The sequence below is a fragment of the Fibrobacter sp. genome (assembly GCA_024398965.1).
GTDB lineage: Bacteria > Fibrobacterota > Fibrobacteria > Fibrobacterales > Fibrobacteraceae > Fibrobacter.
Genome location: JAKSIF010000006.1, coordinates 57672 through 115342, shown reverse-complemented (window position 1 = coordinate 115342; position 57671 = coordinate 57672). Strand labels below are relative to the sequence as shown.

Sequence of the window (57671 nt, the reverse complement as noted above, 5' to 3'; positions counted from 1 at the left end):
TTCCGCTTCCCGCGATTTTCTGGCCAATGGAATCTGCGAACAGCAGCATTTCCTGACCGGAGCCATGACGCTGTAACATCACGGAGATGGCCATAAGGGCGGCAGCGAATTCATCGCCATCAAACAAATTGATTTCATCAGAGACCTTGGATACGGCCGCTGCACCCGGGCCGCCAAAGCCCCCAAAACCGCCTTGACCCTGGGCAAACATATCGTCATTAAATCCATCGATCTTAACACCAAAGGCATAGAGGACTTTCTTCAGGGACTGTTCCTTGACCATACGGATAGGCGTATTAAAACCACCCTGCTCAACCAGCCTGAATGCAACAATCGCATCGATGTGGGTCAAGATATTCACGTTAACGGAATCACGTTCAGTCAGGTCCGTAATATTCTTTAGGGTTACAAGTTCCGGAGACAGACCGCTAGTCAGTTCACTTCTGTAATAACCGGAAGCCTCGACGCGAACATAGGGTGACACCAGATTAACATCATCTACAGTATAGCTTCCATTAGAAGAAGTGATGCAGGTCTTGTGAATGCGCGGAGAATCAGCCATGCGCTGCATGCTGTCAAGTTCCGTAATGGTCACTGAGGCACCGTAGCGGAAGGGACCTTTTTCTGCCAGGCCAGCCACCGTAACGCCTTCTCGACGGTACACCATGGCACCCGTGGAATCTAGCCCAAAGTTGCTTTCCCCACCAACGACGTACTCCACTTCACCGGGAATAAGTACACCGTCTTCGCAGGAAACACCAATGGACTCAACCACATTGTTCATCCAGTCTCCGTCAATGCAGAAATACAATGTATTCTCAGCAGCCACCATGAAGGACTCCCCTTCGTTGGCCGCCGTACAGCTGGGAAGCTGATTTGCATCCTGCACGAGGGTTGTGTCTTCAACGACAGGCTCATCGGAAATAACGGGCCCTGGTTCCACAAGAGGATCGTTGGAACCGCCAGGATTATTCGAATTACCCGGATTAAAGGGATTGAACGGATTTCCGTCCGAAGCAGAGGAACCGGGGCCAGGTTCCTGGTTTACGTTCTCGTCGCTGGAACTGGAAGAGTCACTTCCACAAGCGTACAGAGCAAAAGCAATGGTCAATAAAAACAAACGATACATCGGTACTAATATAAAAAGCACAACCAGGGCTTCCAACGAAAAAATTGATTACACACAAAAAAACGGCCGGAAAGTCACTCTTTCCAGCCGTTCTTCAAGATCTTAGGAAGAACCTGTTAGTCCTTGTTCTCGCAGTGGCAGCATTCACAGGGCTTGTGATAGCAATCGCCAGTTTCTGCGTAATCCTTACCGGTCCAGCAATAGGTGCAGAGCTGGTCTTCCGGAAGACCGATAGCCTGGATCAGGTCATCGATACGCTGGAAGGCAAGAGTGGTAAGGTTCAGGTTACGACGGATGTAGTCCACCATTTCCTTGTATTCCGGAGAATCCGGGTTGGTGTACTTGTCCAGATCGGCGTTCTCGCCTTCCTTTTCGCGGATGTAGCGGCGGGTAATCAAGTCGTACACGCTCTTGGAACGGGAGAAGTTGATGAACTTGCAGGGATAAACCAGCGGGGGGCATGCGATACGCATGTGGGTTTCCTTACAGCCCATGGAATAGAGCTTTTCGGCCTGCTTACCAAGTTGGGTACCGCGGACAATGGAATCGTCGCAGAACACCAGGCGCTTGTTATCGATAAGGCCCGGAATGGGAATCAGCTTCATGGAAGCAACGTGTTCACGCTGGCGCTGATCCTGAGGCATAAAGGATCGTGCCCAGGTCGGGGTGTACTTGACGAAGGGACGGGCAAACTTGATGCCGGCTTCGTGAGCGTAACCCAGGGCGTGGGAAGTTCCCGAATCCGGGATGCCGCATGCGGCATCTGCTTCAGTCGGAGTGCGCTTGGCAAGTGCGGAACCGCAGCGGTAGCGGGTCATTTCCACATTGCGACCTTCGTAGCTGGAAGCCGGATAGCCGTAGTAAACCCACAGGAAGGAGCAGATAGCCATCTTCTTGCCCGGTTCAACCAGAGTGTTGATTCCATCGGGAGTGAGTTCGGCGATTTCGCCGGGGCCCAAGTCACGAACGTGGTCGTAGCCCAAGTTAGGAAGGGCGCAGCTTTCCTGCACAGCGATGACGGAACCGTCCTTCTTGCCGACAATAATCGGTGTACGGCCCCACTTGTCTCGGGATGCATAGAACTTGCCGTTGCTGTCCATCACAAGAACGGAGCAACTTCCCTTGACCTTCTGCTGTACGTAGGTAAGACCTTCTACAATGGAGTTCTGGGTGGCGATAAGGGCGGAAACCACTTCGGTAGGGCCAACCATGCCGCTGGTGGTAGAATACTGGAGCTGCATGCAGTTGTTCTGGAACAGCTCGTTCTTCAAGTCTTCGATATTGGAAATAAGGCCTACGGTAACCAGGGCGAAGGTGCCATGCTTGCAGGTCATCACTAGGGGCTGAGGATCCGTATCGGAAATCACACCCAGACCGATATTACCGGCGAACGTAGCCAAGTCATTTTCGAACTTGCTGCGGAAGGGGGTATTCTGGATGTTATGAATGGAACGATGGAAGTTGCCATCGGCCTTCAGAACAGCCAAGCCACCACGATGGGTTCCAAGGTGAGAATGATAGTCGGTTCCAAAGAAAAGATCGGTTACACAATCCTTCTTGGAAATAACGCCACAGAATCCGCCCATATAAGCTCCTTAGCTAAAAGGGATATCGGGATTAAAACACCCTACAAATTTTCAAATCAAGATAGAAATCTTGGACAACCGCTGCAAGAACCCTTTGGTCCAAACTATCTCATGGAACCCGTTTCCAGGAACTTCTGGTGCATTTCAAAAGCCTTGGAAAGGGCCGCCGGAATATGGACGCCCTTGGCATGCTTAAGACTGAATTCCAGGAAGTCCGTCAGAGGTTCGCGGTAGTCGGGATGAGCGCAGTTCTTGATGATAAGTCTAGCTCGTTCCTCGGCGGCAAGACCACGGAGGTCGGCAAGTCCCTGTTCCGTCACGAAGATCATGGTATCATGGTCAGGATGGTCCACATGACTTACATAGGGCACCACGGAACTGATCGCCCCGTTCTTTGCAACTGAAGGCGTCATGAAGAAACCTAGGAAACAGTTACGGGAAAAGTCCGCGGAACCGCCAATGCCATTCATCATGGCAGAGCCTGCCACCATGGAACTGTTCACGTTGCCAAGAATATCCATCTCCAGGGCTGTATTCATGGAGATAACCCCAAGACGGCGGATAACGTCAGTACTGTTGCTTGCTTCCTGCTGGCGGATGATCAAATGCTTTTTCCACTCCGCGGAGTTGGCGACAAATTCCTTCTGGGTACTTTCAGACAAAGTAAGGGCTGTGCCCGATGCTACACCAAGCTTCCCCTTCTTTAACAAAGGTAGAACCGCCTCCTGGATTACCTCGGTATACAGGTCAATCTGGCTTAGGCGATCGTCATCAGACATGGCACTGAGAACTGCGTTAGCCACCTTGCCCACACCACTCTGGTAGGCAAGCCCCTTGGGCAGGCGTCCCCTGGATTCCTCGAAACGGACAAAGTCCAGAATGCGCTGGGCTATGTTGATGGAGATTTCATCCGGTTCCACAAAGGGAGTGACCTCGTCAAAGCGGGAGGACTCTACAATGGCAACAACCTTGCTGGGGTCAATCTTCACGAACTCTTCGCCAACGCGGTCGCCTGCGGAATAGATAGGCAGGGGCCTAGCATGAGGCGGAAGCTCCGGCAAGGCAGAATCATGAATGCCGATACAGGCGTCACCCAGGCGGGTGTTCAATTCAAGAATAATCTTTTGTGCGGTCTGCAAGAAACAAACGGAATTTCCGCCGGAGGTCGAAAGGCAGACTCGTCCGTCGGGAAGTATGGCGGTCACTTCGATGACGGCTACCGTCGGGGCAGGAAGTGCGCCCGTGCGAATCCAGAAGCCGATCTTGCCGAGGTGGGCGTCGATATACTTGATGGAGCCCGCGTTAATGGCCTTGCGCAAAGCGGGATTGGACTGGTAAGGCGCGCGGAAGCTGACCGCATTCGCACGGGCAAGGGCGCCATCGCAGGAATCACCGGTAGATGCACCAGAAAACAGCGTCACCTGGAAAGGCTCGCCGGCATCGTGGAGGCGCTGCGCCCTGGCGGCTATGGCCGTCGGCACTTCCTTGGGATATCCCGCCAAGGTAAAGCCGGAAACACCAAGAATATCTCCGTTAGAAACCATTTCCGCAGCCTCTGCCGCGGTACACTTTTTAGATGCAATCCAGTCCATACCAACGAAAATAGTTATTTTCAGCGGGATGCTTCACTTTGTCAAATACAATCTCATCGGTATCATGAACACCCTGATTACGTTACTGGTAGTCTGGGTGCTACACCAGCTTCTGGACTGGAACCTGGAACTTTCAAACTTCCTTGGATTCATCGCCGGAGGATGCAACAGCTATCTGATGAATCGCATCTGGAACTTCAAAAGCAACAATGAAAAACGTACCGAGGTGACACGATTCCTGATAGTGTTTCTCTGCGCCTACGGTCTAAATCTTCTTGTCTTGGAAGGTTCCGTCTACCTGCTGACAAACGCTCCATGGTGCAAACCTGTTGCCGAATTCGCTTCCCAGTTCATGAAGCCCAGCTATCTTGCAAATGTCATCGCCAACGTTGTTTACGTTCTTGCAAGTTTTACGCTTTATAAAAAATGGGTTTTTAAATCCAAATAAATTACCTGTAAAAAACAAAGACCGCCCCCGGAAACCGGAGGCGGACTTTTTATATCCGTAAGATCTACTTGCTAGATATTACTTCTGGAACGGGATCAGTTCCACGCGACGGTTCTTAGCACGACCCTTCTTGGTCTTGTTGTCGGCGATGGGCTTGTCCTGACCGAAGCCAACTGCACGGACGCGTTCAGCATCGATGCCGTTCTGAGTGAAGTAGTCAACCACAGCCTGGGCACGTTCCTGAGAAAGCTTCTTGTTACCTTCAGCAGAACCGGTGTTATCGGTATGGCCCTGAACTTCCAGGTTTGCAGATTCGATCTTCTTCATCAGGCTGATGATATCGTCGAGGGTTGCGTAGCTGGACTTGGTCAGCTTAGCGGAACCGCTTTCGAATTCAATGCCCTTCTTCAAGCGTTCCAGGTCTTCCTTCTTGTTGACCGGGCAGCCCTTAGCGTCAATCTTCACACCTTCCAAGGTGTTGGGGCACTTATCCTGGTAGTCAGGAACGCCGTCATTGTCGGAGTCAAGCGGGCAGCCAACGGAGTCTACCGGAGCATTCTTCGGAGTGTTGGGGCACTGGTCGAGACCATCAGGTACACCATCCTTGTCCTTATCAGCGCTGCAGCCGGTAGAATCAACAGGCACGCCTTCCTTGGTGTTGGGGCACTTGTCGAATGCATCGGGCACGCCGTCCTTGTCGAAGTCAAGCGGGCAACCGGTTTCGTCGACTTCAAGGCCTTCCTTGGTGTTGGGGCACTTGTCTACGTCGTCCTTAACGCCATCCTTGTCAGAATCCATGGGGCAGCCGGTAGAGTCAACAGCAACGCCTTCCTTAGTGTTGGGGCACTTGTCGAGTTCGTTTACAACACCGTCGCCATCAGCGTCGTTGTCGCAACCGTGTTCATCAACCTTAGCACCTTCCTTGGTGTTGGGGCACATATCGAGACCGTCGAATACGCCATCCTTGTCGCTGTCAATGGGGCAGCCAACAGAGTCAACGGCAGCACCGTTCGGAGTATCTGCACAGCTATCGAGAGCGTCGGTTACACCATCCTTGTCGCTGTCGGCCGGGCAACCGGTAGAATCAACAGCTGCACCAGGCAAGGTGTTGGGGCACTTGTCATGGCCATCAGGTACGCCGTCCTTATCGGTATCCATAGCGCAACCGGTGGAATCAACAATCACATCCTTCGGGGTGTCAGCGCACTGGTCAAGGCCATCGAAGATGCCGTCGCCGTCAGAGTCGATGGGGCAACCAGTAGTATCGATTTCAGCACCCTTCGGAGTCTTGGGGCACTTGTCGAGACCGTCAATCAGGCCATCGCCATCGGAGTCAATGGGGCAGCCAACGGAGTCCACAGTTGCAACTTCCGGAGTATGCGGGCACTTATCCAGTTCATCCTTAACACCATCCTTGTCGCTGTCGCGGTTCAGCTTGCCACCGAAGCGCCAGGTCAGGTTAGCAGTACCGGCATAGTTCGGGGTCGGAACGTAACCGTAGCGAACCTTGGTACCATGCTTGTCGGTATAACCGATGGTGTAGTTTTCAATTTCATGCATTTCGTCCTTGTAGTCGTAACCGAAGTTACGCAGAGCACGGACAGCCACGTCAAGACCAATGGAGAAGTCGATGTTCCACGGCAGGTGGAAACGAAGACCCGGAGTCAGGAGCATGGGGTCATCCTTGGGATCGCGAGGATAGTAACCGTCTTCGATCAGCATTTCGCCGGAGAATTCAGCAAAGACTTCCATCCAGGAGAGGGCCAGCCAGTTAACACCGGTGCCATAGACCAAGGTGGAGGTACCTTCGTTGGCATAGACAACACCAGCGTGGGTATTCCAAATAATGGGAGCGCCCATGTTGGAGAAGTTCAAGGTGAACACCAAGGTAGCGCCAATGTTCAGGTCGTCGGAGGAATACGGCTGAGTTTCGCCGCCTTCTTCATTCAAGTACCAGGCATGACGGGGACGGACACCTACGCCCTTGTCGCCAGTGGGGAGATACAAATCAACAATAGCAGCCATGGCGAACAGGGTATGTTCGTCGCCAATGGGGTTGATCTTCATCCACATGTCCACGTCACCACGGGAGGCCTTCCAAAGGTCACCTTCGCCGCCGGGCAGGATGCCGTGGGCATTGGCGTGGTCATAGTAAAGGGGCAGAGCCATACCGATGTCCAAGAAATCGGCAAGACCGATAGCACCGTGAACGTTACCAGCCAGAGAACCGGAAAAGTCATGGAACACGTCCTTTCCACCATTCTTGTAAACTTCGCCACCACGGGAATGGGACCAGGAGTCAAAGGTCACATCGCCACCGGTACCGGCTTCGATACCCCACTGACCAAGGGTATAAGCGTTGTGCTGATGAATACCGGAGGTTCCACCCATAAGCCCGGACTGGGCAAAGGCCATACCGCCAGCGAGTAATGATATACCAATGATTTTTTTCATTGTATCTCCTCTAGAATTCATGATCCGTTTAAAAATGGAATCCAAAACCCATACGGACCATTTTTTGTACATTCGACGGGGAAATGTAGCTTTTTTGTAACAAAGTTCAAGGGGCGCACTATCCTTGATACACCATATTTCATTGCTTTTCTCTCAACACCACCCCCTTTTTGTGATTTAACGCAACTTTTTGAGTATCAAAAACATCTAACTTTGCAATAATGTGCGAAAAATCCATTCTATCGGTACAAAACCTGCGGCGAGACTTCAAAATGGGCGACGAAACCGTCCACGCCCTTCGAGGCGTTAGTTTTGACATCCGCCAGGGAGAATTCGTAACGATCATGGGCACCAGCGGGTCCGGCAAGTCCACCATGCTGAACATCCTTGGATGCATGGACAAGCCTACCAGCGGCCACTACATTTTGGACGGGGAACATACCGAAAGGCTGAAGCGGGACGCCCTTGCCCGCATTCGTAACCAGAAACTGGGTTTTGTCTTTCAGAGTTACAACTTGCTGAGTCGCACTACCGCGTTAGAGAACGTGGAACTGCCCCTGCTTTATAATTCCAGGATATCCGCCTCGGAACGCCGGCGACGCGCCATAAAAGCCCTGGAAATGGTGGGGCTTCAGGACCGCATGAACCACCTGCCCAACCAGATGTCCGGCGGTCAGCAGCAACGTGTGGCCATCGCCCGCGCCCTTGTCAACGACCCTGTCATCATTCTCGCAGACGAAGCCACAGGAAACCTGGACACCCGCACCAGTTACGAAATCATGATGATCTTCCAGGAACTGCACCGCCAGGGAAAGACCATCGCCTTCGTGACCCACGAGCCGGACATCGCCACCTTCAGCGGACGCACTATTACACTACGGGACGGCCTCCTGAAAAAGGATGTAATCAACGAGAACGTGGCGGACGCCCGCGCAGCCCTTGAGGCGCTGCCTCCGCCCGAAGTTTTTGACGACGATTCCGGAGCCGACGAAGATTCAAGCAAAGCCTCCGGCGAAGTCCGTCGCGGGGAGGGTGCCTGATGAGTCCGTTTGTCCTGATGAAAATTGCGTTGAAGGCTTTGTTCCGCAACCGCATGCGGACCTTCCTTTCGGTGTTAGGCATCGTCATCGGTGTGGCAGCCGTCATCGCCATGGTGGCCATGGGCGAAGGCTCCAAGCAGTCCATCAAGGACCAGATGACATCCATGGGCACCAACGCCATCATCATCATGCCGAACCGGGACCGTCGTGGCGGCGTCCAGACGGAATCGGCTGTTTCCCTGGAAGAGGCCGACGTCATCGCCCTTCGGGAAGAGGCGCAGTACATCGATGCAGTGTCCCCCATGATTACCGCCGGCGGGCAAGCCATTGCAGGGAACAACAACTCCCCCACGGCCCTTAGCGGCATTTCGTCGGACTATCTCAAAATCCGTAATTACGAAATCGACGAAGGCGTCATGTTTGACGACAACGCCGACCGTATGGCAAAAGTCTGCGTCATCGGACAGACCGTTGTCAAGAACCTGTTCCCCGAAGGCAACCCTCTGGGAAAAACCATCAGGTACAAGAGCATCCCGCTGAAAGTCATCGGCACCCTTAAAGGCAAGGGCGGCGGCGACTTCGGGCAGGACCAGGACGACGTCATCTTCGCTCCCTACCAGACGGTGATGAAACGCTTTAACGCCACCACGGAAATCCGCCAGATTTTTGCAAACACCATCGGCGAAGGCTATGCGGAACAGGCTACCGAAGAAATCATGGGCATCCTGAAGGAACGCCGCCAATGGACTCGTCCTACGGACCCCTTCCGCATCTTCACCCAGGAAGAAATGATCACAATGATGACCAACACTTCCGATATGTTGTCCTTAGTCCTTACGGTAATTGCAGGCATCAGCTTGTTTGTTGGCGGTATCGGCATCATGAACATCATGTATGTCTCCGTTACGGAACGCACCAAGGAAATCGGGCTACGCATGGCCATCGGTGCCCGGGGTCGCGACATTCTCCTGCAGTTCCTTTTTGAATCCGTTGCCATCAGCCTGCTGGGCGGCCTCATCGGAATCGCCCTGGGCATCGGCGCCTCCCAGGCGGTAAAGTCCATTCTAAACTGGCCCATGAGCGTGTCACTGACAAGCGTCGTGGTCAGCTTTGGCGTCTGCTTCATGACAGGCGTTTTCTTCGGATGGTATCCCGCCCGAAAGGCCAGCCGACTGGATCCTATCGAAGCATTGAGATTTGAATAATACCACTCTTATTTTCATTTAAACCAAACATTGCAAGATATTTGTAACAAACGCTTGTAAGATTCCAGCAATCTTTTTATATTGGAACCAAATAACGTTATTTGGTTAGGAAAATCATATGTCTTGTAATAAAAAAGCAACCCATTTTATGGCAGCCACTGCTATTGCAGCTCTCTCTGGAACAGCAGCCGTTGCCGCCACCACACCCTACGACCTGATTCGCCCCACATGGCCCCTGACCTGGGACGACAAGGTCATAGACAAGTTTGACACAACCATTACCAAAAAAATCGGTGTCCTCGATATCCCCAGGACCCCTGCTAGTTTTGAAGCTGGCGCCCTGATGCCCGACACCCTGGACCAGGCCTATCTCGACGCCATCAATACCAAGATTTCCCCAATCCGCGTAAACCAGGCAGGTTACCTGAAGAAGGATACTGAACGCCAGTTCTACTTTGTAGGTTCCGCCGAAGAATTCGAAGTGGTTGACGAAATGGGCAAATCCCTGAGCCCCAAGGTCACGGGAACCTTTAAGAACAGCGAAGTAGAAACTTCTTCCGACTGGACTATCATTGCAGGTACCAACGCGGCAAGCAATGACATGAGGCGTTACAAAATTGATTTTACTGGAACCACAGGAATCATCCAGATAGGAAACATTCCCCAGTCAGTCCCTACTGAAAAGCGCCTGCGCATCAAGGTGGGCAGCGAAATTTCCAGTACCTTCATTGTAAGCGATGACGTCTACACCATGGTGAAGGACGCCTCCCTGAAATTCTTCGGCATCCAACGTAGCGGCAATTCCCAATCCTGGTTCCACGGTCCCAGCCACACCAAGGATGGATCTGGCAAGGTCGTGCTAGGCGATGATGCGGTAGCAGACTTTACCTTAAAGGCAGGTGATTTACAGGGTGGTTGGTACGACTGCGGCGACCATTTGAAGGAATCACAGACCCAGGCATTTGCCTTTATGACTTTGGCCGTAATGTCCGCCACCAATCCCGCAAAGGATGTGGACCATTACGCCTACAACCAGGGTGATTTTGTAAAGACAGACGATGTGCCCGACGTTCTTCGCGAAGCAGCCCATGGAGCAGCATTCTTTGTCAATTCCTATCGTGCCGCCAAGGGTATCGTAGACAACATGGTCGTTTCCGTGGGCAATTTCGGTTCCGATCATGGCTGGTGGGGCCGCCCAGAAGCTCAGGATGCCTTGACCGTCACTGGTCGCGGAGGCTCTGCAGAGCGAGACCTGCGCCTTGGTGAAATCGGTTCAAATGTCGGTGGTGAAATTGCCGCAGGCCTTGCCATTGTAGGAAAGCTGTACGCCAAGTACGATAAAGATTTTGCTGACAGCTGTCTTACCGTTGCCGAAAAGATGTACGACTTCGCCAAGTCTCTGGCTCTAGGCAAGGACACCTACGACAATGGCAAGAAGTTCGTGTACAACAAGGAAGCCGCCGGCTGGGGATCTCCCGCCTATATGGGTAGTTCCTATTACCATGACAAGCTGGCCATTGCAGCAATCGCGCTCCATTACGCAACCTACGAAAAAACAAAGGAAATGAACTACCTGAATGACGCCGTAGAAGACAAGACCATTGGCGTTCAGCAGGAAAGCACTACAGGCTTCTTTAATGGCGGTTGGATGGCACATACCCGAGACGGCATGAGAAAAATCCATACGACTGACTGGAGCAACTCTACGACTTTTGCCCTCTACGGTTTCTACAAGCTACTCCTGAAAGACAAAGATACTGCATCAAAGTATGGAATCAGCGAAGACAACCGACAGTCTTATGCAGAAAAAGTCGCATACAACCTCGCCAATAACCTAACGTTCCTAAGTAGCTCAGGAACATCCTCCATAGCCGTCCCCTCTATGACAGGATTCGCAAGTAATCTTTCCTATGGTTCTACGTGGTACGACATGTCTTCGATATCACCTTGGCTATACAACCGCTATTATGTAGGAAACACTATTGATGTTTTGGCCTATGCCGATGTAACCAAGGATCTTGAGGAAATAAACCTACCCGAAGGTGGTAAGCAGAACTGGAACTCCAGTAAGTTTATGCAATTGGGAATCAACCAGCTGAACTACCTCCTGGGCGTAAATCCCTGGGATATTTCCTTTGTCTATGGCGTGGGTGACAAGAACGACAACCATCCATTCCATAGAGCTTCCAATCCCGAAGGCAAGAACACTCCTGCTTGGAATTACAAGTATGTGCGCCCTGTTGGAGCTCTTTTTGGTGGCACACCCCCAAACAGCAAGAATTCCATGGTTCCTTCCAGCATGAGTTGGGAGGATTACCATATATCTGATGTTTGTCTTGACGCATCCGCAGTCCTTACATCCTCTCTCACCATTCTAAGCAATGGCGGCAACGACTACTACGAAAAGAAGTGCGACAATTGCAAAACTACTGACGCTTCCCCCTTTAGTATGGATATGATTCAGGCAGAATTGTATCACTACGCTTGGGGTGATATGGACGTATATAATGTGGGCTTCATCAACCACACCTTGGAACAACTGGATAGTGTGGTGGTGTACATCTATTTCGAGGCTCCCGAAGAGGAAGTTTCCAGTTGCAACATCATGTTTGATTTGAATATTTGTCAGGCTTATGACCAAGCCGGGTTCAACAAACCGTGTCCCAATGACAAGGCCATAACAAATGCCATTCGCGGCAATAAGTCCTTGCAAAAGGTCGAAGACTCTTACGATTCAGCGACAAAGAACTACACCTGGGCCCTACCCATCGTACTTGATTCCGTAGTGGCTGGAGGTCGTGTACGAATGGACATTTCTACAAGCTCAGGCGTAAACATGGGTGAAGGATGCGAAACATCACGCGAACCAGCCAAGTATGATGTTTCTAAGAGCTGGAGTTTCGGTATTCACAAAGCAGACAAGAATATGCCGGCCTACGCAGGCGCCCCTACTTGGGATAAGGACCAGGGCGACTACCAGGAAGCCCCTGCCGCCCCCTATATCGTCATTCGTAGCAAGGGCAAACTCCTGTGGGGTTACGGTCCTGTAAACGAAACCGCAGACCGCGTCATCGAAACGCCTATCGATAGCACCGAAGCAATCAAGGTTGCCGTCCCTGCAGCAAGCGCCAAAATGTTCGTTACCGGCCAAAGTCTTTTTGTCCAGACTAACGCCCAGGGCGTAAAGTCCCTCAAGATCTTCGACCTGCTGGGCAACCAGCTGATGAGCAGGTCTTTCGAAGGCACCTATGGCGAAGTCCGCTTCGAGGAACTTCCCAAGCGCGGAACCCTTATTGCAAAGCTGGTTTCTGGCAACAAGGTTCTTGCCTCCAAGGCTTTCAAGGTGAAGTAAGCACCTCGATACTTTAAAAACATCAAAATGCCGGCGATAAAACGTCGGCATTTTTCATTTCCTGTAAAGCATTCATCTCTTCGGAAACGGATAAAGTCAAAACATCTTTTTATAGTTTTCGCCTTCTATTTTTTCTTGTATATTTAGGGCATGGATTTACTTGATTTTTTAAAAGATATGCCAGTTATCGGCATCCTCCGCGACATCCCTAAGGGATCCGAGGAACTTTGCGCGCAGACTGCAGCCAAGTGCGGCCTTAAGGCCATTGAAGTCACCATGAATACCGATGGCGCTGCAGAAATCATCACCGCCTTGCGCGATGCATGCAAGCCCTACGACATCGCCGTCGGCGCAGGCACCGTCCGCCACGACAAAGACCTCGAAAAAGCCTTGCTGGCAGGCGCCAGTTTCATCGTGACGCCCAATACCCGAAGCAACATTATTCGAACCGCCGCAGCTCAGAATACACCGATTATTCCAGGCGCCCTGACTCCTACCGAAGTGCAGAAAGCCTACGACCTTGGCGCCACCGCCGTAAAGATTTTCCCAGTGGATTGCGTAGGCGGCCCGAAATACATCAAGGCGCTTCGCGGCCCCTTCCGCGACATTCCGCTCCTCGCCTGCAGTGGCGTGAACGCGGAAAACGCTGGCGACTACCTGAAGGCTGGAGCCAACCTGCTGGCCTTTGGCGGAAGCATCTTCAGTGCCAAGCTTATGGCCGAAGGCAACTGGAACGAAATCGAGCGCCGCCTAACAGAGTTGCTGGACGCCGTCCGCGCAGCCTTGTAAGCACCTGAACATAGCGACGACATCAACCTTAAAAAGCAAAAAAGCACCAGTTTCACACTGATGCTTTTTCTTTACCCTTTAAACTTTATCCTCTAACCTTTTTCATCTTCTTCTTGCATTCATACATAGAAACGTCTGCACTGTGCATCATGTCATCCACTTCCTTGTAGTCCTCGGAGGAGTGGGCAATACCATAGGCGAAAGAAACCTTCTTGTCTACAATCGTAATGGAGGCGATTGCCTTCTGCATACGTTCTACGCAGGCAAAAGCACCAGCCTTGTCTGTCTCGGGGCAAATCACCATGAACTCGTCACCGCCCATACGGAACAGCAGGTCCGTTTCGCGAAGGATTTCCTTGGCCGCGTTCACCACGGAACGTAGCAACAGGTCTCCCGCCTGATGGCCGTGAATGTCATTCACCGCCTTCAGTCCATTCAGGTCAAAGTAGATCATGGCGAACTGGTTCCCGTAACGCTTATGCCTAGAGAACCATTCCCGCAGAGAGTACATTCCATGGCGACGGTTGAAACAGCCGGTCATGTCATCGGTCAAGGAAATATCTCGCAAATTACGAAGGGATCTGGAAAGTCGAATATGGACATTCACGCGGGCAAGCAGGATATCCGAAATGGAGCTCTTGCTGACAAAATCGGAAGCGCCAGCCTGGAATCCCTTGGTCACACTGTCCGTATCCTCACGGCTGGTCAAGAAGATTACCGGAAGATCATCCAGAGCATACTGCTGGCGAATCCTGGTACAGACCTCGTAGCCATTCAGGCTAGGCATGTTGATGTCCAGCAGAACCAGGTCCACGCGGTTTTCTTCCAGAAACTCCAGAGCTTCCTCACCAGAGGTAAACGAAAGAACGCTGTAACCCACCTGGGTCAAGAGCTTGGTAGTATCGGCAATGACTTCCGCATTGTCGTCTACGATAAGAATCTTTTCTTCAACCATTTTAACCCTTCACTTCCCTAATCCTATTTCACATTATAAAAATTCCAAGGCAGGAACTTCTGCGATCAGTCCCTGAACAGAAGCACATTTGTAGAACAACTCCAGGGATTTCTTTCGCTCATCGGTAAATCGATAGTCCAGCGCGCTGTAATAATCATCCACCACGGCACGGGGCAGGTTTACCGGATACCTGGCAAGCCACTTATCCAAGGCTGCAGAGGGATTGGCACGAAATTTCTCGACACTGGCCTTGGTGTCCTGCAGATAGCGATCAAGAATCGGTTTCAATTCTGGATCCAGGGCCTTCTTGGAAACAAGCCAGGCGCCAAACACAAAGGGAACCTTCTGCCATTCCTGCCAAAGACTGCCAAGATCGTAACTGTAGGGAAAGCGGTGACGTTCATTTTCTTCGAGAGCCTGGTCACCTATCAGGAGGCATGCGTCGTCGCCTTCCCTGTAGGCGCCATCCTCATAAACCGCCGTAACCCTGTAACGTTGCTCCAGCAGAATCTTCAATAAGTTCACCGAAGTCATGCTCTGGGCAGTCATTCGAATAAGGCGGCCCCCCAACTCCTCTATGGGCAAACGGGAAAAAAGCTTCACCGACCTCACCTCAAAGGAACAGGACGTGCAGATATCCGGCGACAAAACCATGGAGCCGGGCTTTTGCGCAAAGGCGATGGAAGATGCCGGAGAAAGATGGATTGATCCGTCTTTTAAGCCTACGCAATGGACGCTAGGCGGACCATCGACGAACTCCACATCGGGATACTCGGATTCGCGGCCCAAAAAATCATGAAAAAAGGGCGCACAGACCAAAAAAGGGATTCGACCAACTCGTAAAGTCATGTAAAAAAGTTAACTTTTCTTCGTGGCCAAATTGTGGCTGCAGAGGATAATTGAAACGAAAAACAAAAAATAATGGCTAAGGAATAATGGCTGTATTTCACGTAAAGAAAACCTCTCTAGGTGAAGACCAGAAAACTCTGGTATTTAAAGGCAAGATTGTAGAAGGCCCCATCAGCAAGGGAATGACTCTCGAAATTCCTGTTACCCAGGAAGCTGTGGTGCAAATGAAGATTTACGACGTCGTGCTGTTCGAAAAGCAGAAGGACGACGATAAGAAAGTTGGCTTGGTTGTTGATTTTGACGGTCTGCCCGACGACATGGAAGTCATCATGGGCTTGAACATCGCCGACGAAGACCTTAAGATCGTAAACGAATAAGTCTATAACACGGGGGCAATTCCGCTCCCCAAATCAAATGGGATGACAAGATGATTAAAGAAAGACTACGCGGAGTGAATTTGGGTGGCTGGTTCAGTCAGGTAGACTGCATCCAGGAAAAAGATCCCGTAGGTTTCCCCGGGATCATCGCTCACATCAAGACCTTCCTTGACGCAAGCGATTTCAAGCGCATCCGCGAGGCTGGGTTCAACCACGTTCGCCTGCCGGTGGACTACTTCAACGTGTTCGACGGCAAGGAACTTAAACCTAACGAAGAAGTCTTCGCTCTCCTGGACAAGGCATTGAAGGAAATCCAGGCTGCAGACCTGGATGTGATTCTGGACTTGCACAAATGCCCGGGCCACGACTTCCATCTGGGATGCTCCGAGGAACAGGCTTTCTTTACCAGCGCCGAAGCCCGCAAGGACACCAACAAGGTGTGGGCCTACATGGCCGAACGCTACAGTGGCGAATCCCGCGTGATGATGGAACTGTTGAACGAACCCTCCTGCAGCGACTCCAAGATTTGGGACAAAGTAAAAGACGAAATTTTCTGGACTATCCGCAAGCACGCACCCAAGAACACCATCGTGGTGGGTAGCAACAAGTGGAACAGTGCCCGTGAGTTCGAGTCCCTTACTCCGATGGATGACGATAACGCCATCTACAGTTTCCATACTTACACTCCGGTGACCTTCACTCATCAGGGTGCCGCATGGATTAACGATCCCTTCTTCAAGATCGAACGCCCCTGGCCCGGCGACTACGCCGCCCCCGAAGCTGGTGCCACTACCCGTCTCGATGTGGAATTCGGCAAGTGGGACAAGGCCCGCCTCCAGGCAAGCATCCAGAACGCTCTGGATTTCCGCGCCAAGTACGACCTGCCCGTTGCATGTAACGAATTCGGCGTGTACGTTCAGGTGCCCCGTCAATACCAGATGGCATGGATGCGCGACTTCATGGAAATCCTCCGTGACGCAGACGTTGGCTACAGCTACTGGAACTACAAGAACCTGGACTTCGGTATCGTCTCCAAGGGCGAATCCCTCCATAACTCTCTTGCCCAGTACAACAACGCCGACCGTCTGGACAGCGAACTGATGAACCTGCTGGCCAAGGGCTAATAGCTATGAGCCCGCTACGCTATGAGTAGCGAGCCTTCAGTAACCGCTAAGGCAATGAATAAATACAGAAAAGCGCGGAATGCATCCGCGCTTTTTCATTTTGCAGCAAATTTTCATTTTGTGGCAAAGCCACCGTTGTTCATCTAATTTCAACAGCTAGATTTCAACCAGGATACCAGCCTGTAGGTACACGTAACCGCGACCATCATGATCCAAGAACTGGTAACCGCCCATCAGCATGATGGAAGAGTAGTCCCCGTTCTTGATGTCAAAGCCACCGCCCACTCGCCAGAACATTTGATTGTCTTCGCCAAAGAGATAACCCCAGTCGCCCGTCGCGACAGGCAAGGTCTGGCTACCGATAGGCAAGCGAATCCAGGCGCTGGCACTTACCGGAATAAGCCCCACGTTATCGATTTCCTGATAACCGGAACCGACACCGACAAAAAGCATCTGGTCTATGGGGAACCAGTAATGCCCGTAGACGTTCAAGTTGAAATTCGTCAAGTGCCCCACATGATTCACCACACCGCCCTGGACATCCATGGTAAAGGCGCGGGCAGGAACCGACAGTCCGGCCACAGCGGCAACAACAAAAATCAGAGTAGCAACCAGTCGCTTCATTATAAAATCCTCCTGCCTAGGCCTCATCATCACCACGAGCCTCTCGAGCCCAACCGCCACTCTTTTCGGGAGTAAAGGCCAGGAAGAAACCCTTCAGCATGGCATAATTCATCAACAGGAAGTAGTAGGCGCTGGGAACAACTCTAGTCAAGGCAACCAGCAGTCCTAGCGTCATCAGTCCAAAGAAAACCTGGTACACCAAACCGGAGGTCAAAAGAAGAGCACTGGCAACATAAAGCAAGATCAAAATATGAGGAGAGAACCAACGCAAAATCTTGTGGGAAAAAAACAAGTAGGCGGTCAAGGGACGAAGAGGGTTCAATAACGGCAGATAGGAGAACAGGAAGTTGAAATTTGCTCGACCAATGCGGACCTTGCGACGGAACTCACCGCTAGATTCCTTGGATGTCTGTTCCGTTCCGATGGCACTATCAACAAAGGTGCAGTGATAGCCCTTCTGCAGAACCTTCGTTGCAATGAAGAAGTCATCCATGACGCTTTTCTTGACCGGAAGCTCCGTATAAAGCTTGCGACGAATCGCATAGAGAGCACCATTGCCACCCACAAGGCGATCCAGGGCACCCTCGAACTTCTTGATTTCAGATTCAAGATCCCAGTAGGAACTTTCTCCACGACCAAGGACACTTCCACTCTTGTCAGAAAGAATCAAGTGGCCACAGACGCAACCCATCTTTTCGTCAACAAAGGGCTGCACCAGCTTGCGAACAACGTTGGGGAAGAACATGGTGTTGGCGTCGCACAGCAAAAGAATTTCATTCTTGGCGATACCATTCAGGCGATTCAGCATGGCAGCCTTGCCCGCGTTCTTGGGAGCCTTCACCAAGGTGATGCCCTGGTCTGCATAGCGCGCCACAATTTCCGCCGTACGGTCAGCAGAACCATCGTCGCCAATCAGCACTTCCAGTTTATCCTTGGGATAGTCGATTTCAAGGATGTTGTGAATCTTACGTTCAATAACCGCTTCTTCGTTATAAGCGGAAATCAGGATTGAAACCGTAGGCAGTTCTTCAAAATCCTTGTTCACCTCCCTGCGGCGTTTGAACAATTCACTGACAAAGGGAAGCGTCACCGTGAACAGCAGGTAACAGTGAAGTACCAACAGCAGGGAAACCCAAAACACGATCTGAACATAAAAGAGGAATTCTTCACTCATCGAGACATCCACTCCTTTTCTTTCTCTAAAAACTGGTAAAGCATATACTGCAGTTCCTGGGGCGACATGGAATCCGTTACCGTAAGGATACTCATGCCCTTGGGTGCCACCAGCACAAAGGCAGGAAGCGCGTGCAATTCCCACACGTCAAAGTAACAGCGCTGAACCGTATTCTTGATGCCATCGCACACAATGGAATCCTGGGAATCCGCATCTAGCTTGACAGCGTAGAAACGCGTGTTCAAGATAGAGGCGACCGTAGGATCGGAATAAACGTTCTTGTCCATGATGCGGCAAGGAACGCACCAGTCCGCGTACATATCCACGAAAATCAGGCGGGGGGCGGTCTTTGCCTTTTCCAAGGCCTCGTTATACCCCATCCACTTTACCAGCCGACGGGGAACTTTCTCACCGGGATTTTTTGCAGAGGCATCATTGCCAGCAAAAGCAAGATGACTACACAACAGGATCAAGACAAACAGAACCGGGGTTCTAGACATATTGGAGAACATTACTCAACACCTCCCTTACGAGCAGGAACCTGGTGCATGCCCGCCCTCATACCGGGATTTCCGGGGCCAGGGCCTTTCTTGACAGCAGGTTCGCCTGGCTGAGCTTGTTTCTTATCTGCCAGAAGGGAATCCAGACCCGCGTTCACAGCCCTCTGGAAAGGCACCCACATTCGCTCGTCGTCAAGAACGGACTGAGCCTGGGCAAGGAACTCCTCCCGAGTGTACCCGTACTTCTTGAGAATCTCGTGACGGGCAAGGCGGGCCGTGGGAGACGTTGTTCCATAGGCGATTTCCGCAGTACGCAGATCAATAAAGGCATCAACAAATCTTGCATCTGCGGTAACCTCGTTGGAACAGCCGGCAATGAAAAATGCGGACATCAAAACGAAAGAAAGGGCGAGCAGGCGCCCTCCCTTGATTCCGTTGGCGAAAACAGCCTTGATGTCTACTTTGCCGGCGGTCATCTTCCTTACTTTTCTTCCAAAGCGTTTTCGAAGAGACCTTCGACGTATTCAGCCTTACTGAAGGGAACCAGCTGATCGATGCGTTCACCCATGCCAATCCAGCGGATAGGAATCTGCAGGGAGCTGGCAATGGAAAGCACGGCGCCACCACGGGCGGTACCATCCAGCTTGGTCACCACGAGACCCGTCAGCGGGAAGCTCTGGTTAAAGATCTTGGTCTGGTTGATGGTATTCTGTCCGGTGTTGCCGTCAATGACAAGCCACATGTCGTGAGGAAGATCCGGATTCACCTTCTTGATGACGCGGACGATCTTCTTCAGTTCTTCCATCAGGTAGTCCTTGTTATGCAGGCGACCTGCGGTATCGATCAGCACAACGTCGCAACCGCGGGCAGTGGCGGCCTGGCAAGCGTCAAAGGCGACAGCAGCCGGGTCGGAGCCTTCCTGATGCTTCACGAATTCCGCCCCGGAACGTTCAGCCCAGGTTTCCAACTGGTCGATGGCAGCCGCACGGAAAGTATCGCAGGCGGCAATCATGACCTTCTTGCCTTCGCCAATAAGGCGGGCAGCAAGCTTACCGATGGTGGTAGTCTTTCCGGCGCCATTAACGCCAATCACCAGGATAACGTGGGGCTTGCCCTTAAGTTCAAAGGGAGGAGGATCCTTCAGCAGGCGCTCAGCCTCGTTACGCATAATGTCAAGGACCTGCTCTGTGGTAAGGGACTTGCCCAAGGCGCTTTCGCGGAGGGCGTCCGTCAAAAGGAACGCGGCTTCCACACCCACGTCAGCCTTGATCAGGTGTTCCTCCAGTTCTTCCAGAGTTTCGTCCGTAATCTTGCCAGCACCAACAATACCCTTGAGTTCCCCCATCAGGGCGTCGCGGGTCTTTGCAAGGCCACTCTTAATCGCAGAAAAAAATCCCATTATCGTTCTCGCCAGTTCTTCGCCACTCGGGCCACAACAGGTGCGCCCCGGCGACCATATTAAAGCTTACTTTCTACAATATCCACCAGGCCGTACTTCTTGGCTTCTTCGGCACTCATGAAGTTGTCGCGTTCCGTATCGCGGTCGATTTCTTCCATGGTGTGGCCAGAAGTTTCAGCAAGGATCTTGCCCGTAATGTTACGGATGCGGAGCATTTCCTCAGCCTGAATCTGGATATCGCTGGCAGGAGCCACGATTTCGCCGTGAATCAAGGGCTGATGAATCATGATGCGTGCATTGGGCCATGCGTAACGCTTGCCCTTGGCACCAGAGGTCAAAAGTACGGCGCCCATGGAGGCTGCCTGGCCACAGCAAACCGTAGCCACATCGCTCTTGATGGCGTTCATGCAGTCGTAAATGGCAAGACCGCTGGAAATGACACCACCGGGGCTGTTGATGTAAAGGGTAATATCGTCGTGGCTCAGGGAATCCAGATACAGAAGCTGCTTCACGATACGTTCGGCACTTTCGTCATCCACACCGCCCCAAAGGAAAATACGGCGGTTTTCGGCCAGGTATTCCTCGGCCTTCTTCATCATATCCGGAGTCTGGGCTTCTTTCTTGTCTTTGCAATCAGCCATAAAATAATCCTTTATCTTGTTCACTGCCAATTTAGTAAAAACAGCCTGCCACATAGGCAATTCACGCCACCGACAAGGCCATTCCACGTACTTTATCGTAATGAACAGAATATTTGACAACCATCCATTGAATATTCCACTTTATCCCACCATCCTTCACTATTCATTTTCCCATCCCTGGATTCTTCCCCTTACAGGGTCAGAATGACGCCAGAAAACCCCACCCATTTTTCATCCTTCATTGTTAATTGTTAATTGTTAATTGTTCATTGTTAATTGTTATCTTTCCCTTCATGAACGAAAAATATCTTGTCGGCCTTATCGGCCCCGAAGTTCTTGAGGCAGCAGAAAAGGACAGCATGCACCCCGTGCGTCTCGATCTCGACAGCTGCAACGCCCTGGAAATCCGCTACGATTTCTTCGATACCAAGCTTTGGCCTGAACTTTCCGAACGCGTCCGCAGAATCTGCCCGAACCAGCTGCAGGTAGGAACTATCCGTCTCAAGCACGACGGCGGAACCTTCGAAAGCAGCCGCGCCGTAGAACGCATGCCCCTGTGGGAAAAGATCCTCAAGGCAAAGGAAGTTCCCCAATGGCTCGACCTTGAAAGAGACTACCTGACCGATTACGAACAACTTAACAAGCTTGCGGCAGTCCGCGGAGTGCAGATTGTAGTCTCCGAGCACAACTTCACCCGGGTGCCGGGAGATGCAGAGCTGGATGCCTTCGCCAAGGACGTAAAACGCTTCGGCGCCCCCGGTCTGAAAATCGCCGCCATGAGCAACACCGACGACGACTGCGACAGGCTGTACAAGTTCATCAAGAAGCAGTCCAAGCACTTCAAGATGTTTGCCGCCTTCGGCATGGGCGAAACCGGCAAGGTCAGCCGCCTCTGGTCCCTGAAGGAAGGGGCAAACCTGACCTACGGAGCCATCGGACGTGCCGCCGCCCCCGGTCAAATCGACGTCTGCACCATGAAAAAAGCCCTGGACCAGTGGGAACAGATTAACTCCAAAATGGAATTATCGGCTTTTTTGAGCAAATTTTAAGGTTTTTTGATACTTTTCTAATACATCGGGGAAGAACCCCTCCCCAAAACCGAATTTTTTGCTACATATTCGTTTAGTAGTTATCAAAAGGATATTTTATGCGTCTTTCTGAAAGGTTTGTGGACAATTGCATCTTGATCAACTCCGCTAGTACGACCAAGGAAGCAATCTTAAACGAACTGGTAGATACTCTTTGCAGTGCCTACAAGCTGGATCACCGTGCCGAAATCTTTGACGCCGTATGGAACCGCGAACAGAGCCGTTCCACCGGTATCGGATGCGGCCTCGCTGTCCCCCATGCCAAGATTGACTACGTAGACCGTATGTGCATGGTTGCAGCAACCATCGAAAACGGCTTGGACTTTGCCTCCTTCGATGGCGAACCCGTCTACCTCATCATCCTTATCGTAAGCCCGGGCAACACCGTGGGTCCTCACCTGAAGGCTCTGTCCTCCGTCAGCCGCCTGCTGGCCGATGGCGGCGTTCGTAGGGACCTGATTGCATCCAAGACCCCGGCCGAATTCCTCACCATCCTGAAGGCCGCCGAAGACAAATACCTATAAGGCGAGCGTCGCGTCCCTTGACAAGGACTCTTCCCCTTTCTATATTTGCTCTCGCTTCGGACGGTTAGCTCAGTTGGTTTAGAGCGCTGCTTTCACACGGCAGAGGTCACTGGTTCAAATCCAGTACCGTCCACTTAAAAAAGCTCCGACACTCAGTCGGGGCTTTTTTTGTTGCCATTGCTTTTTCTATTTTACGTCCAAACGAATTTTAGCGGTACAGGCAACCAGCCCCGCGGACTAGGCATCTAAAGAACATGAATAAAAACAGAGCCCTCATTTCCGGACTTTTTGGTCTGGCCATCATGGCCAGCAGCACCACTTTGTGGGCTGACGGGCCCTGGACTCTGGAACAGTGCCTGGCCCAGGCCAAAAAGGCCAGCCTCCAGCTGGAAAACGCCAGACTGAGGGAACAGTCCGCCGAGATTTCCGTTAAGCAGGCAAGGACCGGCAACTCCCCTACCTTGAGCGCCCAGATCGGCAATACCATCTACGACCACCCGCTGGCTGCCCACCCGCAAGACCACTACCGCTTTAACGTAGGCATCTCCGGTTCCTACACCCTGTGGGACGGCGGAGCAACCAGTCTGAATACCGAGGCAAGCCAGCTGAACAGGGAAGCCGTGCAGTTAGCCACCAGGCAAACAGAACGATCCATCCAGGAAAGCGTCCTGAACGCCTACATGAATCTGCTGGCCGCACAGGAAAAGCTCCGAACCGCAAACGCCTCCGTAGAACTTTCCCAGGCGGAATTCGAAAACTACGAAAAGCTTCTTGAAGCAGGCTCCATCACCTTGAAGGACCTGACCCAGTCCCAGTCCAACGTTCTGCAGAAGCAGGCGGCACAGCTCTCCGCCCAGCTGAACGTAAGCACCGCCAAGACCACCCTGCGTCAGCTCCTGGAACTGGACGCCAAGGAAGACTTTGAAATCGCCGCGCTGGAAACGGCAATCGCCTCCCCCGACTCCCTGGAACCACTGCCCGCCTTCGACCAGCTGATGGCAGACGCCCGCAGTGCAAATCCGGGATTGAAGTCCGACAGCGTTTCCGTAAAGGCAGCCAAGAAGAATACCGAGGTAGCCGGCAAGAACAGTTCCATCACCGTAACCCTGGGAGCCAACTCCTCCACAGGCTTCACAGGTTTTGAATCCGACCATTACGGAAGACAGCTGAAGGACGGATGGCAGAACTCCCTCTCGCTGAACGTAAACATTCCCATTATCGATAACGGTTCTACCGAGAACAAGGTACTGCAGGCCCAGGTCAACGAGGCCACTTCCCAGCTGACCCTGCAAGAATCCTCCAAGAATCTGGAAAACAATCTGGAAAAACTCTACCTGAACGCCATGAGTGCAGACATGCAGTGGAAAGCCGCCCTGCTCCAGGTAAAGGCCGATACGGAGGCCCTGGCAGTCGCCGAGGAACAGCGCAACGCAGGCGCCCTCACCTACACCGATTTTCTTTCTCAGAAGAACAATCTGGAAAACGCCCAGATTAACTTGACCAACGCCAAGTATACAAGCCTTCTGGCCCGCAAGCTGCTGGACCTTTACCAAGGCAAGCTGGACTAATCCAGCACCCTACTTCATCTAGTTGACAGACAGTCTGGAACGACCATTTTCCTTGGACTTGTACAGGCGACCATCGGCGCACTCGTAAAGCTCATTGAAGGAATCCATGTTGCCGTTGGCGATAACCGCACCCATAGAAAGACTTGTGGACTTCGGGTTCATGGCAAGCATCATGTTGATCTTATCGAAGATCTGCTGGGCTCGTTCATACATGAACTCGTCGGTACAGGATTTCTTGAAGAACAGTGCTGCGGCAAACTCGTCACCGCCCATACGTCCGGCAATGTCATCGTGACGCAAGCAGGATAGAAGCGTCTGCCCCACAAGGGTCAGGAACTCGTCACCCGCAATATGGCCATAGGAGTCGTTGTATTCCTTGAAGTGGTCTACGTCCACCATCAAGAGCATCACCTTGCTCTTGCCTTCAAGCAGTTTGAACTCGGTATCGTTCTTGAAGGCGGCACGAGTCAACACTCCCGTCAGGGAATCCTTACGGAAGGCATTTTCCCATTCAGCTTCACGACGCTTGGCCTTGCTACGTTCCACGTCAGCAATAACGCGAAGGCTGTAAGTACTTGCCGCGTCAGTCACAACGATTTCGGATCGGCCCGCACGGACGGCGGAATCAAAGAACTGACGACCCATGCAGAACACATAGATAATGGAACCGTCCTTACGGATCAAACGGTGTTCAAAGAATGCCTGGGGATTCTTTGACGTTTCCTCCATCACAAGTCCCAGGTATTCTGTACGGTCTTCCTTAGGAATAAGATCCATGTGGTTCATGTGACTATTGGTAACATCTTCCTGGGTAAAGCCAGTCAATTCTTCAAAGGCCTTATCCACAGAAATAATATTAAACTGCTCATCGACAATGTAACGAGAGAACTGCAGCTTATGGACTGCATGGAAAGAAGCATTCGTCACCCCTTGATCCAATTCTTCACGAACCAGGGACGTCGTTTCTTCAATATGCTTAGCCTCTGCATTCGACGCAGCCCTCTGAGGCAGGGATTCAACAAGCTGAATAAACTCCGAGACAATACCGGGATCGAACTGTGAACCTGCGCAACGTTTCAATTCATTAATGACCACATCCTTAGGCAAGGCGGGTCGATAGGAGCGGTCATTCACCATGGCATCATAGGCATCCACCACGGCAATCACGCGGGAAAGCAAAGGAATGGATTCCTTACTCAAGCCATCCGGATAGCCAGCACCGTCCCATCGTTCGTGATGATGTAAAATCATTTCGGCAATGCCGCACAGTTCCGTAGAACTCTTCGCAATCTGGTAGCCCTTGGTAGCATGGGACCTAAGAACCTGCCATTCATCCGCAGTCAACTTACCAGGCTTATTCAAAATCTCAAGAGGCACACCAATCTTACCGATATCGTGAAGAAGGCAAAGAAGGGAAAGATCACTTTGCTGCACATCGGACAATCCGATACGCTTGCCCAGTTCAGCACCCATAAGCTGGGTTCTGCGAACATGTTCCTCGGTATCGGCATCGCATTCCTGGAGAGCCTGAACCAGGGAATTCAAAATCACGGAATGGCTGGAATTCTTGTTCAAAAGCTTCTTCTGTTTCAAGCCCTTGAGCACGGATTCAATACAGCCCATCATGTCAAAGTCTTCAGCCTTCAGCAAGTCCAAGGAATACTGGATAGGCATGTCAAATTCAGCCTTGATCTTTTCCAGTTCCTCTGCAACAACGGATTCATTATTTGATACATGGGACAAGATAAAGCATGCATCCTGGCCGCGAACGAAATAGGCATTCCTAGGAAAATGTTTTCTGAACAAATCTGCAAGGGTCTTGATCTTTTGGTCTCCCATATGACGACCCTTGGAACTATTCAAAAGGGACAAGCCCATGATATCACAGGCGACAAAAACCAAATCCGGCTTCGTCTTTTTCTGTCTTGTATCCTCGGCGACATGGAAACAGTAGTCTTCCCAGTTGTGGAAACCAGTCAAGGGGTCCGTCACCAGCATCGCATTACTGAACATGAACAGACGGCCCAATATACGGTCACGCTTATTCTTCAGCGTTCGAAACTCACAACGCAACGGCTTATTTTCGCCATCATTTTCCACGTAGCACTGCATCACACTGGTTTCAATTCCCGGCGCAACATCAATGTTACACTGCTTCATAAAATCTTGCATCTGCAGGGATTCATCCAACTGGATTTTAGACCAAAGATGTTTGGCCATGTCATTGCAGACAATCAGTTTGCCACTGTAATCAAACAGAATCAGCCCCTGATCCAGGAATTCAAACATGCTTGTCTTGAACAGGTCCATCATGCCCTTGGTGGAATACTGGAAACAGGACCAGTAGAAGGCATAGGCAGCCAGACTGTAACCAAGGATGGAATAGTCAAGGAAATTGTAGAGAGAAAGCCCCGGCAGGAACAGGAACACGCCGTTGATGGAAACGATGGCAACCAATCCTAACAGGGCATACAAGTACTGGCGCTTGTATTCCAAGGGGACTCTAATCAACCTATCGCACAGGTAATACACCGTGGTAGCCACCATGGCATAGCAGAATACCAAGTGAACATAGAAGAAGAAGTGCATGTCATAGCCGAACTTCGCAAATTCCGTATCACGAGGAACATAGCCTATGACAAATTCAAAGAAGGGATTGATTGCAAAAAGGATAATCTCAACAAGGACGTAGAAATGAGCCAACTTAGCATGGAATCGAGCCGCTTTAGTATTCTTTAATTTGCAGAAGCGAGTTACAAACATGACCAGGCAGAGAAGCATTATATCTACAGAAACGAAGTAGATACTGGACATGCACGAAAACAGGAAATAACTATCGCAACTAGCGCTTACAAGGTAAGCCAGGTCTACAACCGCGCAGCAAAAGCAGGTTCCGCTAAGAGCCTTTCCAAGAGCATTCTTCTTTTTAAGGCACATTATCCCAAGAAGGATGTCTAAAACTGCAAAAACAACCGACGCTACGGCGTATTCCAAAAAGAAAACGGACACGATCAACTCCACACAGAAAAACGCCACCTATCAAAGATAGGTGTATCATAAATATAACCCTTTTTTAAGTAAAATTAATCCGACCCGCCACTATAGGATATTTTTATTCCATGTATTTAGGCCCAAGGGATATTCCCAATTGGATTATGGGATCCTAGGATTTGTGTCCCAGGATTTCATCCTAGGATTTTATTCTGCGGCGTTCAATGACGAGGTAAACAACGACGCAAATGACTACCGAAAGGAAGGACCCAGAAAGTGTTGCAATGCCCATGGGGAAAAGGGTATCGGGATACCAGATGGCGGCGAGATAGGCTCCAGGGACACGGAGAGTCACGATAGACACCGCATTGTGGATAAACGAAACAATGGAGAGCCCACAGGCGCAGAAATATCCGCTAAAGCAGAAATGAAGACCAGCCACCATGCAGTCAAAAACATAGGCATGCAGGTACTGCGTTCCAAAGGCGATGACCTTTGCGTCCTCGGTAAACAAGGCAAGAACTGGCTCGGAGATAAACTGGAACAGGATTCCGCATGCTAGGCCGAAGGCGCCTGCAATAGCCATACCGCAGTAAAGCGTCTGGCGGGCCCGATCGTAATGGCCCGCCCCGATGTTCTGGGCGCTGATGGCCGATACCGAGGAAAGCATGGCGGAAGGAACCAGGAACAGGAAGCAGATGATCTTTTCCACCACGCCGACCGCGGCTGCGATTTCGAGACCGCGGGAATTGGCGATGAGGGTGATGAACAGGAAGGAAACCTGGATGAAGCCTTCCTGGCAGGCGATGGGCACGCCGATCTTCGCCAGGGATTTCAAGAGAGGCTTGTCCAGCTTAAGATCCTGACGGGAGAGGGACACGCCAAAGTTCACCCGCTTGGAGAACTTGATTGCCCAGAGGGACAGCCCCACGCTAAAAGTCTGAGCCACGATGGTAGCAACTGCCGCACCGGATGCCCCCATCTGTAGACCGCCTATAAAGACATAGTCCAAGGCAATATTCAGGACACAAGCAACCGTCACGAAATACATGGGGCTCTTGGTATCCCCAAGACCACGGAAGGCAGCAGCAATGACGTTATAGGCCGTAATGAAAGGAATCCCGCAGAAGCATATGATCAGGTAGTTGACCGTATCGTTGACAGCTTCCTTCGGCGTAGATAAGAGGGAAACGACCTGGGGACACAAGGCCAGAAGAACAGCCATCATCATAACAGAAACGACTGCGAAAAGAACTGTCGTCGTTCCAAGAATGCGGGAAATCTCCCCATGACACTTGCCACCTACAGCCTGACTGATGAGGACCGTGGTGCCCATGGTAAGGCCGACCAGGATGACCGTTACAAAGTGCATCACCTGGCTGCCCACGGCTACAGCAGTAATGCCTGCGGCATCCGTATACTGACCTACAATAAAAAGGTCGGCCATGCCATAGAGGGTCTGTAGAAAATTGGAAATCAGAAACGGGATGGAAAAAATCCCGATATTCTTGATAATGCTTCCTTCGTACAAATTCCTTGGCATGATATTAATTGAAAATTAAGGATTGGTAATTGATAATGTAGAAAAGCAAGGAAACATTTTTGCACGTCTAATAATGAAATTCTCTATGTATCACCAGTGAAACATGTCGCGTTTCTTTATGAACTGGGCAGGCGCCGGAGAATGCCAAAATCGCCTTAAAAACCCTAAAAAAACAAAAAATTAACGGATTAAAGTTTTTTTCATCGAGAAACAAAAAAATTGGCACAGCATTTGCATAAGGGAGGGGGTAAAACAAAAAAGACTCCAACGGCGAACGCCGAGGGCCGACAAAATTAAAAAGAGGTAAATATCATGATGAACGCAAACGTAATCCCCACCGCTTTCTATGGCATCCAGAACTTCCTGGACAGCTTGAACGCCGCCAACGCCCAGGGCGAATGCAATTACACTCCCAAGGCCGAATACTACGAAATCGAAAACGGCTTCATGCTTGAAGTGGAACTGCCGGGCGTCAAGAAGGAAGACATCGACATCCAGGTGGAAAAGAACATCGTGACCGTAAAGGCCACCCGTGAACGCAAGGATGGCAAGGTGACTTACGAACGCAGCTTCCGCCTGGCCGACGACATTGACGTGGACAACATCAAGGTCGCCCTGGAAAACGGCGTGCTCGCCTTCACTCTCACCAAGAAGCAGCAGGCAGCAGCCCGCAAGCTGACGGTCGCCTAACGGGCAAGCCGCAATGGTCCCGCGGCGAACCATCAAGTCGCCGCAAAAAATGATTTTCTCCTTTCATCGTACTCCTTAAAAACACCAGAGACTCCGCGGGAAACCGCGGGGTCTCTTCTTTTTTTACACGCTTTTTTGAGATTCTTGTCAAAAACGGCCATTTCTTTACAATTTATTACAACACAAAAGCACGAGATGTCTTTCCAACAAACACAAAACAACTTATGTTTAACCTTGAGTGTTTTGAGTTTTAGGGAAAAAGGAGTTACAATGGAACGCAGATTTTCTGCTTTTTTGCCGACCCTTGCGGTTTCGGCGCTGTTCGCTACTGCAGCGAATGCTTTTATTTTGACAGGTTCCGTTGCCGATGAAGGCGGAAAGGCCGTGAAAGGCGCCGCAGTCAGTTTGATCGGTACGGAATATTCTACTACAACCGACGGCGTAGGTTCTTTTACCTTGCGTAGTAACGCCATTAATCCGGGATCACAAGATTCAAATGATCCCGCAGACACATCCAATGTGGCCATCCGCAATATCGCAAAACCTGGATTTGTAGGAGTAAATAACGGAGTCCTTTCCTACTCCCAGTCTTCTAATGCTCCTGTCCAAGTGCAGATCTTTGACGCCATGGGCATGCGTGTACTGAATCAGAACCTCTACGGTTCCGGTTCTGTAGACCTGCGTAGCTTTGTGAAGAGCGAAGGCACCTACTTCGCCCGAGTAAAGATGGGTTCCGCAATTCAGGGTTTGAAGTTCACCACCAATGGATCCTATGCAGCATCCCTCGGCACTTCCGCAAAGGTCCTCAAGAAGGAAGACTCCGGCAACGACTTGCAAGTGATTGCAGATGGTTTTGACACACTGGTTGTTCCGCTGGCAAATTTGGATACCAACGTGGAACTTACCCTGAAGAAGGCTTCTGGTGGAAACGGCAGTGGCGATGTAGGCGGTCAGCCCCCCATTCTTGACATCAAGGGTGTTTACGATTACGTCAAGGGTAACGCCCCCGCACCTTCTAGAGGTTGTGGCAAGAATTCCAGCCTAGTAAAGACCAAGAGCGTCGAAAACGGCGACCGCTTTGAAATGCAGGTTGCCGGACTGAACCGCGAATTCTTCATCACCCTTCCGAAGAACTACGATAACACCAAGCCCCACAAGCTTCTCTTCGCCATGCACTGTATGGGTTCCAACGCAGAAGACTTCGTGCACCATACTCCGGACCAGGATCATCCCTCTCCGTATTACGGCCAGCAGAAGCTGGACACCGAAGGCAACTACATCTTCGTGGCTCCCCGCGGTGATACCGACGGCGGACCGTGGCGTGGCGGTGACGATAAGGACCATCAGTTCTTTGACAAGCTCCTGACCACCATGGAAGACAACTACTGTATCGACACTTCCCGCGTGTTCGTCACAGGCTTTAGCTTCGGCTCCATGATTACCAACTCCCTGGCACAGGTTTTCCAGCATCGTGTTCGTGCCGCCGTGACTTATGCCGTGGCCGACTGGAACATCTACATTCCCCAAAACGCCGGCAAGCCTATCGCATGGATGGACGTTCACGGCACACAGGACAACCTCTGCGCCTACAACCGTCTGAGCAGCTCCATCACCCGCATTCTTAAGAACAACGGCCCCGGCGGCACTGATGTCAGCAGCGAAATCAATGACTGGCAGAAATACACCGGCGGCAACACCCACGTCTGCTACGACTTCAAGAAGGTTGATCCCAACCATCCTGTGCGCGTATGTACCTGGGGCGGTGGCCACCAGTGGACAGCCAACGACAACGGCGGCTGGGGCAACACCTGGGTTCCTGAGGACGTTCACAAGTTCCTGGAACAATTCTAGTTACATTCTTTCCAGCATCTATACTCTAGAAACAAATCCCTGCGGACGAATCTGCACTGACATGCAGTACACTCCGCAGGGATTGTTTTTTTTCGCTTGTTAACGAAAACGTTAACTAATAGCCTGTAAAAAGCCCTATTTTTGCAATTCTTAGTTAATGAAAACGTTAACAAGCGCTGAACATAATGCAATAAGTCTTCATTTCGTCAAACACTTTCGCTACACAGCTATTTCCGCGCATTCAGAAGGCCTTATTTTGTGTGCAAAGGTGTCTTTATTCACCTGAACTTCTCTCTTAAAATACTCCATGAACTGCTTAAGTCTGTCGCAATTCAAGGAATATTTCTTATGGGTCCAATTTGTCGTGGAATGAACAAGACCGGCCTGTTCCATAATCCTCAAATGCCTGGACAGTGTCCTCAATTCCACATCTTCATCATAGACATCGAGTTCCTGCTGTATTTCGTATGTATACATATCGCGTTTATTCAGCAAGTCCACAATGCAAAAGCGAGTTAAATCACCCAGCACCTTGCATAAATTAACAACTTCCAAGAAATTCATCTCATTATTCAAATCAACCATACATGCCTCACTTTTTTATTAATCCAATGGTTGTTTCTTGCGTAAACATAAGAAAAAGCGACTGCCAAAATATGACAGTCAGCTCTTTTTCGATATTTTTCAATAATCGCGACGGTTAGCCGTGAGCAAAAAGCTTTCATGAAAAGCTTAGATAACCTAGCAAGAGCAGGAGACGAGCCCCTGTAGCGTACTTGTCGTACGTGAAGGGGCGAGCGACGAACTATTGCGACGGTTAGATAAGCTTTTCCACCTTGGAGCAGAGGGCTTCGGCCTCTTCAGCAGTAGGAGCTTCTGCGATTACGCGGATCACGGGCTCGGTGTTGCTTGCGCGAACATGGACCCAGGACTTTTCGGATCCAAGCCACAGGCCGTCCCGTTCATCCATCTTCCAGCCGGCGAATACTTCCTTCACCTTGGGGAGGATGTCTGCCACCTTCTTGTCGCCAAGTTCAAACTTCTTCTTGGGCATGGAGTAGGCCGGATTTTCAGCAACGAACTTTTCGGGGCCGCCATCGTGATGAGCCATCCAGCTAAGAACCAGGGCTGCAGCCACCAGGGAATCACGGCCGTAGTGGAGAGCAGGCAGGATCACACCGCCGTTACCTTCGCCACCGATAATGCAGCCGTTTTCGATCATCTGGAGACTTACGTTAATTTCGCCCACCTTGGCGCGGCTGAATTCGCAACCGTACTTGGTTGCCACATCTTCGTTCATACGGCTGGTGGAGAGATTCACGCAAACGGAACCCTTCTTCTGGGAAAGGACTTCTTCGCAGGCGATAGCCAGAGTGTATTCTTCGCCGATGCTACGGCCGAGGCCATCAACCAGGGCGCAGCGGTCTGCATCCGGGTCAACAGCAAAACCAAGTGCGCAACCGTTTGCCTTTACCGCTTCGCGGAGGTCGCCCAGGTTTTCGGGAATGGGTTCTGCACCGCGGGGGAATGTGCCATCGGGTTCGCAGTGAACGCGGACCACTTCGCAACCCAGCTGTTCCAGCAGGCGGGGCACAATGTAGGAGCCGGCACCGTTCACGGCGTCTACGGCAACCTTGAACTTCTTGGCGCGAATGGCCTCTACGTCCACGAAGGGAATGCCAAGAGTGCCATCGATATGAATGCCATCGGCATCGGGAGCCACTTCGTACTTACCCATGGTGCGGTAGTCGGGATAGCTGAACTGGTTGGCGTCAGCCAATTCAAAAAGTTTCTTCACGTCATCGGGACCCAGGAAAAGGCCCTTGTTGTTCAGGAACTTCAAGGCGTTCCATTCCAGCGGATTATGGCTTGCGGTAATGATAATACCGGCGTCAGCCTTGAAGTGGGTGGTAAGAATTTCTACAGACGGAGTGGTAGAAAGACCGACGTCCATAACGTCTACGCCGGAGAGGCGGCAGATACCAGCCACATACTGAACGATGGCGTCGCCAGTGGGGCGGCTATCGCGGCCGATTACAATCTTCTTTGCCTTGGTAATTTCCAAAAAGGCACGAACATGAGACTGCAAAACCTGGGGAGTGAGGGTATCGCCAACAATACCGCGGATACCGGAAATAGAACGCATGAGTTTAGACATAAAACCTCTTTTTTCGCCTAAAATAAAAAATTTATAGTAAAAATGGCGGGTAAAAGCCTTCCGATTCAATGCCCTGTGAATTTTTCCACATAAAAAGCTATAATAACAATATGTTAAGATGGTTGAAAAGCACATTACTTTACGCCCAAAGCGACCCTGCAGACATCAGAAATGTCCGTAAGGTCATTGCTCAAAAAAATCTTTCACTGCTGAAGTCCTTTTCAGCCGTCTCATCTTGTGCATTTGGCGTCGCTCTAATTGCAGGCCTTTCCGCGAACATCTCCGGGATTACCCAGAAAATCATCGGCTACGGACTAGGATTCACCACATCTCTCATCATTTTCCTCTGTGCAAAATTTATCGCACCTAGGTTCCGTTGGATCCTCAAGTATCTTACGATGGGCTTCGAAGTATCCCTTTATGCATTGGGATTATTCCTTACTTTCGTCAGTAGCCCCCAGCAGCTAACCATTACGCTGTTCGCTCTTTTTCTTATCGTACCGCAGCTCTTTACCGATAGGCCATACCGGGCTGTACTCGTATCCTTGACTGCGGCAATTGTATTTACCACACTCTACCTTTTTACAGATATCAAACCACAAGAAATCCGAATGCAGGAAATGGTGAACATGACCATATTCTTTATCCTCGGTATTTTCCTTGGTGTATACGTCAAAAAGAGCAACTTCGAAAGATTCATCTTTGAATACAAGCTGAATCAATCCAACAGCATAGAACGACAGATGCAGCTGGAACAATGGGAGGCCATGGCAGACATCTATGTGTCAATGGCACAGATCGACCTGAAGAAAAATACCTACATGCTGATCCGCAAGAACCAGTACATTCCATTGTCTGTCGGTGTGGAAGAAAGCAACTTTTCAAAGACCATTGTGGATACCATGACCGCCACCACAGACGAAGGCCACCTGGAAGGCGTATTAAATTTCGTGGACACATCCACCCTGACAGAAAGGCTAAAGGACAAGCGTACCATTACCCACGAATTCCTCGGCAAGAACTTCGGCTGGTGCCGAGCTAGATTCATCGCCGTAGATTCCAAGAACGAAAAGGAAGTTCGTCGCGTCATCTACGTGGTGGAAAACATCAACGAACAACGCAACAGGGAAAACCGCCTGACCACCATGGCGGAAACTGATGCCATGACAGGGCTATTCAATCGGCACGCAGGATCCACCAAGATCAAGGAGCACCTGTACAACCACCGCAAGGGCATGCTATGCCTCTTTGACGTAGACCATTTCAAGTTTGTCAACGATAATTTTGGTCATCAGACGGGAGACCAGGTCATTATCGCCGTAGCCCAGGCAATGAAGAAAGCCTTCCGCGACAACGACGTTCTGCTGCGATTGGGCGGCGATGAATTTGTCGTATTCGCAAACGGAATCCAGACCGAGGAACTGGGCACAAAGATTATCCAGAGATTCTTCGACATCCTTGACCAGGCCAGGATTCCCGGCCACGAGGACTATAGAATTTCCATCAGTCTGGGCGCAACCTTCACAACAGAGGATGCGACCTTCGAAGACCTTTACAAGCAGGCAGATACCTGCACCTACCAAAGCAAGAAAATCCAGGGAAAGAGCCTTACGTTCTTCCGTGGATAAAGGCAATAACGATTTATGACTATCGATGAAATGCTGAGCAAGGCAAAGACCGTGGCCATCTTTGGCCATGTTCGCCCTGATGGAGACTGCATCGGCTCCACGCTTGGACTGTACAACTACATCAAGGACAACTATCCCCACATTGACGCCACTGTATTTGCGGAAAGTTTCCCGGCAAGCTATCGCCTGCTGAATGACGCAGACAAGATCCTTCCGGAATATGACGGCAGGGATATCGACCTCGCCTTTTTGATGGACACCCCCAGCTTTGAACGTTGCGGTGCCAAGGGCCCCGAATGCCTGGCCAAGGCAAAGTTCACCTGCAATATTGACCATCATATCAGCAACCCGCTGAACCTCTGCAATGTGAACTTCGTTGAGCCCGAGGCAAGTTCCGCCAGCGAAGTCCTGTACTTCCTGCTGGACAAGGACAAGGTAAGCAAGGCTGCCGCCAACTGCATGTACCTGGGCATCGTTCATGACACCGGAGCATTCAAGTTCAGCTGCACCAGCAAGCGCACCATGAATGCCGTTGGCGAGTTCATTGACAAGGGCTGCGACTTTGCAAAGATCGTCAACGAAACCTACTACACACGCACCTACAAACAGACCCTGATTACAGGCTTCGCGTTGGAAAAAAGCAAGCTGGCTCTGGATGGCAAGGTGGTACATTCCTTCGTCATGCCCGAGGACATGGAACGCTACGGCGTACAGCCCATGGAAATGGGAACCGTGGTGGACACACTGCGTGAAGTCAGCGGCACGGAAGTCACCGTATTCCTATATCCTGTAAACGGTAAGTTCAAGATCAGCATGCGATCCAACTACTACGTAGATGTGAATGCAGTCGCCAAGGAATTTGGGGGCGGCGGTCACGTACGCGCAGCCGGCGGCGACACGGAACTGCCTCCCGAAATCGCCATCGAGAAAATCGTGGAACTGATCAAGAAACAGATAAACTAAGAAATCATCTTCGCGGCAGTCGATTTTGTTGCCGCCGCAAGCCTTCGACGCTATCGACAGGAAGTTTCATTGCGGTTACTCTTCGTCACTACCGACAGGAGGTTACGCCGCAGTTACTCTTCGTCGCGAAGTTCCAGAATTTCGGCTTCAATAGTTTGGTCCTTGGGATAGAACCCTTGGGCCTTTTCTAATAGACGAAGCGCCTCTGCATTGCGCTTTTGTACGCGAGCCTCGAAGGCCAAATTTTTGAAGCCGTAGACAGCTTCCTCACTGCCAGACTTGGCGGCCATTTCATAGGCCGCCTCGGAACGTTCCCAGAAGCGGGCGTCGTAGGCAAGGTTCCCGAGGAAGATGGCGGCGTCGGCAAAGTCCGGCTTTATCTGCAGGATATTGCTTAGTACATCCATAGCCACAAACCGCTTATTGTCTTCTGCCAGGACGTCCGCCAGCTTGTACATGGTCTGGACATCGTCCGGACGGATCCCTAGGGCTTCGCGGTAGGCGCCGGCGCTTTGCTCGAAGTTCTTTTGCAAGCGATAGACATCGCCCAGATATACCAGGAAGTCAACTTCCTCCGGATGGTTGGCGTAACCTTCGCGGATTACAGCAATGGCCCGATCAAAGTCGTCTACGGCGATGTTGGCTTCCGAAAGCTGGTAGACCACACTGATGTCGGACTTGTCCAGAGAGTAAGCCTTCTCGACGGCACGCAAAGCGCCCACCTTATCGCCTGTCTTGCTGTAGGCTTCGCCAAGATACAGCCAGGCGGAAACATTCTCCGGTTCGAGCTTGAGAGCACGATGGTAGGCCGCGATACATTCCGGATACTGCTTCAGTCTGTAATAGACGCTTGCCATATTGAACAGGGCCGGAGCGAATTTCCCGTTGGAAAAATCCACGGCCTTGCGGTAGCTTGCGGCGGCTTCGGGATACTGTTCTATCTGATAGAAGGAATTGGCAATGTTGAAACTGACTGCGGTAGGATCGGCGCCACGGTCTGCCGCCTTACGGTACAAGGTTATAGCCTGCTTAAAACGGCCGTCTCGATACAAGGCGTTTGCGCGTTCCACAAGTTCTGAAGCGGATTGGGCAGCAAAAGTCGGAGAAATCGCAAATAAAGCAAGCAAAAAAATACAAAGACAATTCCAGCTCAAGCTCAAATTGGTTTTATTCAAATCCAAAGTTCTTTCACCTTTAATCTTTACACTTTCCACTAATCTAGTCATGGAACTTCACCTCAAACGGTTGTTCCATTCCGCAGAAGGGCACCGACTTGCCATCTTTTTCTGCAGGTTCAAAGGTCATGCGATTCAGCGCTTCCCGGCCAGCTTGCGCCAAGCCGGAGCCAACCGGAGACTCCTCGATGATTCTAATATCGTAAGCGCGTCCCGTTACATCCACACAGAAACTTAAACGGAGGGTTGCATCAATCTCGCGGTCTCGAATCTGGGGCGGCACCTGGAAATTGGGCATGGAACGGCTGGTAGGCTTCTTGTCCACATCACCAGATTCTGTTGACATGGCTCCCCCGCGAAAATCCGCCACCAGGTTTTCGCTAATGGCAGCGCCACCGCCGGCGCTCGCAGTTCCCAAGTTCATAGCCATGCGGGGCCCAGCCTTGGGGCTTCTGGAATTGGACTTCTGGCGGTTGGGCTTTCGGGCAGGCTTTTTCTGTTCCTGTTTCTTCTGGACTTCCTCAGGCTTCTTTACCGCCACCTCGGTCTTTACATACTTTTTCTGCTGGCTCATCTTTCCCGAAATGAACAGGTTGGCAACCGTCACGGAAAACACCAGCAGAAGACTGCTGAGGATCGCAACGATCAATACAGAAAAACGTTTAACCAACTTCTTTATCAAAATCAAGACCTTCCAAATTCATCAACAATCAATTCAAATCTCATAATTCGTAATTCATAATTAATGCTAGTCCGCCTGGGCCGCGATAGAGACCTTCTTCACGCCGCTCAAGTTGCAGGCGTCAATCACCTGGACAAGTACACCTGTTTCAGCGCCCTTGTCCGCAATCACCACCGCTTCCCTGTCGGGCGTTTTCGCCAAGGTCTGTTTTAAAATATCCTGAAGGCTGGCCAAGTCCACCTGGCGTTCGTTAATATGAATCGTCCCCTCTCGGGTAATGGCAATAAGGATGTTCTCCTTTTCAAGCTGGCTTGCGCTCTGGGCCTCGGGTTTGGTCACGTCCACGCCAGTTTCACGGGTAAAGCTGGAGGTCACCACAAAGAAAATCAGCAAGATGAACACAATGTCCATCAGGGGGCCCATATCAATGCCCATGTCCTTTTGCTTGCGTCGCGGGAGATTAAAATCCATAATCAGTTCCTTGACAAATAGTTTTCGATTACCGTTGCACCCAGTTCCAACTGCTGCGTCAGATAATCGATTCGTTCATCCAAACGTTGTTTCAAAAGAGTCAGAGGGAATGCCACCAGCAATCCACTCTGGGTAGAAATCAGAGCCTCGGAAATACCATCCGCCATCAGAACGGGATTCTGGTTTCCGTATAGCGTAATCACCTCGAAGGTAGACACCATGCCGGTCACAGTTCCCAGCAGGCCAAGCAGCGGAGCGGCGGCGGCCATCACAGAAATGATATGGGTTCCCTGCTGCATGTAACGCACCGTCTTGATCATGCGCACCTGCATGTAATCGCGGTAATCCCTGGGCGTATCCAGCGCAACCTTCAAGGCCAAGTGAAGCTCACGGGCCACAATGCCACCACGTTTCTTCAAGTGCCTGCGAGCGGTACGGGCACGACCGCTTTCGCTTTCCTGCAAATCCTTACGCAGGCGGTCAATCACCTTATGGACATCCTTACGGAAGGAATCACGGCCGATGCGGATCCAAGTTGAATACAGATAGTAGAAGCCAATAACTCCGGTTATTAAAATCGGAAGCATCACCACACCGCCGGCACCATAAGTACCGCGGAGCGCTTCTATAAAGATGTACAAGTTGTTATCCATGTGATGAAAAGCGAAAGGTGAAAGACGAAGAATATCAAACCGAAAAAATTCTAGAATTCGTTTTTCCTTTTTAATACTTCATATTTCTTTTATTAGTCTTCCTTGGGGAAAATCTTGTTCAAAAGGCTTGTACTCTGGACATAAAGTTCGCTGGTCACCTTCTCGATCTTTTCACTTAAAAGACCATGAAGAATCATCACGGGAATCGCAATGATCAAGCCAGTTTCTGTTGTCACAAGAGCTTCGGAAATACCACCGGCAAGAACGCGGGCATCATTGGTTCCTACCTCGGTAATCACGTTGAACAAGGTGATAATACCCGTCACCGTACCAAGCAAGCCCAACAGCGGAGCGATGGAACCCATAGCGGCAAGGAGCCCCATGCGACGTTCCAACTTGGGCTGTTCACGAAGCAGGGCTTCCTGCAGGGACTTTTCCGCAAACTCACGACCATCGCGAGCCTTGTTCAGAACGGCGAACAGAACCATGGAAAGACTGCTTTCACGCTTGAGGCAGTAATTGGCTGCGTCGTCATAACGTTTTTCGTTAACCATGGTGTGAATCTTCTTGACAAAGCGATTTCCGATGCGGCCACGATACATCAGGACAATGAAACGTTCCAGGCAAAGAAGCAAGGCGAAAATAGCCACGGCCATCAGCGGGTACATCACGATGCCGCCCTTCTTGAAGAATGCCTGAAGCTCTTCCTTGAAAGTCAGCTCCTTGGTATCGCTGATGGAATTCTTCACAGCCTTATTCTGAAGAACATCCAGCGGAATGGACACGACAGAGGCGGAACCGCCATTGACTTCATTTACGGCGCTGCGGATGCCTGTGGACATTTCTGCAGGCAGCGTATTATTCCATTCAAAAATCTTACCCTGGAGAGCGCCGGAGCGGAGCAGGGCCTGAACCTCCCCCACACCGCCAGCGGAACCGTCCGTAGCAACTTCGCCTAAAAATACCGTACCCAAACGCAGTCGGTTAACGTTCACATCGGGGCGGGAACCTACCTGAGAAACTGTTTTGCCATAGGACTGGGTATAAGTCAGCTCATGACGTAACAGCTGATCGTTAAGGAAAAGCCGCATGGCAGAAAGCGTATTGGGAGTCTTTGCGTCGGCTTCGTTCTGAGCCTGCTTCAAACGTAACAGACGATCGTTCATTCCCACGGGATAGTCACCGGTGACTTCGCCCAGGGACTTGTCTACAGCAAGCTTTACCTGGGTATTCAAGGCGTCGTAGGCGGATTCGTCGGACTTCGCCTTTTCTTCGGCGTCGGTAGTCACGTCCTTGCTGGCCATGACCTCTTCCGTCACGCGGCCAAGATCCGTAGAAAGCTTGGAGTAACGGCCATCCAGTTCACGAGTCTCCGTTTGATGTTCCTCAGTCAGCTGCGTTTCGTTATAGCGCTTACGCCAGTGTTCCGCCTCCAGCTTTTCAAGGGAGTCGGCCTTCTGCAGGCGAATGCGGGCCAACGCATCCACTTCTCGCTGCAGTTCCTTGTACTCCATCAGCTTCAGGGAATCCCGAACGCGGGCACTGTCTACAGCAGGCTCCTTGCTGGACCAAGGCCAGGCAAAAGCGGAGGAACAGAGGGAAACAACAAGGATGCCTACATAGAATATCCGAGACATAAAGCCACAACAGTTCTTCACTTTCAACGGTTCATGATTCGTGCAAGAACATTCATTGTTCATTGTTAACTGTTCGTTGTTCATTACTTACCCTCCCCTACCACAGAAAGGCTTACAGGCAGTGTCACCATCTGAGGCGGCTTCTTGGCCTGCTTTACATCGATGGCAAATTTCACGGCGGCGCGTTCTTCCAGATTCAAGTCTTCGTTCCATTCGTATTCAACAGCGGCGCAGTCCTTATTTGCAGTTCCTTCGGCCTTAGCACACTTACGAACCAGGGAGCCATAAACCGTTCCGTTGTCATCGCTATAGACCATCCACTGATTTCCGATACGAAGAATCTGGGCATTGATAAGTTCGCCGTTCTTGCGGGTCAGCGGAGAATTGATGATGGACACTTCATCACCGAACTTGGTTTCTTCGGCAATGAGAGCCTTCATGCGGGAGAAAGCCTCCTCTGCAGAGGCGTTGCCACTTTCAATATCACGGGTCAAGGCTTTGGCGCGATCCAGACGGGTTTCACGGTCCCAGGGAAGAGTTTGGGAAATCTGGAATTCCAGCTGCTTGCCAATGGAGGCAAGGGCCGTCATCAGCGCCTTACGTTTTGACGTAACATTCTCACTGCGGTTCTTGGCGCGAGCCTGCTTATTGCGTTCATCGTTCAGCTGGGCAGCAACGTCCTTGATCTTTACATTCAAGGAATCGATTTCGGACTTGCGACGTTCCGAATCGTTCTTATAGCGTTCCTGCAAAGTTTTGTAGCGAGCGTCATCCGCCTTCAGCATGGAATCGGTAGCTGCAATCTGGGAATTCAGCTTTGCGATTTCGCTATTCAGCTTTTCCTTTTCTAACTGCAGATCACGAATATCCGAATCTACGTCCGCAAAGGCATTGCCTGCAAACACCGCTGTAAACAAAAGAACTGTCAGTAGTTTTATCTTCATTTTTAATATTTCACTTTTCATTCTCTTCAACACCTTAACATACAAATTCTGTTACCGTTTACATTGCATATCCTTTGGATTTTCTTCGCACCAAAGGTCCACAACACGCTTCAGGATAGGAGACTCCAATTTTTCCAAATAGTAGCGGCTAACCAAGGCTGTTCCGCACTGTTTGTATTCCTCAATATTCCAATCGTGATCGGAACACCATTGCCACAAGGAATCCTTACAGGCTGTCTTTTCCAAGGACTCCTGACATTGCTCACGCAATGCGTCACAAGAGGCAACGCTGTTGTTTTCAAAGTTGTATTCCATGCAATAGTTCAGCAAGGCTTCGGCATTGATGGCTTCCTTGTTCTTGACAACTTTTTCTCTATTTGAAGCCTCGCCCCACCACTCATCATTGAACTTTGCCAATCGATCTATTTCATTTTGCCATTGTTCAACCTCTGGCTCATACCAGATCAACAATCCAACATATGCAGCAACACACCTTGGATGCACACTGGTTAAACGCAGATTGGACCATCCTCCAGCAGTTGCAACGCAAACATCTTTCTTGTTCAGGCGACACCACTTGGTTTCAAAAGCTTCGTGTTCTCCCATGCCTCCTTCACGGAAACAATTTTCTCGGCCCATATATTCAAAGGGCACAAATTCATCTGTAGTCACTTCCATCAGCAGGGAATCCTTCAACATGCCGGCGAATACGCCCATGCCATTTTCCACATTGCTCTTGGGAACCACCCGGGGATCCTCAATGGCATCCAGCACCGTATTTTGGTAATCTGAGTAAGCCTGGTCCGTTGCGTAAAAGCGAATGACAGATTTTCCAATGGGCATTGTCATACCCGGATATTCCATGGTATCCAGCGTATTCATGCCAGCAAACATCATGCGGGTGGTAAAGCCCATGCTGGCCGTTTTTTCTTCAGGACGTTTCATGGACATGTAAGCATAGCCCATGGAGTCCGGTTCCGTAAAGGCCGACAGCATATTCATCATGGTGGTATTCATGGATTCGCCGCCATTAGCACTATCGTACTCCATGACCATCTGGATTCCACGTACGGTTTCATCGTATTCCATAGGAATCTTGTACGTCAGCATGTCATTGGGATAACCCAGGAATTCAAAGGACAGACGATCGTATTTGTTTTCCACAAACTTTGCATCATTCTTCTCGCTAGGAGGAACAACTCCCTTGGCGTGAATCTTTGTCGGAATCTTCGCAACGGACTTCATTTCGGTAGTGACCTTGCTGCCTGCGCTATCCCACTTAAAGACAGCATTCAGCGTGTAGGATTCGCCGGGAATGCCTACCTTTGCTTCTCGACTGCAAAAAATTCTATCACCCATCCAATAGCAACGTCTGTCATAAACAAAGCAATTAGGTTTTCCGTCCATCGCTTTCAAGACGATCAAGGAATCACCGCTATTAGAATTTTCCTCGCCAATTTCACTAGCAACCGCACCACCGAACAATCCAGACACGGTCACATAGGCACTATCATAGAAGGCAAAATTTTCAGCAGAACTTTCCGTCAATCCATAAACCTTGGAGAAGCACACGTATGGAGATTCATCGGCAACGATGTAGCCGAAGGTATAAATACCCTGGTAAACCTCCGTCTCCTCCGGATAGTAGCTCCACGGCCCCTGGAAATCGCAGGCCGCGAGAAGGAACGCAAAAAACAAGTATAGAACCGCCCTGGATCCTTCAACTGCACGCTTCGCGTTCCGCTCAGGATGACGTTTAGAAGTAATACTCATAGTTCAGCATAATAGGCAAAAAGGGGAACTGAGAAATAGAATTATATTCCGGCGGGTTCTTTCTCGTATCGTAGTAGGTGTAGAACATGTTGTCATGATCGGTCAAGTTGATGATAGTCCAGCTAAAGTTCCACTTGTTTTCGCGACCGATATCGATGGCCTTCACATCAATGCGGAAATAGTCCGTCTGCCGGCCCGCATTTCGGGAGCCGGGAATCACCTGGATATTTTCGCGATACTTCTGATCTTCCATCTTCTGTTCGTAGAAGTATCCCTTGTATTCGCTGATAGGCATACCTGCAGAATATTTTAGCACTACGGAAGACCTGAAGTAGCGACCCTTGATTTCGTGAGGCCAGATAGCATTTTCATCGCCCTTCCAGTTGATGCCCGCATCAAGTTTTACCGCGTAGGGCTGATGCCAGCTGGGGAAATAGGCCTTCGTTCCATCGTTCGACTTTAGAACGCTCAGGCTTTGGCTCCAGTTGATACCGCCGAAGACAGCGCCCTTTTCCTTTCGCAGGGAAAGTTCGTAACCCAGGGAATAGCCCTCGGCCGTTCCAAAGTTATCTGCCAGCAAAAAGTCATCCGACGCGGTTTCATCCGTTGAATCCTGCTGCATCATGAAAGTGTTCAAGTTGTTCTGTGTCTTGAAATAGGCCCCTGCAGTAAAATCATATTCATCGGCAATCTGGGCCTGCTTGTATTCCACGGCAAAGAGGTTGGAGCGGGCGGGTTCCAGATGTTTGCCCTTGGAAGTGGTCACCGACGGATAGTAGAACTCATTCAAGGATTCCCCATCACCAAACATGATGGAATTCATATACTGCAGATAATGACCGGCATAGAACTCAAGGGTCTTTGTCTGGTCAATGGACCACACCAGTGAGGTTCGAGGTTCAATGCCAAAGTCCTTTGAAAGATCCTGGTAATTCAGGCGCAGACCGTAAGTAAACACCCAGTCGTCATTCAGTCGCCAGGCATCCTGACCGTAAAGCACATGATGCAAGGGTTTCTGGATGTCCGTCACCCTCATACTGGAAATGTATTCGTAGAACTTGTCCCAGTCATACTCCAGTTCGTAACCCATGGTCAGCACATGATTATCGATACCGCGGAAGTTGAGCCACTGTTTACCCGCAAAGGTGTAAAGGTCCTGACCGATATGAATCAGGTCCGTCAATTCCATGGTCTGGTAGAAACGGCTGAACGCAAACGTTGCATTATAATCCCAGTCTCCATCAATTCGGTGCGTGATATTGATGGGAATGGCTACATTGCCCCAGTCCACATAAAGGGGGTCAAAGGCCAGAACATCCTTGCCCACGTAGAAGCTAAACTTGACACGGGTATCGGGAGTAAAGTCGTAAATGAAGTCTCCCTGCAAGTCTACAAATTCATAATCGATGTCTAAGTCCAGAAGGCCGATGGCATTGCACAAGTCCAGAATGTAGCCGATGTAGGTTGTGCGCCCGGCAAGAATCCAGCGGGCGTTTCCCTTGTGGCCTTCGGTATGGAGTTGGGCCGCAAAGGTACTGATCTTGAAACCAGATCGGCTGAACCATTCCTCGGTGGTATCGTTACCGCCTGCACGTCCATCCATCTTCAGCACAGAACTGAGGCGATTGCCGTACTGTGACGGGAAACCGCTCTTGTAGAACTCGACACCGTCGATAGTTTCCACCAGGAAGGTGCTGAACAAGCCAAAGAAGTGCGTCGGGGAGTACACTACCGCGTTATCGTACAGGAACAGGTTCTGATCCGCTGCGCCGCCGCGAACGTAAATTTTAGTGCTGAAGTCGGAACTTGCCACCACACCAGGCAACTGCTGGATACTACGGATCACGTCGGCTTCACCAAGGCCAGGCATGCGCTTGATGGACTTGGCGCTAACAACAGACTCGCCGGCCTTTCGCTTGGGGCGGCGGCGCAGCTGCACCACCACCTTCTTCATCTCGGTCACCTTGCCGTTATTGCCTGCGGCAAGAAGGGCGTCCACATCCACATCGTCGGAACTATCCTTCGGGGCGGAGGCACTGGAACCCGCAACGTTTGAATCCGCAGCATTCGAAGTTTCTGCACCCGATGCTGCAGCAGCCCCCGGATCTGCAGAAGCATTCGCGCCAGCACCCTTTTCGAGCGGATCATTGCCAGCGGAAGCAATTTCAGCAGGAATCGCTGGCGGCTCAGCGGTAGAGTCCGTCAAGCCCGCGTCACCGAGCACATGGCTAAATACGGAATCCTGACCCGTATAAACCAGCTCATAGCATTTTTCCTTTTCGGCGCCGGAAGTATCGGAATTAGTAACGCACACATTCCAGAGAGTGTCTTCGGGAAGCGTTACCTGGAAATTTTCGCCTACCGTTGTCTGGATCGCCTCACCGGATTCCAGAATTTCCACATTCAGTTTTTCACCTGCGGAAAACGAAGTATCCTGGACAACGCCGTAAAAAAGAATCGTGCGAGGGGCATCTGCTTGAAGAGCAGCCCCATCCTGAGCCAAAACCAACAAAGGCAAGGCCAGCAAAAGCGCAACGATTCTTAAAAACACTGGTTTCAACCTATTTCTCTCAGCTTCCATACAAATTTAGAAACTTGACTTGTCTATTCCCACCCATAAAACACCGACACCCCGATAAAGTGTTACCCTAAATGGATGTTTTTTCAACAAATTTGAAAATCCTTCATTTACACCGAAAATCTTTATTTTTATGTTTCATGATGGTTTGTGTTTGGTTAAAAAATGATATTCTGCGTTCTTCAAATATGCTGTCTACTTCTCTTTGCCTATGTGCTGATTAATTCCAGCATCCAGACAAGGAATCTCAACCTGGGAAAGACCTCCAGGTTCTTCAAGTGGATTGTTGTTTGCGCCGTAATCGAATTCATTTTTGACGGTCTTTCTGCCTACACGGTCAACAACCTGGACACAGTTTCTGCATGGGCCAACAAGTGGGCACACTTCTTCTTCCTTACAAGCATCGATGCAGTTGTCTTTCTTGTATTCTGCTACCTGTTGCATATGGTGGACTGTTATCCCAAATCCCGGAAGATCAAGATACTGCTTTACAGTCCTCTCATCATCAACCTTCTTGTAGTCCTCACCAACCTGGACCAGCTGCACTACGTTAAAAGCGATCTTTCCTACAACTGCGAAGGATTTGCTGCCGACGCCTGCTACATCATGGCGACCCTCTACGCCATCGCATCCCTGGTGGTGTTCCTCAAGAAACTGCGGTTCATCGAAAAACGAAAGCAGGTCAGCATCATCCTTTACGGGATCTCCCTTCTGATCATTGTTTTCATCAAGTTCCTCTACCCGGACCTGCTCATAACTGCCGCGGGCGTTACCCTGCTTGTTGGCGGCATATACCTTAATAGTGAAAATCCAGTTATTCGCGACTTGAACCACTACCAGGATGAAATGGTCATGGGATTCGCAACCCTGGTAGAAAACCGCGACGACAACACAGGCGGGCACATCAAGCGAACCTCGTTATATGTGGAACGAATCGCCATGGAAATGCAGCGTAGAAACCTCCACGCAGACATCATGACCAAGGACTTCGTCAACAATCTGAGAATGGCCGCCCCTATGCACGATATCGGAAAAATCGCCATTCCTGATTCCATTCTTCAAAAGCCCGGCAAACTTACCGAAGAAGAATTCAACACAATGAAAACCCACTCCCTGAAGGGAGGCGAAATTGTCCGCAGAACCTTCGCCAATGTCAGCAGCGAAGAATACACCAAGATCTGTTACGAAGTGGCCACACACCATCACGAGAAATGGGATGGCAGTGGCTACCCGGCAGGGCTGGCCGGCGAAAATATTCCTCTTGCCGCAAGAATCATGGCCGTGGCAGACGTATTTGATGCCGTGTCAGAAAAGCGCTGCTACAGAAACGCACTTCCCCTGGAATCCTGCTTTGAAATCATTGATATGGGCGTAGGCAAGTCCTTCGACCCGCAAATCGCCCAGCTCTTCCTCGACATCAAGGAAGATATCATCGCTATTCACAACAACTACATGAAGCAGGCAGACGCCTAGCGAAGCCTTAAGAGAACTAGCCCTGAACTTCGTCCATGGCTCGAAGAATCTTGTCCTTCATGCCAAGGAATGCATCAACCAGCTGGGGTTCAAAGTCAGAACCACTACCCTTTTCAATAATATTGAAGCATTCCTCCACAGGAATCGCCTCGCGGTAGCAACGTTTCTGGGAAACCGCATCGAAAACATCGGCAACCGCCATAATACGGGCAGCCAACGGAATCTCCTGCTTGGATCGACCTTCGGGATAACCCTTGCCGTTCCACTTTTCATGGTGATAGCGGGCCACCTCGTACACCATCTGACGATAGTTATCGTCTCCAATGTGGGAGAAGGTCTGCTTGATAATCCTGCCGCCATTTTCGGCATGGGTCTTCATGATGGCGTATTCCTCATCCGTCAACTTGCCCGGTTTCTGCAGGATATGATCCGGGATGGACATCTTGCCGATATCATGCATAGGAGCAGCACTCACCAAATTGGTTATAAACTCGGCATTCACGATGTCCTTGTATATGCCACGTTTTTCAAGTTCCCGAGCAAGCAATTCCACATAACGGCTGGTTCGTTTTACATGGCCACCGGTACTTTCATCACGACTTTCTACAAGATTGGCGAAACCAAGAACCATGTCCTTGTTCAGCTCCTTAATTCGAGCCATGTCGTTAATCTGATGATCCAGAAGCCTTGTGGTACGTTCGGAAATAAAGTAAATCAAGTAGCCAAAACTGCAAAGGCACAAGGTTCGAGGAAGAACGCTAAACAGCACAAGACGCTTCATTACCAAAAAGTTCTGATCCGGAACGCAATTCATAAAGAATCCGGAGAACTGCCCCGCTATAGAAACAAGAGTCGTAAAGACAAGGCCGAACATCGTCACCCGCTTCGAGAAATAGAGGCTGGCAATGGCAATGGGGTAAGCATACACCACAATCACGTGGAAAGAAAGGGTGCTTTCGATAACAAAAAGAAAAAGGTTGGTGAGAACGATGTATACGAACTTGAGCCTTGGATTGGACGGTTCTACAAGGCGATTGAGCAACTGGGGGCTTAACAGAAGCAGTGCACTGATCCCATAAGCCGCAATCATGACCGACTGATCAATAATGAAAACCTTGCACAGGTTCAAAATCAGAATGACAGTAAAAATACAGAAGGTTGCCAACAACACGTTGGCAACAGTCTTATTGGCCTCAGCCTCATTCTGACGGACAATCAAAATTTCTTGCAACATACCACACCCAAAAGCTTATGTAAGAAATATATAAACTTTTGGTTATATGGCAAGGTAACGATAAATTTTTGAATCAAGGCCTGTTAAAACCTTCCTAAGGTCAGGCCAGTATAGAATCCCGGCCAGAAACGGGCTTCTCGCTTTTTCGAGCCGAAATCATCATGGTATTCACCCAGAGGCTTCAAGGGATTTCTATCTGCATAGCCCTTGGACGTCAAATTAAGGGACAGGCCACCGGTCAGACCCACACCAGGCAACAGCTTGGATGTTGCACCCAGGCGAATACGGTGATGGAAGGCGAACTCGTCATCTTCATCACTTCCGCCATAGCTGCCCTTATACTTATCAGCCACATTCAGGAACATGTATTCCAGTGCAAAGTGATGGCCGTACATACCAAAGTGGGTTCCAACGCCAAAACCGTCTTCCCAGATATCGTCATAGCTCTTGAGCAAGCGACCATCCTTGAAGTTGCGGGACGTTTCAAAGCTAGTGTAGAAGTAGGCCGTACCCAGGTCCAGCTTGACACCGGTACCACCCATCTCGTTGAAGATTCCCGAAGCGCTCCATACACCGTTGCCAACAATGTTGATAAGGCCGATAGGTGTATTTTCGCAATTGCCACACACGTTGATAAGACCAATCTGGCGACCCTTTGAGGAACCTGCCACATTAATGACACCCACGTCCACGGAGTTGTTATGGCCCGCCACATTGATTGCACCTACCATGGTTTTCTCCACGGAAGCAGCGACGTTAATGGCAGACACCTGAACATCCGATGCTCCGGCCACATTGATGGAGCCTACCTGGACAGGTACGTAACCAGCGTAGTTGATGGCACCCACCTGCACAACGCTAAGCGAATCCAAAGCCAGATTTACGGTGGAAATCTGAACACCCTCGGAATTATCCTTCGCGATGTTGATATGGGATAATTGCAATCCATCAAAACTTCCTGCGTAGTTCACAATACTGGAAATTTGAGCGCCCTCGATATGATCGCGGCTAATGTTGGCAATGCCTGCAACCTGGATGCCATGCATTTCTTTCTTGGAAGCGTTTACAAATAAGCTCAACTGACCGCCGATCATGTAATCCGTCGTAAGAGAGGTAAAGACGCCTATCTGCAAGCCCTTGCGGGGAAGAGTATCCTTATCGACCGCATTGAATGTGGTACGAAATGTTGCGCTATGGTCAAGCGAGTCAAGAGAACACATGACGGAATCGCCATTTGCGCAAGACCTCTTGCCCCCTAGTTCGCCACGGGCCACCGTCTTTTCTGCAGCCACGTCACTGAAGTTTGCCCTGGCCAGTTTTTCACGACGTCCGTTCACCACTTCCACAGACGCACCCATGTAATCATTGCCACGTTGCAGATTCACGGTGTACTTGCCTTCCGAAAGCCCAAGACTCATGGGACGGCCAGCCTTCTTGTTCAATTCCGCAACAAGTTCTCCATTTTCATCACGAATATAGAGGCGACCTTCAATATTCTCGTCCAAGTCAAGAACCGCACTTGTGGTATGCAAGTCCGTCATGACCACGTCACCTGTTCCAGCAAGATTCATATCACGGCTAGGATGCTGGGCGCCGCCCATTGTAGTTTCGGTCTGCAGCAAGGTTTCATTGAAGGCAAACTGGTATGCCTCGGAAAGGGTAACCTTGCCGTCTCCGCTAATGTCACCAGCTCCACGCAAACCGCTGACCAGCGAGTGGGTAAAGAAACTGCCGCGAAGTTTGTCGCTTTCCTGGCTAGCTTCATCCTGAGTACTGCTGGTAATAAAGGCATAGCCCTTCATATCGCTGCTCTGGTCCACCATAAAGGCGGGAACCGCCACACCACCCTTTGCGCGGGTAATGGCACCGGAGCCGCAGGCATCAATCACAGCAATCTTCACGTCGGCGCCCAAAGCGTCTACACGCTTACGGAACTCCGTCCAAGCATAAAGTTCGCTGCCAAGGCGCAGGCCCTTTTCATCGGCATGGCCGCTGTAATAAACCAGCACTTCGTCGCGACCGTTCTTGCCCTTGCCTTGGGCAATCATCTTATCGAGATCATCCAGACGGCTGTTCAGGAAGGAAACGCTGGGTTCACGAATCAAGAAGATGTTCTTCTGCTGTACGCCGCCCATATCCTTAAGGACAGAAGCAAAAGCCTTAGCATCGCTTTCAGCATAGCGCAGCACAGGGCGGCCCTTGCCACCATTATTGGCACTGATGGCAAAGACATAGCGGTCAATGGAATTGTCGGCAGCGTGAGAAAAACCGGCCGCACCTAACAGGAACAAAAAGGTCAGCCCCATCAAGGTCATAAAAGTATTGACGGCACCTCTAAACATTACTTACCCCCATCCTTGCGCAAGGTCATGCTGACAACATTCAGGCCAGCCTGCTTAAGGGACTTGTCGATATTCTTTCCATCCACTGCAAATTCATTGCTGGATGTAAGCAAGAAGAACTTCTCGAAATGAGGGGCGTTGTCAAGCTTGTAGGCAAAGGGCAGAGACGTCATCTTGCCAGGTTCCAGGGCGATGGCCTTGTTCTCGTTTCCCATGTGGACTGTCAACACTCCGTTGCCATCCATGCTCAGAAGCATGCCGTAGCACTTTTCAGGAACGGCGTAGCGCAGCTGAAGTTCATCGCCTTCGGATGCAACGTCCTTGTCGCCAAGCTGCACAATCCCGGACTCGGACTTCTTCCAGATTTCCATGCGGGCATTCATGCCCTTGATGCGAGTATCCGAGGAAATATCGGCCATGGCTACATCCATGACGGCGCCCTCGTCGTTTGTATTCATCAAGGTAGCCTGGTCGCGGTTCATCATGAACACCGCAGACATAATCCCAAGGGCAACCACTACCACAGCGGCCACCTTCGTCAACAGCGGCATAAGGGAGACAATGTTTCTGCCGGCGGAACCATCCACATCGGAAGCAGCCATCTTGTCAGCCAACTTTTCAAAGGGATTTTCCTGAAGGATCTTTGCGTTCTGTTCACGCATGGACTTCACGCGAGCGGCAAAGATTTCATCCGCTTCTTCACGCTGACGAAGTTCCTTCATTTCATCTTCCGGAAGTTCTCCCAGAAGGTACTGTTCCAATTTCAATTCTGGAATGCGAACGTCAAATTTCATTACTTCACCTCCAAGTTCTTGACCTTCTCCTGCAAAGTGCGGAGACGTTTACGGACACCGCTTACAGAAAGCCCGACGGCTTCCGCGGTTTCCTCTAAAGTCATATTGTCGACATAATGCAACACAGCCATGGTGCGGGTAGACTCGGGCTCCTTGGCAAAAATCTTCTTGAGAAGACTTGCAGACTCGTAAGCCTCCAGCTCGTCATCAAAGTCAGCAATCTGCAATAGCATTTCGCTGCAGTCTACATCCAGCCCCCTACGTTTCTTATCGCGGATACGGTTCAGGCAAAGGCGAGTAGCCGTATTCCAAAGAAGGCTGGAAGGAGATGACAAGTCCAAGGTATTACGGTTTGTGTAAATCCTCAGGAAGACATTCTGCATCATATCGCAAGCTTCGGCCTCATCCTTCAGGAGAGCAAGGCAACGGCGCATCACCATCGGTGCGAAGGTCTCGTAAACCTTGGAAAAAGCCATTCTATCTGCAAAATCTTGCCTGTTCATACCTGTAAAACACCACAGGGAGGTAAAAGTGTCACCCCAAATATAATTTTTTTGATTTTTATATTTGAGTTCGTGAAAATCGGCTTAAAAAACTCCTCCGGTTCCATGGCCATCTGGCACATTCTTGCCATTGCAACCATTACTTTCTGGGGAACCAGCTTTGTCAGCACCAAGGTACTGATCAACCACGGCTTTTCCGCGGTGCAGATTTTCACCATCCGCTTCGCAGCCACCTACCTCATGCTCCTGCTGGCTGGGATGCGCCACTTAAGGTTCCGTGCGGACTCCCTGAAAGACGAACTGTTCTTTATTCTTGGCGGCATCACCGGATGCACCATCTACTTCTGGGCAGAAAATACGGCGCTCACCATTTCCCAGAGCAGCAACGTTTCCCTAATCGTGTGTACCAACCCGCTGCTCATCATGCTGGCAGGCATTTTCATCTTTAAGCGAGAAAAACTGCTCCCCCGACAGATTGCAGGATCCCTCATCACCTTTGTGGGAATGATTCTCGTGGTGCTCAATGGAAAGTTCATCCTGAAGCTTTCGCCTGTTGGAGACATGCTGGCCTTCTGCGCCGCTATCGCCTGGACCGTTTACGCCTACAGTACAGAAAAAGTCCGTAGCAAGTATTCCACGCTTTTCGCCATTAGAAAAATCTTCTTCTACGGCTTTTTGACATCCCTACCGATTTTTGCACTGGACTACTTCGGCCTCGGAACCGAAGGACGTTTCGCTGCACACCCCATTCCCTGGGATGCCTTCAAGGAGCCGGTGGTCATCGGCAACTTCCTCTGCCTATGCATTTTCAGCAATCTTTTCGGCTACCTGATTTGGAATAAAGTAATGGATAAGCTGGGAACAGTCCTTGCATCCAACTACATCTACGCACTGCCACTGATTACAATCATCACGGCAGCCCTCACCATCGGCGAACACATTTCAGCGGTGGCCATCGCAGGCGCTGCAGCCATCGTGACCGGCATGGTCATGGCCGAGTACAAAAAGAAATAGAGTCTAGCTTAGAGCACGTACACGGCAAGGCCGTAAGTCAGCGCGGCAAACACAATCGCAAGGCCAATAAATATTCGGGAACAACGAACCGCAATCTTCAACTTCCACCAGGCAAGTCTACGCCGGCCCTTCTTTGTAGAGGCGATTTCAGTCTGGCATTCCAAGCAGATGTTGCCGATCTTATTGCGGGCACGAATTGCCCAAGGGCCTTCCAGAAGACCCATGCCAACACGTTCCTCGAAATCCTTGCCACACTGAATACACTTGCAGTTCATTTTTCATTCCTCATTCTACACAGTCTAAGCAAGCCCATTCCACTACGCCAGAACCTTGATTTCCAAAACGTACTTTTGTATTGACTTCAATATCAATCAAAAAACCAGTACTTCCTGCATTTTTCGTACAACAGCCATCGCAATCCGCATCAGAACACATATCGTAAACAACAGCATCAATTTCATGACCATTTTTACGCAGGCGGAATGTTTTCAGCTTATAGGTTTCCCAGTCCTTTTCGTGAACCGCAATGATATTGTGTTCTGCAACCCATTCAGGAGTTTGCTTGTCATCAAGACCAGCAAACATTCCCGCCCATTCACAGCCATTATATTCAATGCATTCTTCACTACCCTCATCCGGATAGGATTCATACCAAGTCAAGTTCGCCTTATTCCAGGTGACATCGCCATCGCTACTTGACGATACGATAGCCGAATTTTCAGAAACAGTCAACAAATCGTCGCGCATCCATTCGCCATAAGCCAATCCTCTTTCATCCAGACCGCAATTCCACTTGGGACTATCATAACTACGGAAAGAAGCCTCCTGGGATCCAGACATAATGCCATCACAATCTTCCACAAGGAAAGACATTACATTGACCATGTTCGTTACAATACAAGGATCTCCCGTCTGATAGACATTTACAAAATAGACCGTATCCTTGGTGATTTCCTTCAGTACGTGACCCGTGGGCTGATTCACATCATCTTCAAGAACGACATAGTATTTGCAATTTTCCTTAGGTCCTTGCTTATACATTTGAGACCATGTCTTAGGAAAGCACCTTCCTATCTGTTCGTAATCCACAAGACCCTGGATATAGTCGAGGCGAACAAACGAGCCATTAGGTGATTCATACATATCATAGCAAGCGTTTGAATTATACGCCAACACATGTTCATCAAATGACAACTCGCTAGGATCATCCGTAAACTGAGCGATGTAACGTTTAAATGTATAATTGGCAATTTCAGCAGGATTACCTTCATACGTAGGCTTCACTTCATTAAAAACCTTTGTAGAAGAACTGGATTCCACCGAGGAATTTAAATTTGCCGAAGAGCTTGACACAGCAATATTTTCTTCGCTGGAAGAACTTTGGTCAAGAAAGTCAGAAGAGGAACTCTGTTCAATAGGATCGTCAACACTTAAAGAATCTCCGCAGGCTCCCAAAAGAAGCAGAGCTAACGTTGATACAAATTTCGCAGCGCGGTTCATCATACATCTCCTAACCAATTAAAAATAAAACTACATTATTACAAATCAAAATTCAACGGATTATTGCATGATTTTTTCTATTCATAAATATGATGGTAAAAACAACGATGCGAGTAAAAAGTATCGCGTAGAATTTCATCAAATGATGAAGGAATTCTTTGCAAGTCCCGCTGTTTTGCACAACGTTCCTGAAAGTCATTTTGAAAAAACCATTAGCGAACTAGAAAATGGCACGCCCTATTTTGATGTGTACATTTTTGAAGCTGATGGAAAAATTGCAGGCTATGGAGCAGTTACAAAGACATACTCCAATGAAGCTGGCGGACTTTGCTACTGGTTCGACGAAATCTACATCCGTGAGGAGTTCCGCGGACAAGGTCTTGGCAGTGCCTTTATAAAGCAGGTCATTGCAGAAAATCCAGACGTAAAAAGATTCCGCCTAGAAACGGAACCGGAAAATGAAGCTGCGGTTCGCCTGTACAAGAAACTGGGATTTGAGCCTCTGGAGGAACGTCAATTTACGGGACTCACCCTGGGGATTTCCGAAGGTTCCTACGACAAAATCCTTAAGGAACTGGCAGAATGCCGCCACCGCATTATGTCAATCGTCGCAGAGGACAAGCAAATTGATCGCGTCTACCGCGTCAACATGCAAGTGTTCCCCCTGACGGAAAAAATCAAGTAGAACACTGCAATTCGAAAATGCAGAAAATCCCGCGATTGAACGTCGCGGGATTTTTTCTAAAACCAGAAGCCGATGGAGCCGTTGGCTGTCAAGAAGAAGTCATCAAAATCCAGACTGTTCAACACTGTTACGCCTAGGGACACTTTCCAGTGCTCGTTAAGCCACAGGGACGCACCGGCATACTGGCTAAGCACCCACGGATAGATTACAGGTATTCCAAATTCCGCAGAAATTCCGTCCTCATCCTTTATGTCAAAAAATTCCTGGAGATGCGGTTTATACAGATATGGAGAGTATGATAGGGCAAAGTTCTTCACAAAGTATGAGGCAAAAACTCCAAGGCCTGCCCGCCAGAAGGCCCCGTCATCTGTCTCGAAATGCCGTTCCTTGGTCCGTTCGGAACACCGTTCTTCCTTTGAATAAACGTACAGACATTCGTAATAGTCAACCGTCACGTCTCCAATTCCAAAAACTCCCAGTCCCAAGTCTACATAGCCGCCAAATTCAAAGGATTCCTTGTTGACCCCGAAAATAAAGCGACCAAAGGGCTCAGGATCAACCCCCGCAGAAAAACCATAGAACTCAGATGACTTTTTGGTAAGGCGCGTATAGCTTGCAGATAGAGGAAAACGATTTCTTTTATACTTGAAACTCTTGACTTTCGTTTCTTTTATAACGGTGAAATCATTATCGGAACCGCCGTACAAAGGGTCGTAATCGCTGAGCTTAAGTTCCGAATTCTTGACTCCACGCACCTTCATCTCGGCAGATGTGGTGTAATCAAAGCCTACGGAAAAACTGTTGATTGTGGAATTTTCAGGAATGGCCTTTCCTACACCGGCAAAATTCTCCGGCACCCCGATTTCAAAAGAGCCCTTGTTAACGATACCTTGTCTATAAACGGGAGTACCACACCCTACCAGCAGAACAATGAACAACATTGCCAAGGCTATATTGCAAATACGAAATTTCATGAGGACCTCTTTTGAAATATAAACAAAAACTCCCGCGATTGTACGTCGCGGGAGTTTTTTGGAGATCCTATCGGGTGCGCTGCACCCTCCAGGATGACGTTTCGTGCCTCGTGCCTGACGCCTGGTGCCTTGTGCCTACACCTGAGCCAGGGCCTGTTCCAGGTCGGCGATGATATCTTCGATATTTTCGATACCAACGCTGAAGCGGATCAGGTCAGGAGCAACGCCAGCCTCGATGAGCTGTTCGTCGGAAAGCTGGCGGTGGGTATGGCTTGCGGGGTGCAGCACGCAGCTGCGGGCGTCGGCCACATGGGTCACGATGCAGATCAGCTTCAGGGCATCCATGAACTGGATGGACTTGTCGCGGCCACCCTTGATACCGAAGGTGAGCACGCCGCAGGGCAGGCCGCCCTTGAACTGCCTCTGGGCCAAAGCGTAGGAAGCATTGTCTTCGAGACCTGCGTAGTCCACCCAGGCAACCTTCGGATGCTTCTTCAGCCACTTGGCAGCGGCGAGAGCGTTTTCGCAATGACGGGGCATGCGGAGGAACAAGGTTTCAAGGCCAACGTTCAGGAGGAATGCATTCTGCGGGCTCTGAATGGAACCCAGGTCGCGCATGAGCTGCACGGTAGCCTTGGTGATGTAGCAGAGCTTGCCGAAGGCTTCGGTGTAGCGAAGGCCGTGGTAAGACGGATCCGGTTCGGTAAGGCCCGGGAACTTGTCGTGATGGGCTTCCCAGTCGAAGTTACCGCTATCGACCACTGCGCCACCCACAGCCATGGCATGACCGTCCATGTACTTGGTGGTGGAGTGGGTCACGATGTCCACGCCGAATTCAAAAGGACGGCAGAGGATCGGAGTGGGGAAAGTGTTGTCCACGATCATGGGAACGCCATGCTTGTGAGCCAGATCTGCAAAACGCTTCAGGTCCAGAATCTTGCCAGCCGGGTTTGCAACGGTTTCGCCGAAGACGCACTTGGTGTTGGGGCGGAAAGCC

Annotated in this window: 49 protein-coding genes and 1 tRNA gene (2 of these 50 cut by a window edge); 18 read left to right on the top strand and 32 right to left on the bottom strand. The window is 50.4% G+C overall.

Annotation, left to right across the window (positions count from 1 at the left end):
* From MJZ26_04525 to MJZ26_04515, 3 genes are all read right to left on the bottom strand, one after another.
* Positions 1 to 1129 carry the 5' portion of a histidine phosphatase family protein gene (locus tag MJZ26_04525; GenBank protein MCQ2105040.1) on the bottom strand. Its footprint begins 1100 nt before the window's first position, so the window shows 1129 of its 2229 coding nt (coding positions 1–1129); the start codon lies at positions 1127 to 1129; its stop codon lies beyond the left edge, outside the window.
* A gap of 116 nt (positions 1130 to 1245) precedes the next feature.
* Positions 1246 to 2715, bottom strand: a complete 1470-nt coding sequence (locus MJZ26_04520) for an amidophosphoribosyltransferase (GenBank protein ID MCQ2105039.1) — start codon at positions 2713 to 2715, stop codon at positions 1246 to 1248.
* A gap of 104 nt (positions 2716 to 2819) precedes the next feature.
* Entirely contained in the window at positions 2820 to 4307 is a 1488-nt protein-coding gene (locus tag MJZ26_04515) for an acetyl-CoA hydrolase/transferase family protein (protein ID MCQ2105038.1), read from the bottom strand.
* Positions 4308 to 4335: 28 nt separating this feature from the next.
* Here MJZ26_04515 and MJZ26_04510 point away from each other — a divergent pair, with 28 nt between their 5' ends.
* Entirely contained in the window at positions 4336 to 4755 is a 420-nt protein-coding gene (locus tag MJZ26_04510; protein ID MCQ2105037.1) for a GtrA family protein, read from the top strand.
* 78 nt (positions 4756 to 4833) lie between these two features.
* Here the strand turns inward: MJZ26_04510 and MJZ26_04505 are convergent, their stop codons facing one another.
* Positions 4834 to 7209 (bottom strand): thrombospondin type 3 repeat-containing protein, encoded by a 2376-nt coding sequence (locus MJZ26_04505; protein MCQ2105036.1) that lies wholly within the window; start codon positions 7207 to 7209, stop codon positions 4834 to 4836.
* Between the two features lie 272 nt (positions 7210 to 7481).
* Between MJZ26_04505 and MJZ26_04500 the strand changes: the two genes are divergently transcribed.
* The 4 genes from MJZ26_04500 to MJZ26_04485 all read left to right on the top strand — a co-directional run bounded on the left by MJZ26_04500 (position 7482) and on the right by MJZ26_04485 (position 13595).
* A complete protein-coding gene (locus MJZ26_04500) occupies positions 7482 to 8249 on the top strand; it encodes an ABC transporter ATP-binding protein (GenBank protein MCQ2105035.1) in 768 nt (255 codons plus the stop codon).
* Positions 8249 to 9454 carry an ABC transporter permease gene (locus MJZ26_04495; protein MCQ2105034.1) on the top strand — a complete coding sequence of 402 codons (1206 nt, stop codon included), beginning with the start codon at positions 8249 to 8251 and terminating at the stop codon, positions 9452 to 9454. The genes MJZ26_04500 and MJZ26_04495 overlap by 1 nt, the downstream gene beginning before the upstream one ends.
* Positions 9455 to 9572: 118 nt before the next feature.
* Complete coding sequence (locus tag MJZ26_04490) at positions 9573 to 12806, top strand: glycoside hydrolase family 9 protein (protein ID MCQ2105033.1); 3234 nt, start codon at positions 9573 to 9575, stop codon at positions 12804 to 12806.
* 150 nt (positions 12807 to 12956) lie between these two features.
* A complete protein-coding gene (locus tag MJZ26_04485; GenBank protein MCQ2105032.1) occupies positions 12957 to 13595 on the top strand; it encodes a bifunctional 4-hydroxy-2-oxoglutarate aldolase/2-dehydro-3-deoxy-phosphogluconate aldolase in 639 nt (212 codons plus the stop codon).
* A gap of 85 nt (positions 13596 to 13680) precedes the next feature.
* On the opposite strand, the gene MJZ26_04480 is transcribed toward MJZ26_04485, so the two are convergent.
* Together MJZ26_04480 and MJZ26_04475 are read right to left on the bottom strand one after the other, a co-directional pair.
* Positions 13681 to 14550, bottom strand: coding sequence for a diguanylate cyclase (locus MJZ26_04480; GenBank protein MCQ2105031.1), 870 nt, complete (start codon positions 14548 to 14550; stop codon positions 13681 to 13683).
* A 33-nt stretch (positions 14551 to 14583) separates the two neighbouring features.
* Positions 14584 to 15339 (bottom strand): menaquinone biosynthesis protein, encoded by a 756-nt coding sequence (locus MJZ26_04475; protein ID MCQ2105030.1) that lies wholly within the window; start codon positions 15337 to 15339, stop codon positions 14584 to 14586.
* A 146-nt stretch (positions 15340 to 15485) separates the two neighbouring features.
* On the opposite strand from MJZ26_04475, the gene MJZ26_04470 reads away from it, so the two are divergent.
* Together MJZ26_04470 and MJZ26_04465 are read left to right on the top strand one after the other, a co-directional pair.
* Positions 15486 to 15776, top strand: coding sequence for a hypothetical protein (locus tag MJZ26_04470; GenBank protein MCQ2105029.1), 291 nt, complete (start codon positions 15486 to 15488; stop codon positions 15774 to 15776).
* 50 nt (positions 15777 to 15826) lie between these two features.
* The gene (locus tag MJZ26_04465; protein ID MCQ2105028.1) at positions 15827 to 16900 is read left to right on the top strand and encodes a glycoside hydrolase family 5 protein; all 1074 of its coding nucleotides are present in this window, start codon (positions 15827 to 15829) and stop codon (positions 16898 to 16900) included.
* Between the two features lie 156 nt (positions 16901 to 17056).
* Here the strand turns inward: MJZ26_04465 and MJZ26_04460 are convergent, their stop codons facing one another.
* The 6 genes from MJZ26_04460 to MJZ26_04435 are packed head-to-tail and all read right to left on the bottom strand — an operon-like array spanning position 17057 to position 21238.
* On the bottom strand, positions 17057 to 17524 hold the full coding sequence (locus tag MJZ26_04460) for a hypothetical protein (protein ID MCQ2105027.1): 468 nt from the start codon (positions 17522 to 17524) through the stop codon (positions 17057 to 17059).
* Between the two features lie 16 nt (positions 17525 to 17540).
* Positions 17541 to 18698, bottom strand: coding sequence for a glycosyltransferase family 2 protein (locus tag MJZ26_04455; GenBank protein MCQ2105026.1), 1158 nt, complete (start codon positions 18696 to 18698; stop codon positions 17541 to 17543).
* On the bottom strand, positions 18695 to 19210 hold the full coding sequence (locus tag MJZ26_04450; protein ID MCQ2105025.1) for a thioredoxin family protein: 516 nt from the start codon (positions 19208 to 19210) through the stop codon (positions 18695 to 18697). The genes MJZ26_04455 and MJZ26_04450 overlap by 4 nt, the downstream gene beginning before the upstream one ends.
* The gene (locus MJZ26_04445) at positions 19210 to 19674 is read right to left on the bottom strand and encodes a hypothetical protein (GenBank protein MCQ2105024.1); all 465 of its coding nucleotides are present in this window, start codon (positions 19672 to 19674) and stop codon (positions 19210 to 19212) included. Before MJZ26_04445 ends, MJZ26_04450 begins: the two co-directional genes overlap by 1 nt.
* Before the next feature lie 5 nt (positions 19675 to 19679).
* Positions 19680 to 20597: a signal recognition particle-docking protein FtsY gene (gene ftsY / locus MJZ26_04440; GenBank protein MCQ2105023.1), complete on the bottom strand. Its 918-nt coding sequence runs from the start codon at positions 20595 to 20597 to the stop codon at positions 19680 to 19682.
* Between the two features lie 59 nt (positions 20598 to 20656).
* Positions 20657 to 21238 (bottom strand): ATP-dependent Clp protease proteolytic subunit, encoded by a 582-nt coding sequence (locus tag MJZ26_04435; GenBank protein MCQ2105022.1) that lies wholly within the window; start codon positions 21236 to 21238, stop codon positions 20657 to 20659.
* A gap of 293 nt (positions 21239 to 21531) precedes the next feature.
* Between MJZ26_04435 and MJZ26_04430 the strand changes: the two genes are divergently transcribed.
* The 4 genes from MJZ26_04430 (at position 21532) to MJZ26_04415 (ending at position 24418) form a co-directional block, all read left to right on the top strand.
* Complete coding sequence (locus MJZ26_04430; GenBank protein MCQ2105021.1) at positions 21532 to 22287, top strand: type I 3-dehydroquinate dehydratase; 756 nt, start codon at positions 21532 to 21534, stop codon at positions 22285 to 22287.
* 98 nt (positions 22288 to 22385) lie between these two features.
* Positions 22386 to 22850: a PTS sugar transporter subunit IIA gene (locus tag MJZ26_04425; protein ID MCQ2105020.1), complete on the top strand. Its 465-nt coding sequence runs from the start codon at positions 22386 to 22388 to the stop codon at positions 22848 to 22850.
* Between the two features lie 58 nt (positions 22851 to 22908).
* Positions 22909 to 22983: transfer RNA gene (locus MJZ26_04420), tRNA-Val, on the top strand.
* Positions 22984 to 23104: 121 nt separating this feature from the next.
* A complete protein-coding gene (locus MJZ26_04415) occupies positions 23105 to 24418 on the top strand; it encodes a TolC family protein (GenBank protein MCQ2105019.1) in 1314 nt (437 codons plus the stop codon).
* Positions 24419 to 24436: 18 nt separating this feature from the next.
* Here MJZ26_04415 and MJZ26_04410 read toward each other — a convergent pair whose 3' ends face one another.
* The gene (locus tag MJZ26_04410) at positions 24437 to 27355 is read right to left on the bottom strand and encodes a diguanylate cyclase (protein ID MCQ2105018.1); all 2919 of its coding nucleotides are present in this window, start codon (positions 27353 to 27355) and stop codon (positions 24437 to 24439) included.
* 253 nt (positions 27356 to 27608) lie between these two features.
* Positions 27609 to 28940 carry an MATE family efflux transporter gene (locus MJZ26_04405; GenBank protein MCQ2105017.1) on the bottom strand — a complete coding sequence of 444 codons (1332 nt, stop codon included), beginning with the start codon at positions 28938 to 28940 and terminating at the stop codon, positions 27609 to 27611.
* Between the two features lie 324 nt (positions 28941 to 29264).
* Between MJZ26_04405 and MJZ26_04400 the strand changes: the two genes are divergently transcribed.
* Complete coding sequence (locus MJZ26_04400; protein ID MCQ2105016.1) at positions 29265 to 29642, top strand: Hsp20/alpha crystallin family protein; 378 nt, start codon at positions 29265 to 29267, stop codon at positions 29640 to 29642.
* 270 nt (positions 29643 to 29912) lie between these two features.
* Entirely contained in the window at positions 29913 to 31493 is a 1581-nt protein-coding gene (locus MJZ26_04395) for an esterase (protein MCQ2105015.1), read from the top strand.
* Between the two features lie 219 nt (positions 31494 to 31712).
* On the opposite strand, the gene MJZ26_04390 is transcribed toward MJZ26_04395, so the two are convergent.
* Together MJZ26_04390 and glmM are read right to left on the bottom strand one after the other, a co-directional pair.
* Positions 31713 to 32078 (bottom strand): winged helix-turn-helix domain-containing protein, encoded by a 366-nt coding sequence (locus MJZ26_04390; GenBank protein ID MCQ2105014.1) that lies wholly within the window; start codon positions 32076 to 32078, stop codon positions 31713 to 31715.
* A 232-nt stretch (positions 32079 to 32310) separates the two neighbouring features.
* A complete protein-coding gene (glmM, locus tag MJZ26_04385) occupies positions 32311 to 33651 on the bottom strand; it encodes a phosphoglucosamine mutase (protein ID MCQ2105013.1) in 1341 nt (446 codons plus the stop codon).
* 122 nt (positions 33652 to 33773) lie between these two features.
* Here glmM and MJZ26_04380 point away from each other — a divergent pair, with 122 nt between their 5' ends.
* Together MJZ26_04380 and MJZ26_04375 are read left to right on the top strand one after the other, a co-directional pair.
* Positions 33774 to 35279 carry a GGDEF domain-containing protein gene (locus MJZ26_04380; protein MCQ2105012.1) on the top strand — a complete coding sequence of 502 codons (1506 nt, stop codon included), beginning with the start codon at positions 33774 to 33776 and terminating at the stop codon, positions 35277 to 35279.
* Positions 35280 to 35294: 15 nt separating this feature from the next.
* Positions 35295 to 36242 carry a bifunctional oligoribonuclease/PAP phosphatase NrnA gene (locus MJZ26_04375; GenBank protein ID MCQ2105011.1) on the top strand — a complete coding sequence of 316 codons (948 nt, stop codon included), beginning with the start codon at positions 35295 to 35297 and terminating at the stop codon, positions 36240 to 36242.
* Between the two features lie 113 nt (positions 36243 to 36355).
* On the opposite strand, the gene MJZ26_04370 is transcribed toward MJZ26_04375, so the two are convergent.
* The 8 genes from MJZ26_04370 to MJZ26_04335 all read right to left on the bottom strand — a co-directional run bounded on the left by MJZ26_04370 (position 36356) and on the right by MJZ26_04335 (position 46128).
* A complete protein-coding gene (locus MJZ26_04370; protein MCQ2105010.1) occupies positions 36356 to 37369 on the bottom strand; it encodes a tetratricopeptide repeat protein in 1014 nt (337 codons plus the stop codon).
* A gap of 91 nt (positions 37370 to 37460) precedes the next feature.
* Positions 37461 to 38099 carry an energy transducer TonB gene (locus MJZ26_04365; GenBank protein ID MCQ2105009.1) on the bottom strand — a complete coding sequence of 213 codons (639 nt, stop codon included), beginning with the start codon at positions 38097 to 38099 and terminating at the stop codon, positions 37461 to 37463.
* 66 nt (positions 38100 to 38165) lie between these two features.
* Positions 38166 to 38570: a biopolymer transporter ExbD gene (locus MJZ26_04360; protein MCQ2105008.1), complete on the bottom strand. Its 405-nt coding sequence runs from the start codon at positions 38568 to 38570 to the stop codon at positions 38166 to 38168.
* Between the two features lie 2 nt (positions 38571 to 38572).
* Positions 38573 to 39223: a MotA/TolQ/ExbB proton channel family protein gene (locus MJZ26_04355; protein ID MCQ2105007.1), complete on the bottom strand. Its 651-nt coding sequence runs from the start codon at positions 39221 to 39223 to the stop codon at positions 38573 to 38575.
* A 92-nt stretch (positions 39224 to 39315) separates the two neighbouring features.
* Positions 39316 to 40944, bottom strand: coding sequence for a MotA/TolQ/ExbB proton channel family protein (locus MJZ26_04350; GenBank protein MCQ2105006.1), 1629 nt, complete (start codon positions 40942 to 40944; stop codon positions 39316 to 39318).
* Complete coding sequence (locus tag MJZ26_04345) at positions 40944 to 41804, bottom strand: DUF3450 domain-containing protein (GenBank protein MCQ2105005.1); 861 nt, start codon at positions 41802 to 41804, stop codon at positions 40944 to 40946. Before MJZ26_04345 ends, MJZ26_04350 begins: the two co-directional genes overlap by 1 nt.
* Before the next feature lie 51 nt (positions 41805 to 41855).
* Entirely contained in the window at positions 41856 to 43577 is a 1722-nt protein-coding gene (locus MJZ26_04340) for a hypothetical protein (protein ID MCQ2105004.1), read from the bottom strand.
* On the bottom strand, positions 43561 to 46128 hold the full coding sequence (locus MJZ26_04335; protein MCQ2105003.1) for a TonB-dependent receptor plug domain-containing protein: 2568 nt from the start codon (positions 46126 to 46128) through the stop codon (positions 43561 to 43563). Before MJZ26_04335 ends, MJZ26_04340 begins: the two co-directional genes overlap by 17 nt.
* A 192-nt stretch (positions 46129 to 46320) precedes the next feature.
* On the opposite strand from MJZ26_04335, the gene MJZ26_04330 reads away from it, so the two are divergent.
* Positions 46321 to 47628 carry an HD domain-containing protein gene (locus MJZ26_04330; protein MCQ2105002.1) on the top strand — a complete coding sequence of 436 codons (1308 nt, stop codon included), beginning with the start codon at positions 46321 to 46323 and terminating at the stop codon, positions 47626 to 47628.
* A gap of 16 nt (positions 47629 to 47644) precedes the next feature.
* Here the strand turns inward: MJZ26_04330 and MJZ26_04325 are convergent, their stop codons facing one another.
* The 4 genes from MJZ26_04325 to MJZ26_04310 all read right to left on the bottom strand — a co-directional run bounded on the left by MJZ26_04325 (position 47645) and on the right by MJZ26_04310 (position 52474).
* Complete coding sequence (locus tag MJZ26_04325; protein ID MCQ2105001.1) at positions 47645 to 48862, bottom strand: HD domain-containing protein; 1218 nt, start codon at positions 48860 to 48862, stop codon at positions 47645 to 47647.
* Between the two features lie 83 nt (positions 48863 to 48945).
* A complete protein-coding gene (locus MJZ26_04320; protein ID MCQ2105000.1) occupies positions 48946 to 51204 on the bottom strand; it encodes a caspase family protein in 2259 nt (752 codons plus the stop codon).
* On the bottom strand, positions 51204 to 51998 hold the full coding sequence (locus MJZ26_04315) for a hypothetical protein (GenBank protein ID MCQ2104999.1): 795 nt from the start codon (positions 51996 to 51998) through the stop codon (positions 51204 to 51206). The genes MJZ26_04320 and MJZ26_04315 overlap by 1 nt, the downstream gene beginning before the upstream one ends.
* Positions 51998 to 52474 (bottom strand): RNA polymerase sigma factor, encoded by a 477-nt coding sequence (locus tag MJZ26_04310; GenBank protein ID MCQ2104998.1) that lies wholly within the window; start codon positions 52472 to 52474, stop codon positions 51998 to 52000. Before MJZ26_04310 ends, MJZ26_04315 begins: the two co-directional genes overlap by 1 nt.
* Before the next feature lie 99 nt (positions 52475 to 52573).
* On the opposite strand from MJZ26_04310, the gene MJZ26_04305 reads away from it, so the two are divergent.
* Positions 52574 to 53515, top strand: coding sequence for a DMT family transporter (locus tag MJZ26_04305; protein ID MCQ2104997.1), 942 nt, complete (start codon positions 52574 to 52576; stop codon positions 53513 to 53515).
* Between the two features lie 8 nt (positions 53516 to 53523).
* Here MJZ26_04305 and MJZ26_04300 read toward each other — a convergent pair whose 3' ends face one another.
* Positions 53524 to 53790, bottom strand: coding sequence for a hypothetical protein (locus tag MJZ26_04300; GenBank protein MCQ2104996.1), 267 nt, complete (start codon positions 53788 to 53790; stop codon positions 53524 to 53526).
* Positions 53791 to 53800: 10 nt separating this feature from the next.
* Positions 53801 to 55018 carry a hypothetical protein gene (locus MJZ26_04295; GenBank protein ID MCQ2104995.1) on the bottom strand — a complete coding sequence of 406 codons (1218 nt, stop codon included), beginning with the start codon at positions 55016 to 55018 and terminating at the stop codon, positions 53801 to 53803.
* A 139-nt stretch (positions 55019 to 55157) separates the two neighbouring features.
* Between MJZ26_04295 and MJZ26_04290 the strand changes: the two genes are divergently transcribed.
* The gene (locus MJZ26_04290) at positions 55158 to 55700 is read left to right on the top strand and encodes a GNAT family N-acetyltransferase (GenBank protein ID MCQ2104994.1); all 543 of its coding nucleotides are present in this window, start codon (positions 55158 to 55160) and stop codon (positions 55698 to 55700) included.
* A gap of 56 nt (positions 55701 to 55756) precedes the next feature.
* Here the strand turns inward: MJZ26_04290 and MJZ26_04285 are convergent, their stop codons facing one another.
* A complete protein-coding gene (locus MJZ26_04285) occupies positions 55757 to 56674 on the bottom strand; it encodes a hypothetical protein (protein ID MCQ2104993.1) in 918 nt (305 codons plus the stop codon).
* Positions 56675 to 56809: 135 nt separating this feature from the next.
* Positions 56810 to 57671: the 3' portion of an O-acetylhomoserine aminocarboxypropyltransferase/cysteine synthase gene (locus MJZ26_04280; protein ID MCQ2104992.1), read on the bottom strand. Its footprint extends 416 nt past the window's final position; the window shows 862 of its 1278 coding nt (coding positions 417–1278); its start codon lies off the right edge, out of view; the stop codon is at positions 56810 to 56812.

Coding starts and splice junctions, on each gene's coding strand:
- MJZ26_04515 (MCQ2105038.1), bottom strand. CDS start 4,307: ATGGACTGGATTGCATCTAAAAAGTGTACCGCGGCAGAGGCTGCGGAA.
- MJZ26_04285 (MCQ2104993.1), bottom strand. CDS start 56,674: ATGAAATTTCGTATTTGCAATATAGCCTTGGCAATGTTGTTCATTGTT.
- MJZ26_04425 (MCQ2105020.1), top strand. CDS start 22,386: ATGCGTCTTTCTGAAAGGTTTGTGGACAATTGCATCTTGATCAACTCC.
- MJZ26_04325 (MCQ2105001.1), bottom strand. CDS start 48,862: ATGTTGCAAGAAATTTTGATTGTCCGTCAGAATGAGGCTGAGGCCAAT.
- MJZ26_04400 (MCQ2105016.1), top strand. CDS start 29,265: ATGATGAACGCAAACGTAATCCCCACCGCTTTCTATGGCATCCAGAAC.
- MJZ26_04510 (MCQ2105037.1), top strand. CDS start 4,336: ATGCTTCACTTTGTCAAATACAATCTCATCGGTATCATGAACACCCTG.
- MJZ26_04455 (MCQ2105026.1), bottom strand. CDS start 18,698: ATGAGTGAAGAATTCCTCTTTTATGTTCAGATCGTGTTTTGGGTTTCC.
- MJZ26_04375 (MCQ2105011.1), top strand. CDS start 35,295: ATGACTATCGATGAAATGCTGAGCAAGGCAAAGACCGTGGCCATCTTT.
- MJZ26_04300 (MCQ2104996.1), bottom strand. CDS start 53,790: ATGAACTGCAAGTGTATTCAGTGTGGCAAGGATTTCGAGGAACGTGTT.
- MJZ26_04505 (MCQ2105036.1), bottom strand. CDS start 7,209: ATGAAAAAAATCATTGGTATATCATTACTCGCTGGCGGTATGGCCTTT.
- MJZ26_04480 (MCQ2105031.1), bottom strand. CDS start 14,550: ATGGTTGAAGAAAAGATTCTTATCGTAGACGACAATGCGGAAGTCATT.
- MJZ26_04320 (MCQ2105000.1), bottom strand. CDS start 51,204: ATGTTTAGAGGTGCCGTCAATACTTTTATGACCTTGATGGGGCTGACC.
- MJZ26_04500 (MCQ2105035.1), top strand. CDS start 7,482: ATGGGCGACGAAACCGTCCACGCCCTTCGAGGCGTTAGTTTTGACATC.
- MJZ26_04345 (MCQ2105005.1), bottom strand. CDS start 41,804: ATGAAGATAAAACTACTGACAGTTCTTTTGTTTACAGCGGTGTTTGCA.
- ftsY (MCQ2105023.1), bottom strand. CDS start 20,597: ATGGGATTTTTTTCTGCGATTAAGAGTGGCCTTGCAAAGACCCGCGAC.
- MJZ26_04350 (MCQ2105006.1), bottom strand. CDS start 40,944: ATGAACAACGAACAGTTAACAATGAACAATGAATGTTCTTGCACGAAT.
- MJZ26_04435 (MCQ2105022.1), bottom strand. CDS start 21,238: ATGGCTGATTGCAAAGACAAGAAAGAAGCCCAGACTCCGGATATGATG.
- MJZ26_04390 (MCQ2105014.1), bottom strand. CDS start 32,078: ATGGTTGATTTGAATAATGAGATGAATTTCTTGGAAGTTGTTAATTTA.
- MJZ26_04410 (MCQ2105018.1), bottom strand. CDS start 27,355: ATGTGCCTTAAAAAGAAGAATGCTCTTGGAAAGGCTCTTAGCGGAACC.
- MJZ26_04520 (MCQ2105039.1), bottom strand. CDS start 2,715: ATGGGCGGATTCTGTGGCGTTATTTCCAAGAAGGATTGTGTAACCGAT.
- MJZ26_04290 (MCQ2104994.1), top strand. CDS start 55,158: ATGATGAAGGAATTCTTTGCAAGTCCCGCTGTTTTGCACAACGTTCCT.
- MJZ26_04430 (MCQ2105021.1), top strand. CDS start 21,532: ATGAACGAAAAATATCTTGTCGGCCTTATCGGCCCCGAAGTTCTTGAG.
- MJZ26_04445 (MCQ2105024.1), bottom strand. CDS start 19,674: ATGACCGCCGGCAAAGTAGACATCAAGGCTGTTTTCGCCAACGGAATC.
- MJZ26_04495 (MCQ2105034.1), top strand. CDS start 8,249: ATGAGTCCGTTTGTCCTGATGAAAATTGCGTTGAAGGCTTTGTTCCGC.
- MJZ26_04460 (MCQ2105027.1), bottom strand. CDS start 17,524: ATGAAGCGACTGGTTGCTACTCTGATTTTTGTTGTTGCCGCTGTGGCC.
- MJZ26_04360 (MCQ2105008.1), bottom strand. CDS start 38,570: ATGGATTTTAATCTCCCGCGACGCAAGCAAAAGGACATGGGCATTGAT.
- MJZ26_04470 (MCQ2105029.1), top strand. CDS start 15,486: ATGGCTGTATTTCACGTAAAGAAAACCTCTCTAGGTGAAGACCAGAAA.
- MJZ26_04485 (MCQ2105032.1), top strand. CDS start 12,957: ATGGATTTACTTGATTTTTTAAAAGATATGCCAGTTATCGGCATCCTC.
- MJZ26_04465 (MCQ2105028.1), top strand. CDS start 15,827: ATGATTAAAGAAAGACTACGCGGAGTGAATTTGGGTGGCTGGTTCAGT.
- MJZ26_04355 (MCQ2105007.1), bottom strand. CDS start 39,223: ATGGATAACAACTTGTACATCTTTATAGAAGCGCTCCGCGGTACTTAT.
- MJZ26_04330 (MCQ2105002.1), top strand. CDS start 46,321: ATGATATTCTGCGTTCTTCAAATATGCTGTCTACTTCTCTTTGCCTAT.
- MJZ26_04315 (MCQ2104999.1), bottom strand. CDS start 51,998: ATGAAATTTGACGTTCGCATTCCAGAATTGAAATTGGAACAGTACCTT.
- MJZ26_04415 (MCQ2105019.1), top strand. CDS start 23,105: ATGAATAAAAACAGAGCCCTCATTTCCGGACTTTTTGGTCTGGCCATC.
- MJZ26_04395 (MCQ2105015.1), top strand. CDS start 29,913: ATGGAACGCAGATTTTCTGCTTTTTTGCCGACCCTTGCGGTTTCGGCG.
- MJZ26_04490 (MCQ2105033.1), top strand. CDS start 9,573: ATGTCTTGTAATAAAAAAGCAACCCATTTTATGGCAGCCACTGCTATT.
- MJZ26_04450 (MCQ2105025.1), bottom strand. CDS start 19,210: ATGTTCTCCAATATGTCTAGAACCCCGGTTCTGTTTGTCTTGATCCTG.
- MJZ26_04295 (MCQ2104995.1), bottom strand. CDS start 55,018: ATGATGAACCGCGCTGCGAAATTTGTATCAACGTTAGCTCTGCTTCTT.
- MJZ26_04340 (MCQ2105004.1), bottom strand. CDS start 43,577: ATGAGTATTACTTCTAAACGTCATCCTGAGCGGAACGCGAAGCGTGCA.
- MJZ26_04310 (MCQ2104998.1), bottom strand. CDS start 52,474: ATGGCTTTTTCCAAGGTTTACGAGACCTTCGCACCGATGGTGATGCGC.
- glmM (MCQ2105013.1), bottom strand. CDS start 33,651: ATGTCTAAACTCATGCGTTCTATTTCCGGTATCCGCGGTATTGTTGGC.